Here is a 57,671-nt window from a genome sequence, read left to right on the forward strand (position 1 = left end):
CTCTTGCCCGATAGCAGCCACTCTTCGTAATGCTCTTGCATCTTTGAAGCGTCGTGTCTTTTCATCACGCAAGATTACAGGGTTTAGGCCAACTTTGAAATATGCGGTTCTTCGGATGGATACGAAAAAAGGTATCAGGAAGCTAAGAAGGGTTGGGAGATGGTGAAACCGACGATGAAGAAAATAGTGGATGAATAAAAAGCGAAGCACTTATTCATTACTTTACGTCAAGATCGGAGTGCAAAGCGTTTGGGGCATAGTGCGCGGAGCCATAGTGTCCGTCTCCAAATGAGGTGCTTAGTACCTATTTATAAGACATATAAAATCACATTTTAGTTACGAGTGAGGCTTTATATTGACCCTTACCTGGCATTATTTGCATTCATCTCAAGGCCTGTTCTTAAGTGCATCATTATGGCATTAGTGATAAGCTCTGGCCGGTTCCAGGGAACAAAGTGATTCATCCCCTCTTCTAACAAGATGTTAACCCAGGCCGCATTAACCAGCCGTTCTTTGGCAAAATCGGCATTACCGGGAGGCACCAGTTTGTCGTTGGTTCCTTGAATGACTGTTACAGGAGCAGTAATATAAGTCCACCTGGGAAGCATTTCGTTTAATTCATCTTCCAAGGGATAGATTTCTTCATTCGTTACACGAAAAGAAGTTGGTAATATCCAATTCAGAAAAGGCGTATGGAGTGGCATGCGGAACCAGTCTTCGTCAGGTTCCAGCTTGGGGTCAATGGATGGAGCTACCATAATGAGCCCATCTACAAGGTGCGGGAAGTCCTGGGCTATCCTGGCAATTACGGGGCCTCCCAGAGAGTGGCCTACCAATATATTGGGTGTGTCAGAGTATTTTTCCAGAATTGGCCTGACTAATTCAGCTTGCCGTTCTAGAGAGGGTTCACTTCGTCCAAATCCAGAATGGCCATACCCCGGACGGTCTACGGACACTAATAGTGCTTCTTTGAGTAGTGTTGAGTCCGCAAGAAAATCAATGAAGGCAGACCAGGAACCTGGCGCCCCATGGAAGAATACCACGGTAGGGTTTGCCGGATTTCCAGTATGAACACAATGAATGTTACGATCACCTGTCGAAAAGTCCTCTGCAACAGGTCGCATTGATTTACCTTCAAAGTACTTGTTCATTTCTTTAGTACTCATCCTGAAAGTCAGGCATCCTGACATAAACTGAAAAGATATGATCAGGAAAAAGGTAAGAAGAACAAGTCGGACTTTTTTATTCTTTAACAGTGATCTCATAAAAGCCTAAGACCCTAAAAGCTTTTTGTAATCGGTCTTATTATTCAATATCTCGAGGGCCTTTTTAATATCGTTATCATCATCAAAAGATGCTTCAATGGAGCCTTTTTCAAGATAGTACCTGGCCGCTATTTCTTCTTCCAGCAGGTTAATGATCTGTGTCGAAAAATCTTCCAGGTCATTTTCCTTACTTTTAGCCAGAGTAGTTTCAAGCTCTTTGAGTTGTACCTTGATATTGTCGTAGTATTTTTCACGCTTAGCATTCTCTCTAAGTCGTTTCAGATTTCTTTCTACGTTGGTAGTATATGCATAATCTTTTGTAGAAAGCCACTCTTTGAAGTCATTGTATTCTGCTGTGGATAATTCGTACCCTTTGTTGAACTTCTTATCTGGATATTTATAGTAGTATTCTGTGGCAAAATCGAAGATCAATCCTTTTGTGTAGAGTATATAGGCTACAGAGGCCATAGGTGTTTTCTCAACGGTCACGTCGGGGTCTACACCTCCACCATCAAATACAGACCGGTCATTGGTGGTTTTAAACTCACGTTTGAGACTGTCAGGTACTTTGCCTACACTGCCATCAGCATTTCTATGGCTGTAGTCAAGCGCTTGTATACACCTGCCGCTTGGGGTGTAATATTTGGCTGTGGTTACCTTTAATTGCGAGTTATAAGAGAGTGGTCGGGTGATTTGTACCAATCCCTTACCAAATGATTTTTGCCCTATGACAACACCACGATCATAATCCTGTATCGTTCCGGCTACGATCTCAGAAGCAGAGGCGCTACCACTATTGATCAGGACGGCAAGAGGTATTTCAGTGTCTACAGGTGCGTTCAGAGTTTTATAGGTGATATTATTGTCTGTTATCTTACCTTTTGTGGATACCACTTCTTTTCCTTTTGGCACAAATATGTTCACAATATTTACGGCTTCTATCAGTAACCCACCCGGATTACCACGTAAGTCGAGAACGATTTTCTGTGCACCTTGCTCTTTTAGATCCACTACTGCTTTTTTAACGTCTTTGCCTGCCTGCAAAGTGAATTCAGTCAGTTTTACATACCCTACATCTTCGGCCAGCATTCCGAAATAAGGTACATTGCTGATTTTTACTTTTCCTCTTTTAAACTCAATAGTCCGGGGTGTTTCCTCTCCATAGCGTTGAACAGTGAGACTTACAGGTGTATCTGCTTGTCCTTTCATCAGTTCACTGGTCTCTTCACGGGATAGCGTGGTAACATCTACCTTATCAATTTTCAGAATTTCATCACCTATCTTCAGGCCATTTTTTTCAGCAGAGTAGCCTTCCAGAACCATCACCACCTTAATCTTACCATCTATACGACTCGTAATGGCTCCAATGCCTCCGTATTGCCCGGTACTTTGAGTCCGGAAGTTTTCAATATCATCTTCGGGAATATAATTGGTGTATGGATCTAGTGATTGCAACATTGCGTCTATCCCTACCTTAATTACTTTATTCGGGTTCACTTCATCTACATACAATGTATTCACTTCTTTAAATAGTGTGGCGAAAATATCCAGGTTTTTAGAGATCTCGAAGTAACGTTTGCCAGGATTGGAAAACGAAACCAATGTAAAAAATATCACAAGGATAATTAACGCCGGAGCGACTGCTTTTTTGATCACCTTCATAAATTTCTTTTATGTTCTATCCAGACCTTTCAGAGGATATTTTTTATAAACGTGCTGTGCTTATATTTAGTTGAAAAAAATCATGATCCAACCTCTGCTTTATTCTTCATTTCCGGATGATGGTTCAGAAATAACGAAAAATAACACTAATAAATTCGGATTTACAATACTTTAAGAATTGAATACCTCATGAAGGTAGGAGTTATCATTCCCTTTTGTGGCTACAGAATTTTTAAAACGTACCAGGTGGTTCAACTTATCTTCCTTAAAATCTCCGACAATGGTAAGTTTAATTCCTGTGCTTTCGGCATGTATTTTGAAATTGTCAAAGATCTCAACCACATCCGGGTGAATGTACTTTGAGGCGCTGGCATCGATTACCACCTCACTGTTTGCTGGAATGACGTTCAACGCCTGCATAATAGCTGCTTTATTCAGGAAAGTAACATTTTCACTTAATTTGATCTCTAAAGGTTTACCGGGTTCGTGGTCCTCTCTGAAACTGAAAGGGGCGACAAAATTCTTATAAAGTATCAGGAAGATAGCTAATGCCATGCCTATACCTATACCAATAAGTAAATCAGTAAATACAATACCCAAAATGGTGACTAAAAATGGATAGAACTGCGCTTTCCCTTTTTTAGATATTTCTATAAAAAGTGATGGTTTGGATAGTTTGTAACCAACAATAAAAAGTATGGCAGCCAGGCTTGAAAGGGGTATCATATTCAATACATTCGGAATGAACATGGCACTTACCAATATGAGTATCCCATGAAAAAAGGCAGACATTTTGGTCTTTCCCCCGGATTGTATATTCGCCGAGCTTCTAACAATAACCTGAGTTATTGGTAATCCACCAATAAGTCCTGAAGTAATGTTTCCAACACCCTGGGCTAATAATTCCCGGTTAGTAGGAGTAACATTTTTTTCAGGATCCAGCTTATCAGTAGCTTCTACACATAAAAGGGTTTCAAGACTGGCAACTACAGCCAGGGTTACTGCAATAACAAAAATTTCCAGAGTGAACACCCGACTCCAGTCAGGTGCCGAAAATAAGTTTACGAACCCTCCGCTTTCCCAGGGTAATGGTATGCTTACCATTTCGTCGCTGTCCAGGTGGTACCCTTCTGAGCTGGAGAAGAAGTTACTGAGTAATATGCCCAATACTACCACTACAAGGGGGCCTTGTATAATCTGGAATACTTTGAGCCTTTTGATGAAATTTTGTTCCCATAATACTAAAATAGTCATGGAAAGCACTGTTATGATCACGGCAGCAGGATTGATATCTCTGAATGATACCAGGATTTCAGTAAACGTATTTTCGCCATCCTGTTGAAAAAAACCAAAAAAGCCATCCGGGATTACATCATGTCCCAGCGCATGGGGGATTTGTTTCAGAATAATAAGAATACCAATTCCGGAAAGCATTCCTTTAATCACAGAATTTGGAAAATAATAGCCAATAATGCCTGCTCTGACAAAAGCCAGGATCAACTGAATTATGCCAGCGATCACCAAGGCAGATAGAAATAGCGAAAATCCTCTTTGAATATCAAAAACTCCTTCAGGGTTAGTTCCTAGTTGTGCAATAGCATCCGCTACGATCACAGCAAGGCCGGCGGCCGGTCCGCTAACACCAATTTTCGATCCACTGATCAGTGATACAACAATACCACCTACCATACCCGCAATGATTCCGGAAAACAGTGGAGCACCAGAGGCAAGCGCTATCCCAAGGCAAAGAGGTACCGCTACTAAAAAAACTATCAGGCCAGCAGGTAAATCAGATTTTAATTTGGAAAACATGTGATTAAGTTAGGGAATATTTAATTGACGAAAAAAGCGCCCTTCATCTAAACGCTATAAATTGAACTTGGGTTGTGTCCGCATTTTTTTAAGAAAAAAGTGCTGGACTAGCCGATGTCCGGAGGAGGTGAGGTGACATCAGAAGGGTATTCTTTAATAGAAAAATATAAGTAAGCAGATTTGTGTAATGCTGATTTACGTTCTATTCCATTGGTATGCCATGAAGTGGTATGCCAGGAAGAAAAACCACTTATCCAACTATCATCAAAATCATTCACTTCCTTTTCAGATTCCGGGTGATCATTACCGGGTAATTTTTCTTCTATGTCATGGATAAATTCAATGACATTGGTAAAAGTACGTATTTGAACACCCGCGCATTCGACAAGATATGGGATATTGAGGGTGGAAAAAATAAAGCATAGAGATAGCATAGATGCCATACTAAAGCGATGATATACTTTTACAATCTGAAGGCTGAACGGATTCATTATACAACAAAAATGCAAAAAAATATATGGCATCGTAAGCCAGTGTAAATAAAATCATAGTGGATCAAGCTATTAATTCAATGAAAAGAAGTGATAATTTCCTTTGGTTCGTTACATTGGAGGAGAACTATATCGAAGATATTATATTATGACCTTAACTTCTGAATTACTGAGGGATAATTTTCCCGAATTATCAGAACCCGGACTCATCAGAGACATTGAAGTCAATGGTAAAGTATTTTATTTGGAGGCAGGTGACCGACTGATGGAGTATGGTGATAACATCAGGTCGATGCCGTTATTGTTAGAGGGGTCAGTAAGTGTGCTGAGGCGGGACGACCAGGATAATGAAATATTCTTATACTATTTGCAGGCCGGTGAAACTTGTGCCATGTCACTTACTTGCTGTATGGCAGATAAGAAGAGTGAGATAAGGGCTATAGCAGAAGAGAATTCAGCTATGATCCTGTTACCTGTACACTTTATCGATGAGTGGATAGTAAAACACCCTTCATGGAAGGCCTTTGTAATGGATACCTACCGCAAGCGATTTGAAGAGTTACTTCATGTTGTAGATAGTGTGGCTTTTCAAAAAATGGATGAACGATTATGGCAATATCTGATAGATAAATCCACAGCTCGCAATTCGCACACCCTGGAGATTACCCATCAAAAGATTGCGGATGAGCTTAATTCTACACGAGAAGTTATATCACGGTTACTAAAACAATTGGAGAAAGAGGAGAGGTTGATACTTGGTAGAAATAGGATAAATTTATGCCTTTAAGATATTCAGGGTCAATATTCTGTACACTATGAGATTGAATTACTTCAGTGATATCAGTCACTAAACCATTGATTTTGAGAGTGTAATTTTGTAAGCATATTTGTGGAATAAAAATTTACGTGATGAAAGTAGAACAGATTTATACAGGGTGCCTTGCTCAGGGGGCATACTACATAGAGTCAGGTGGGCAGGCAGCTATCATAGACCCACTGCGAGAAACTATTCCATACCTTAAGAAGGCCGAAAAGAATGAGGCGACTATAAAATATATCTTCGAAACCCACTTTCATGCAGATTTTGTATCTGGTCATGTAGATCTGGCCAGGCAAACCGGGGCAACTATTGTATTTGGGCCCGGTGCGGAGACAGAATATAAAATTCACCAGGCAAAAGACAGTGAAATATTTGAGTTGGGCAAGGTTAAAATAAAAGTGTTACACACACCTGGACATACTCCTGAGAGCGTTACTTATCTTTTACTAGATGAAAGTGGAAAAGAGCATGCCATATTCAGTGGAGATACGCTGTTCATTGGTGATGTAGGCCGACCTGATCTGGCGATAAAGTCAGGTCTGACCAAGGAAGATCTGGCAGGAATGCTTTTTGAAAGCCTTAGAAATAAGATATTACCACTGCCTGATGATGTGATCGTTTACCCTGCCCATGGTGCCGGTTCGGCCTGCGGTAAAAATATGAGTAAAGAAACTTCTGATTCATTAGGTCACCAAAAAAAGACAAATTATGCATTGCGCGCTGATATGACCCGGGAAGAGTTTATTAAGGAAGTTACTATAGGGATTTTACCACCACCGCAGTATTTTGCAAAAAATGCACTACTTAATAAAACAGGTGCTGATGAATTCGAGGAGATATTGCAGAAAGGAAGTGTGGCATTAGATGCAAATACCTTTGAGGCACTGGCGAATCATGAAGGTGCCATGGTATTGGATACCCGTAGTCCTAAAGCGTTTTCTGAGGGGCATATTCCTAACTCTGTCTTTGTGGGGTTGGATGGCAGCTTCGCACCCTGGATAGGAGCGCTGATCACAGATCTACAGCAGCCGATTATTTTTCTTTGTCAGGAAGGCCGTGAGGAGGAAGTGGTTACCAGACTATCCAGGGTGGGTTATGACAATACGCTGGGTTATTTGAAAGGAGGTATCCAGGTTTGGAAAGAGGCGGGAAAAGAACTTGAAACGATTACCTCCATTGATGCGAGTGAATTTGCCAAACGCTATACGAAAGACCTTGCCATTGCAGATGTCAGAAAACCGTCAGAATATGAAGCAGAGCATGTAGATGGCGCTGAGAACGTGCCCTTGGACTTTATTAATGACAATATGGAACAACTGGATAGAGAGAAAGAATACTATATTCATTGTGCTGGCGGCTATCGCTCTATGATATTTGCTTCTATCCTGAAAGCGCGTGGTTTTAACAAGTTGATAGATGTGGCGGGTGGTTTTAAAGCCATTTCAGAAACTTCCGTTCCTAAGTCGGATTATGTTTGTCCAAGTTCGCTAGAGTGAATTTAGCTCAAGCGAGTCTGACGACTTACTGTTCTATCACAAGGTAGCAGGTTCATCGCATTTAATACATTACTTTATGTCCGGGCCGGTTTCTGATCAGGCCTGCAGGAGAGTGGTTGGGCTAGTATTGATGTTCATATCGCATGAACTCTGCCCGTTCATGCCCCTTCACGACAAATGTCACCTTTGGTTTATTCTCAGACCAATTCACTTCAATAATGCCGAAATTCTTTTGAATGATAAGATCGCCTACCCTTGAAGGATTACGTTCTTCCCAGGGTTCACTCCATGTGTGTGTTAACCCACTGGCAGTGAAGTCGAAGAGCGGATAGTCAAGTTTATCTGAAGTGAATTTGGAGAGTTCCGCAATGTGCCTGTCACCGGTAAGAAACAGAGTCGGGGCCGGCTGAATATCTTCAATGAGGTCCAGCAGTCGTTTTCTGGCTTTGGGGAAGTTATCCCATTTTTCGTAATGATGTTCCGCAGAAAGCACTTGAATACCGGATACCACCATATTGATTGCAGCAGAGCTTGACCTTAATTCTTTTTCCAACCAGAGCCACTGTTCTTCTCCTAATATGTCACCATTGAGGTTTGCTTTGTATCGGGGGCCATTTTTAATACCGTGTTCTAACGTATCGCGAAAATACCTGCAGTCCAGCAGTATCACTTTTATTCTCCGGTCGCTTTCTCCAAGTGTATAGGTGCTGTAAGCTCCCTCATGATCAAAAACAGGGTCACTTTTTGGCACATCAAGAAAATCCAACAGTACTTCTTTGCTCTGTTTTTTCATGGTATAGTACTTACCACCATCATTCACCCCGTAGTCATGATCATCCCAAATACCGATGACAGGCATCTGTTTCAATAATTTCTGGTAACCGTCACGTGATTTTTGCAAGTCATATTTAGTTTTTAATGTTTTCATATCATGCGTATCGCCATAGACGATGTCACCTGTCCATATAAAAAGGTCGGGGTTTTCCGCGATAATTTCCGACCACATTTGGTCCGTCTTATCTTCACGACTGCACGAGCCGAAGGCTATTGTAGTACTTTCGGTTTGACCAATGACCTGATGAAATAACCCAAGGCAAATGATGTGTAAAATGAATGTTTTCATGGTATGAAATAACTCGATATATTGTTATAATCTCCAAAATACATCATTAACTTATTATTAAAATATGTTATCCGACATTTTCGGTACTAGAATTCATGTAGTGCTGGCCATTGGTGTAGTGATTAGGGTCATTCTTTCATCCTGTTTTCCTAAGATGTTATTTTGTCCGCAGGAGCATTCTAATAGCGATATCTAACCAGGTGCTCAAAATATTCAAGCTTGAAATTTTAGCTAATCCTCTGATTATTTGACTTGTAGTCTTGTGGACAAGCTTTTAGACAGACTTGCTGATTTAAAATATTTTGTAACACATGTTACTATGTTCTGAAGTTGAATCTGCTATTTTCACGTTTCAAAACTGGTAATGGATGAATGAGATAATCGGTTTTTTGTCAGCTATTGTGATCGGCTTTACTTTAGGCCTGATTGGTGGGGGTGGATCCATCCTCACTGTGCCCGTGCTGGTATATATTGTTGGTATAAACCCGGTACTTTCCACTGCCTATTCCTTATTTATTGTAGGGACTACAGCTCTTTTAGGCTCTTTTAGTTACATGCGTCAGGGTCTTTTAAGTTATAGAACTGCAATTGTTTTTTCTATCCCTGCCTTTGTCGCGGTATATGCGACACGTAAATTTATAGTGCCGGCTATTCCCGATATTATTTTTGAGAGTACTGGTTTTAGTTTGACCAAAGACCTGGCGGTGATGCTTTTTTTCGCAGCTATTATGTTATTGGCTTCTATTTCCATGATAAGGATAAAAAAACAGAAAAGCCCTGTGCAGCAGAAAAGTAGTATCCAGGAAGAGCAAAAGGAAATATCCTACAACTACCCCTTCATCTTGCTGGAGGGTGTGTTGGTAGGTGTAGTTACCGGTCTTGTCGGTGCGGGAGGTGGATTTTTGATCATTCCGGCGTTGGTGTTACTGGCCAGGTTGCCTATGAAGTTGGCTGTGGGTACTTCTTTATTGATCATCGCCGCTAAATCATTGATCGGATTTCTTGGTGATGTGGGCAATCAACCTATTGACTGGGGGTTTTTAAGTGCTTTTACTGCCATAGCCATCTTAGGCATCTTTTTAGGTTCCTACAGTAGCAGATTAATATCACCACAAAAATTAAGGGCCACTTTTGGATGGTTCGTTTTTGTCATGGCATTATATATTCTGATCAAAGAATTGTTTTTTTAAGAGTAGTGACCATGGTCACACAGTGCTTCATAGAATTACATAACTTTGCAGAAATCAATAAACGAATATTAGTACTATGAGCTTTCAAAATATCCCTGTCCAGAAGTTTAAAGAACTCATGGACGATGAAAACACGGTAGTCCTTGATGTGCGTACACCGGAAGAAGAAGTGGAAGGTATGGTGCCTGGCGCCGTTGTCATTAATATCATGGATGCCTCCTTTCCTACCAAAGTGGATGAACTGGATAAAGATAAAACCTATCTGGTGTACTGCAGAAGTGGAGGCCGAAGTGCCACGGCTTGTAAGCATATGAGCAGCACAGGATTTGACAAACTATATAACCTGGAAGGCGGTATAAAGGCCTGGAATAAGGTATCAGAGTAGTTAGTTATTCAGCGGACCATAGAATTAAAACAAATGGCCTGATGAAATTTCATCAGGCCATTTGTTTTAATAAATCCGGGACCAGGCTGACCTACGGTAATTTGGCTACGAGACTTTCCGGGAGAAGCTTGAGGATGTGGTAGATGATTTTCCATTTAAAACCGGGAACAATGGTAAACTGCTTTCCCGGATTTACTACAGATCTGGCAATGAAGGCTGGCTCCAATATCAATGATTCCGGCAGGTCTAACCCTTCAGTCATTTTACTCCTGATGTAACCGGCTACAATTACATTAACCCGGATCTTTCGATCGAAAAGGTACTGCCTGAGGCCTGCCAGGTATTGTGTGAAGGCCGCTTTGGTACTGCCATAGATGAAATTACTTTTGCGTCCCCGTACCCCGGATAAAGAGGACAGCCCTATGATATTTTCCAGATGAGTATTCTGTGTGTCCGTTGCAATAATGTTTAAGATGGAAACTGCTCCACAATAATGCACTTGCATCATTTGGTAACTGCCTTTCCATTCCTGAAGGGCTTCCTCATTATTTTTCAGAAAACCCGCCGCATAAACCACTATGGTCGGCTTTTGTGGCAGATCGTCGTAAAAAGGCCTATGTGAAGTATAGTCTACGGCATCAAAATATACAACATCAACCTGCCCTTGTATAGCATGTTCTGTTATGAAAGAGTTAAGCTCGTCTGTGCTTCTGGAAGCGGCTGTTATGTGATAGTCCTTTGCAGCATACAATAACAAAGCTTGTTTGGCCACGTCGGAATTAGCGCCTAAGATCAACACATTTTTAGAGGTAGCGGAAGACATTTGCAATGGATGGTTTACCTGAATTGCAAGTTTAACCAGGAGATGAACTAAAGCAAGAGCTTCTCCTGAAATATTATGATGTAGCGTAATGCGTGTGTTGGTTGGTATTAGTAGAAGAAAAGCATTTGTCCGAAAGCCGTTGATCACCGTTGATCGAAAAAACTGAACATGATCTATACAAAAACGTTTTCACTCATTGTGCCTGTTTTCGGAAAGAACTTCATTCTCTGGGTTATTGTATTGCTCCTCTTTGGAATACTGATACCAGATGGTTTGGATCAACTGAGGGGAGGAGAGCACATCATTTTCGGTCGTTGGGGGTACTCCTGTTTATTTATATTTTTAATAGGGCTGACAAAGGTTTTATCCGCTTCAGGTTTACTGGTGCCTCGTTTCCGACAAATAGCAGTCTTTTTAATCATTGGCGTGGCACTCTTTGGCTCATACATTCACTTTACGCACCAGGAGGTAGTAGGTCTTTTAATCAATATCATGAACATCGGTCTGGCCGCTATGGTGTATTGGTGCAGCTCCAAACGATTTCATATTCCCCAATAGTATCCTAAAAGACTACGCTGTTGCCTTATGGTGGTGTTTTTTGGTTAACGTTTCAGGTAAGATATTATAGGATTTGCCCGCTAAAGGTGGTAGACAGATTATATTTCAGTAAATAATTTTAATCTAATCCATTTAACTATGAAAGGAATATTTGTGCTGGCGCTATTTATGGTTTCTGCCATCCAAACGCAAAAACTGCCGACAGAACCGGAAAAATACTTTGATTTTTGGCTTGGAAAATGGAAAGTAAGCTGGGATGAAGGCAACGGAGTTACAGGTAGAGGAACCAACCATATCGTGCGTATACTTGACGGCAAGGTGATACAGGAGAACTTTGAAATACTGGAAGGTCAATCCAAAGGTTTTAAAGGAACCAGTTTATCCGTCTATAACCCAAATCAACAAAAGTGGAAACAAGCGTGGGCTGACAGCCAGGGAGGATATTATGATTTTACCGGTTCAGTGGACGGAGAAAAGAGGATGTTCCAAAGTGCCGTGATAAACAAACCTGACGGTAAACGTTTTACGCAACGTATGGTGTTTTATAATATTCAAACAAATGAACTAACGTGGGACTGGGAATCGTCTTTTGATGGAGGCGAGACCTGGGAACTTAAGTGGAGGATCAATTATAAAAGGGAGGAGTAACAAGCTGGCGGCGGCATAAAAAAGCCCGAAGATCAATTCTTCAGGCTTTTTTGTACCCAGGGCCGGAGTCGAACCGGCACGGCCGAAGCCATTGGTGTTTGAGACCAACGCGTCTACCAATTCCGCCACCTGGGCAAATGGGTTGCAAACATATTTAATGATTTGGTATTTTACAACTTACCTGAAACACATTTACACTACTTCTATAGCTTTGGTTTTTTAAAGGAAAGAGGCTACTTATTTAAACAGAGACGAAACCATCAGGATTCTATTCAAACAGATGCTACGAAACAGTGCCTGAGTTGTATCCTTCCATAGAGAATAAGTTATCTACACCATCTGCTTTTCAGGTAAATAATGCCAATACTTGCGAGGCATGTGCTGCAGATGCAACTTCATATTTTTACGTTCACTGATTGAAGTAGCCCGAAAATAATTTTTCCACATGGTTTGAAATTCTATTTCATTATTGCTGTATAGTGTCCTTTTTATCTTTTTATTTCCTTCCCATTCAGGGTTTTCCAGCCTAATAATGTCTAACCGGGTCAGGTCGTAAAATAACCCATAGTCTCTTTTTGTATCGTATATCATCCAGAGTTGGTCTGCATAGCGTTCTTTGAAATGTGAACCTATAAATGGGATCACGTCAAAGTCCGGCCGTATAGTCGCGGCATAAATGTTATCTGTCGTTTTCTGGAATCGTACAAATGCGTGCATACGATGTATTTCGCGGTTGACCTTTTTTGTTACCTGGCTTATCCTCAATACGGATGACTGTCGGTAATCCTTTTCAATATTCATTTTATTGTTGAAAACTAATTGGACATATTCATAGATGGTCATTTCTATGTCCTCAAATTCGGAAAAGAAGGCTTTTGTTAAGTTGGAAAATGCCGTAGATGACAATTTTTTCCTTAGACCTTTCATTACACGGTCAGATTTCACAAGCTCCGTAGGTATAAAGGTGGAGTGATCAAACATAGCGGGTTGATAATTACGTTCTTTTTGGATGGATACAGGCGCGTACTTTTCCTTGTAACAATCAAAAAAGACGGAAAACAGCCCTTCATAAGTACCGTCGTATAATAAAATATTCACCATAACATTCAAAACAAGCTGAGTTGGGCCTTTTTACCCTGGTAAACGATCTGATGTCTGATGCTACTTGGTTGGTCGGTTGAAAGAGGTAATGAATAGTTTGGGGCGGTAATAAAATAACGTGCTCTTTTCATAGCTGCCCCCATTTTTTTGATGTCTTCAAAACGAACTTTGCCATATCTGCGGGACTGGATGATCATTCCGGCTGTTTTTACTCCAATACCAGGTACACGTAAGATCATTTCATAGGGGGCAGTATTTACGTCTACCGGGAATAACTCTAAATGGCGTAACGCGTAACCAAGCTTAGGATCTATTTCCAGGTCAAGGTTGGGATGGGTTTTGTTAACAATTTCGTCCATGGCAAAACCATAAAACCGAAAGAGCCAATCGGCCTGGTATAATCGGTTTTCTCTGATCAGCGGTACGGATGTCACGGCAGGCAACCGGTCATCACTACTTACCGGAATATATCCTGAATAATATACCCGTTTCAAACCTTGTTTGTCATATAAAGAAGCAGCAATGGACAGTATCTCACAGTCTGCCTCAGGAGAGGCCCCTATGATCATCTGAGTACTTTGGCCTGCTGGAGAGAAAACAGGTGCAGATCGATGTTTTTTTCGATCTTCACGGTTCTCGATGATCTGCTCTTTGAGCCAGTTCATAGGCTCATAAACACTCTTATGGTTTTTTTCAGGAGCAATGTGCTTCAGGCTTCGCTCTGACGGTATTTCCAGGTTCACACTTAAACGGTCTGCATAGAGCCCTGCTTCCTTCATTACCTCTGCGCTGGCACCGGGTATGATTTTGAGATGAATATAACCATGGAAGTTTTCTTCGTTTCTCAGTTTTTTTGCGATGCGGATGAGCCGCTCGTTGGTGTAGTCCGCGTTTTTAAAAATGCCGGAACTTAAAAACAGTCCTTCTATATAATTTCTCCGATAAAAATTAATCGTTAAGGCCACCACTTCTTGTACTGTAAAGGCGACACGCTTTATATCGTTACTTTTCCTACTTACACAATAGGCACAGTCATAAATGCAATGGTTAGTGAGCAAGATCTTTAGCAATGAAACACAGCGACCATCCTCTGTGTAACTATGACAAATACCCATTCCCGTGGCATTTCCTAACCCCTTACCTTTGTTTTTTCGATTACTTCCGCTTGATGCGCATGAAACATCATATTTGGCAGCATCAGCCAGTATTTTAAGTTTTTCACTGAGGTCTGATTTCATGAGACAATAATACTAATAATATTAGTTTTATCTAAAAATATTGTCTCTCATAAATTGGAAAATCACTTTTTATCAGGGCTTTAAGGGTAGGCCACAGCGCGACCCGAAAGCTTGCCTTTAAGGATCATGACTGGTATTTCACGGCGCTGTCTTTTCTATGACCCACATGTCGAGTAAGAATAGCCTCTTTATACCTTCGGAGGTTCAGTTAAAAAAGCGAGAGTCATTGTAGCTTATCTACACATTGATTGGAAAAGGCAATAGGTTTTTCTTTGAAAAGCGGTTTAGTCTTAGCCCATACTGACTTAAAGAGCTCTGAGTGGCGGTAGTTTTCCAGCGACTTATCATTTTCCCAGATACTATAGGTACTAAATATATGTGGCTGATGATAGTCTTTGTGCAGTTCCAGGTGCTTACAACCGGGGAAACTCCTGATCGAGTTTTTATTATTGTTAAAGACTCTGAGAAAGTTCTCTACTTCGCTTTCCTGGAAGGTCATACGTACAATTCTTACCAGTTCACTCATTAAAGTTAATGATTACAGGACTATCGTAGGAAAGGCCAAGAAGCTCGGATGCGTGGCCTTGGTTAATGCCTATTTCCAGTAGCCCCAGGTCATTGAATATGATGAAGATATCACCTGCATCCACGGCATGTATGGCTTCATTGATCCGGCGGGCAGTTTCCCGACCGAAAGTTATGGTATATTTTTTCTGCTTGCTGAGTATGTCAAAGGCAGTTTTTTCAATATTGGTGATCAGGTTGCCATAATGATCAACGCGTAATACATGACCATGGATCAGACTTTTATTGGCTTTTAAATGACGTCCCAACATTTTTTTGAAATGTGGAATGGTGGGTCCCAGGTCTTGTATAGCGGTGCTGCTGGCAAGTTTGGTGGCTGCCGGTGCGAAGATCTGTTTTGCCGGGAAGCTAGTGGTGATTGGGTTAATGGCGTTGATATCTACCTGGATACGTGCTTCTGCATCACTGATAAGGCCCAGAATACCATTGTCTGTACTTACGAAATAATGCCCCTCCAGCTCCACGGCTATGTATTTATCTCCTGCCTGGCCTATTGTATTGACAGCCACTATGTGGACCGTACCTTTTGGGAAATTTCTGAAAACAGATTTGAGAATAAAAGCAGCATGAGCAATATCACAGGTATTTACCTGGTGGCTGATGTCTACAATATTAATCCCCGAGTTAATGGATAGAATCTTAGCCTTTACCGCTGCAACGTAATGATCACACTCTCCGAAGTCAGATAAAAATGTGATAATGGCCATGTATACCGAATAGTGAAAAGCAGTTTAATTAAGACAGTGATCTTCATTTAACTGTTATCCCTAACATATAGGTTTTTGAACAGCAAATGTTAATTACGTATTTTTGTCTGGCCAAAATTAGCTAAATTTTCACCATTAAAAATCTCATCTAAAATTAAATAACGTTTGGTAGAAAAAGTGATTACACTCGAGAATGTCTCCTTGTTAGACTTTCTTGGAATAGAGAATAAAAACATCAATGAGGTAGCCTCAGCTTTTCCAAAAAGCAAAATCGTTTCCAGGGGAAATGAGATAAGGATACAAGGGTCTACTACTGACCTGTTGAAAATCAATGATATTATAAATTCTTTGGTTACCCATTATCATAAATATGGTAAGGTAACGGAAGAAAATGTTCAAAACTATCTTTCTAAGGACGCTGAAGAAGAATTACCAGACCGGGAAGAGGTATTGATCTATGGAACCAAAGGTTTTACGATCAAACCAAAAACACTTAACCAGCAGAAGCTGGTATATGCCGTTAAAGATTTTGACCTGGTATTTGCCACGGGCCCCGCAGGGACAGGGAAGACATATATCTCTGTAGCTTTGGCGGTGAGGGCCCTTAAAAATAAAGTGGTCAAGAAAATTATCATTACGCGTCCCGCCGTGGAGGCCGGAGAAACATTAGGGTTTCTACCGGGTGATCTGAAAGAAAAACTTGACCCTTATCTGAGGCCTATCTATGATGCATTGCACGATATGATACCTTCCGAGAAGTTGAAGTATTATATGGAGAACAATGTGATAGAGATTGCTCCGTTGGCTTACATGCGTGGTAGAACACTAAATAATGCATTTATATTACTGGATGAAGCTCAGAACACCACACCTATGCAGATCAAAATGTTTTTGACACGTATGGGGCCAAGCTCTAAAGTAATAGTGACAGGAGACACTTCTCAGATCGACCTTCCTAAAAAACAGAAATCAGGATTGATTGAAGCCCTTAAAGTATTGCGAGGTGTGGAAGGTATAGGTTTTGTAGGGCTTACAGGTAAGGATGTGATCAGACACAAAATTGTTAAAGACATCATTGCCGCATACGATGACGCAGAGCAGGAACAAGGTCAGTGATGGACATAGAAGTTAGATTAATCGAAACAGACGTTGATCTGAAAAAGGCTTTTGCGATAAGGGAACAGGTTTTTATCCGGGAGCAAAATATTGATCGCTCTGACGAGTATGATGAGTTTGAGGAGACGTCATATCATTTTCTTGCCCTGGTAGAGGGTGTGCCTGCCGGTACCTGTAGATGGAGAAAGACAGCCGAGGGTGCAAAACTTGAACGTTTTGCTACTTTATCAAACTTCCGGAAAATAGGTGTGGGATCACAACTATTGCAAAAAGCTATCTCACATATTTCTGCTCAGGTTTCCGATGATAGGATGAAGATGTATTTAAACGCTCAGGTTACAGCGATGCCATTGTATGCTAAATTAGGTTTTACGGCTGAAGGGCAGCGCTTTCTGGAGTGCGAAATTGAGCATCAAAAAATGTCAAGAGAGATAGGATAGTACCATGAGTTGGGCCCAATACCCTTTGTTACGTGTCACGGCGGTTTATATTTTGGGTATTCTTATGGGCATACATGTGCCTGAAGTAATGGCGCCATCAGATATGATGTGGGCAGTGGGTTTACTAACGTTATTGGCGATATTGTTCAGGGTTTTGACACGCAAAAGAGTGTTTTATAGACTTAACCTGTGGCTTTCCCTAACATTATTTGCCGCCTTCTGCCTTTACGGTTATGTTACCACGCAGCTATTCAACGAAAAGAACCGACCAGATCACTTTTCCCGGGTTGACAATATCACAGCCTATCAGGTTCAGATTTCCGATGATGGACAGGTTAAGTCTAAAACGTATCGGTTTTTAGGAGAGATACACGCTGTGAAGGACAGTGTGAAGTGGTACAAGGTAAATGGGAAAGTTTATGTATACTTTCCAAAAGACACCATTGAGCCAAGGCCCCGTTATGGTGATATCTTACTTGTTAACGGAAGGCCAGATGTGGTTTTACCACCGGGCAATCCGGGAGAGTTTGACTATAAACGGTTTTTGGCCTATCAGAATGTTCATCATCAGGATTTTATACAGCATGACTGGTATAGGTTAGAGGCTGGTTCCGGCAACGCTATAATGACATTGGCTTATCAGTTAAGAAGCTGGGCTTCCGATCAGTTCAGTACCCATATCTCCGGCCCAAGAGAGCGCCATATCGTACAAGCCCTGGTGCTGGGAATTAAAGATGGATTGGACCGTGAATTGACTAAAGCTTATGCAGCTACCGGAGCGATGCATGTATTGGCCGTTTCAGGATTGCATGTTGGAATTATTTACCTGATCGTTGTAATGATCTTTGGAAAATTTAAAGATAAAAAATATACACGATGGATCTTTGCCTTGTTGAGTTTAACAGCGCTTTGGTCTTACGCCATGCTTACAGGTTTTTCACCATCTGTACTTAGGGCAGTTACTATGTTCTCTTTCATAATTGTTGCCAGAGTCACAAGAAGACAAACAAACATTTACAACACTCTGGCGGCTTCGGCATTTCTACTTTTATTATATGATCCGTTTATGATTATGTCCGTAGGGTTTCAGCTATCTTATCTGGCGGTGGCTGGTATTGTTTTCTTTCAGCCCAGAATATACGGACTGTGGAGTTTAGAAAATTACTGGTTAGACAAACTATGGTCTATGACAGCTGTTGCGATTGCCGCTCAAATAGCCACTTTTCCTTTGGGTTTACTTTATTTTCATAAGTTTCCGGTGTTTTTTGCCGTATCTAACCTTGTGGTGATACCTGGTGCTTTAGCTACATTGGTTGGCGGACTTTTAGTTCTGGTCACTAGTTGGATACAGCCGGTGGCAGTATTTCTGGGTGATTTACTACAGTTCATTGTTACGGGGATGAACTATGTTATTTTCATTATTGAAAGGCTTCCCTATGCCCAGGTCAATGACATTTACATCAACCCATTACAAGCAGGGATGTTGTTTGGGCTCATCCTGTTTTTTACGCTTGCCACAGTATTTAAAAAGCCGGTCTATCTCTATGCTTTCACATTACTTTTTGCAAGCTTCATTTTTAGTGCCGGAGTTCAGGCGTATCAAAACTCTATACAGTCTAATTTGACTTTTTACAATATTCGGGGGCATACAGTTATAGAGGCTCTCTCAGGACAGGATGCGATGATCTGGGCCGACAGTTCATTAATGAATAATAGAAACAAACTGGATTTCCATGTTGGTACGAATCATATCAGATCAGGGATCACTAATGTCTCTTTCAATACAGGAATTCGTGTTGATCAAAGAGGCCTGGAACTTATCACAAGCCATGGTAAAAGCATTCTTTTGTTAAAAAAGACTCCTTCTAATCTAAAACTCAAGGAACGGGTAGAGGTTGATTACATAATTTACACGAGGTTATGTAAAAAAGACCTGGGGTGGGTGCGTGCTAACTTTGAATTTGACTCCCTGCTATTAGATGGATCACTATTTAAATGGCAGGCAGAAAGATTGAAGCAGGAGGCTGATGATCTGGATATTCCCTATCATTCCATCTTCCATCAGGGCGCTTTACAAGTGAATATTTAAAAAATTATAAGCTACTTATAATCTGTGACTTAGTCTGAAATGTTGTTTCTGATGTTAATAGAGTGTGTAAATAAGATAATTGTGTTTAAGGTTAAACGCCTAATAATTGTTACTTTCATTGTTATATCAGGGATTACCCTGAGTGTATTTTTTTAGCTATGGTGACACCCCCGTTACATGCAATCGGGCATTTTCTAATTTTTATATAAGCCACACAACTAAACCACATTTTATCATGAAAAAAGTAAGAGTGACATTTTATTTGTCGATGCTCCTGATGCTTTCCGGCAGCTTTTTGGGAATGGCTCAATATTCAGGAGACACCTGGGAGTCCGTTAAATCTAATGGATCCGGTTCTATTTCTTTAGCCTATGTTGAAACGCCTGGATTTGTCTACAAGGATGCCGGCGGAAAGCTGACAGGCATTTGTGTAGATATTATGGATGACTTTGTTAGTTACATAAACAGCAAATACCAGGTAAGTTTGACCACTAAGTACGTCGGAGACGGTGCAAGCTTTGGAGGAATGTATAACAAAGTCAAAGAAAGCGAGGGAGGTGTAGTGGGATTAGGTAATATCACTATTCGCGAAACACGTAAAAAGGAGGTTAAATTCAGTCCTCCCTTTATTACAAACTTTGCTATACTGGTTACTCAGTCTCAGGTACCTACACTGAACAGTATAAAGAATATTAATCAAACGTTTAAAGGCCTTACGGCATATGCTCCAAAAGGGACTACCAATGAAAAAAGGCTGGAGGATATTAAAAGTAAGTACTATCCCGGAATGGTAATTAAATACGCTACTTCAAGCCCTGAAACACTTAACCAGGTGCTGGCAGACAAGAATGGCTTCGCATACCTGGATTTAGCATTTTACCTTGACGCAATCCAAAAAAGAAAGCCGATCAAGCGACATCCTATAGGTGATCAGAGCAGTGAGCAGTTTGGTTTCATTATGCCAATGAATAGTGACTGGCAGCCACTAATGAATGAATTCTTCAATTCAGGAGGAGGATATACTAACACTATGCCCTATAAAAAGATATTGGCTAAGCACCTGGGAGATACAGGCGTTAAACTTTTGCAGACAGCGAAACAATAGCAAAGCATATAGTATTATCTTGAAATAAATTTTGTATTTTTATTTTAAATGAATTTATTAACCTCTTTGCTTGCACAGGCTGTTCGTAGAACAGCCTTTTTTATTTTATAGAATAAGGATTGGGAAAACGGTTTTAATTTTCGTCCACTAAAGAATCTACTGGTGTCAATTCCTTAAAATCTGTAAAGCAGCGATTGACAGCTATTGCGATTTCATATTCGGAAGCGGGACCCAGGAAGGAATTATCGAGTTTGCAGAACTCCATGAACTCTTCCACTTTATCTTTTGGAAGGCCGGTTAACTCTATGACTACGGCTTCATTATATTTTGCCCGGATTAGTTTTTGGTAGTTTTGTTGTCGCTCGTATTTGGCAAGTTGCTTACGCTCCTTTACTTCTTTACTGAATTTACTATGGAGAAAGCTTATTGGACTACCAATGGAAGGTTTTACTTCTTTTTTAGGGCCATAATAAAATCCTGGTACCTGTAGTTGTATACCCCTTTTAGCTTCCTGGATAGGTACCTTAGTTTCCAGTAGTGCTTTTTTTAATGCCTCTTCATTCCTGAACGCAAAGACATCTACAGCTTCCAATTCCATACTGGAAGTATTTAACTCTATAGTCACTTCCAGGCGTATGGAGGTGATCTGTTCTTTGAGCATAAAAGCATAGGTTTCAAACCCAATGGCAGAGATCAACAAAGTATCTGTTTTCTCCATGGAAATCCAGAACCTTCCCTGGGTATTACTTACTGTTCCCTGATTAAGGTGATTATTTACCACATGGACATAGGGTACAGGCTCCTGTGTTTCTGCATTGATGATCTCTCCTGTAATTTCTACAAGTGTCTCCTGACCAAAGACATCGTGCACTAGAATGCAGCAAAACAATATCAAAATTATACGCACCATCAAGTTTAACGAATAATTCTCAAAAATGATATTTGAAAGGTAATTGAAGTAAAGTTTAATTAGAACTATTGAATGTATATATTTACCCATCAAAAATACTCTGCATGAAATATTTTTACACTTTTTGCATTGTTGTCTATAGTAGTTTTTGTTTGGCTCAGGAGTTTAATGGCAGGTACAGGTTGGTTAACCTCGGCCGCAAAGTAAATACAGGTCATCACGAAGCCGCACCAGTGGTTTCTGCTGATGGTAAAACCCTTTACTTTTTTGTAAGTAACCATCCTGACAATACGTATGGAAAAGATGGCAGTCAGGATATTTGGTATTCAAAACTTGATGAAACAGGTCATTGGGGACCTGCACAACATTTGGGTAAGCCATTGAATAACAGCAAAGCCAACCAGGTATTTACAGTGATGCCAGACGGAAATACGCTGCTGATACGGGGTGGGTCTGGTAAGAATTCAGCAGGTTTTTCTTTTACCCATCGTAATGGCGATAAATGGTCAAGCCCGGAAGAAATTAAGGTAGCTGACTTCAAGAAAATGAACCAGGGGAAGTTCTATGGAGCTACCATGTCTTCTACCGGTGATTTTATGATTTTGTATTTCAATGAAAAAGAGAAGTCCACTTTCAGTGACTTATATATGACCAAAAAATTAGGTGACGGGAGTTGGTCCCGTCCGGTAAAGTTAGGCGGCGCCATTAATACGGGGCGTGATGAATTTGCACCTTACCTTGCGCCCGATGATAAAACCATGTATTTCGCCAGCAACAGAAAAGAGAACAGCATCGGGCAGATGGATATCTGGAAAACAATACGACAGGATGATACATGGCTTAACTGGTCAGACCCCATAAATGTAGGTCGACCTCTCAATACAAGAGCATTTGACAGTTATATGTCTGTGGATACCCATGGTAATATTTTTACCACACAATCAGGAAATACAATAGACGGAGGTAACCTGGATATTTTTCAATTGGAAGAACGACCGGTGACCATAACCCTCAAAGGACTGGTGACAGATCGGAAGACGAACGATGGTATAGGAGCGCGGATGCTGGTGTCCCATGAAGGAAAAGTAATGGATACGGTAATAGTAGAAAATGGTATAGGAACATACGCTATGAAGTTGCCGGAGGAAGGAAGTTATTCTTTTGCTTTGACCAGCGAAGGGCACCATCCCACAGAAGGAGACCTCTCTATTGTGAATGTGATTAATGATACGGTGCTGTTAAAAGATTTTAAGATGGAGCCTGTCAAACGTAACGCAATTTTATCAGGGACGGTATTCGATGCCAAGACAAATGAACCAATATCAGCAAGAGTTGAAGTGACCTTCAATACTGACAATCAAAGGGTTTATCGTAAGCGAGTAGAAGAAGGGTACTATGAAATGGAACTGTCTAAAAAGGGTTGGTTTGGGATTTCTGCTACTGCGGAAGGGTATATCAATGGTAATGACAGCATAAATTATGGTAACGATGGACAAACGTTGCTCAGTAAAGATATCTATTTGAATATCATAGAAGTGGGTACTACAGTGCGTTTGAATAATATCTTTTTCGACTTTGATAAAACAACATTGAAGTCCGAGTCTTTTGTTGAACTGGATAAAGTGGTAGAGTTTTTGACAAACAATTCGTCTGTTGAGATTGAAATAGCCGGGCATACCGATAGTAAAGGTTCTGATGATTATAATCTAAATTTGTCACAAGGTAGGGCAGAGGCCGTAGTTAACTATCTAATACAGAATGGTGTTGATGACTATCGCCTGGAGGCGCGCGGTTATGGTGAGACTGTTCCTTTGGAAACCAATAGTACAGATGAAGGAAGGGCTGTTAACAGACGTGTGGAATTTACCGTATTGAAAAAATAAGCAGGTAGTAATGCCTGGTAAAAGCAGCTTGAGTATTCTTGAGCTGCTTTTTTGGTTTAAAAGCGACATCTACCAACTGCCGGTCACCGAACCTCATTTCTATACTAGTGTCGTGTCAATGCTCAATTGACGTTTAGAGTTAGATTATAAACGCTATTTGCAGATTGCCTACTGCCTACTTTAAGAATGAGACCTAAAAAATAGTGTAACCGCCATTTGAGGTGTGACATGACACTAGTATACTAGGCTCTAAGCTCTTCCATAAAGAGATCAAAATTAGCTTTCAAGACTTATTTCATCCCAATCCCTGGTTGACCATAGCGAACTGGATGAAAATATAAAGTTGGATGGCTGATCCAAAAATTATGGTAATGGCCAGGGTAATCTTATTCTGGTTATCAGAATACATCGTGAAGTAAGCCATATTGGCAATGAGCATCAGAGGGATCAGGTAAGTAAATATTGTGTAGATATAGTATGCTGGGTTTATGCTAAGTATTTCATTTTTTAACTGAAAATCAGCCTGTTTCAGTGTTTTTAACAATGGGGTGGATACAATTTCTGCTCCACTGACCTCGCCCAGTTCCAGGTATTGCTCTTTTTTTACTCGCATACGAAATCCATCAAACTGAACATCATCATATTTATAGATAACCTGGTTTGACCTGCTTTTTTCAATTACTTTGTAAACAGCTATTACCTTTTTCTGCGTCCTGTGTTCCGGTAGATAATAATCTATGAGCAGTAAGAGGTTTAATAGCATTATGACAATAGCAGCATAATTGAAGTAGGTATATAGCTGTTTTAACAAGCGTTTTTGCTCCTTTTTAGCCTCACGTGCTTTCTCTTGTGCATATGCTTTAGCTTTCTCTCTCCATGCGTCATAGGCTTGTTCCCTTGGGTCAAAATTATAACTGATGGATTCATTGTTGGGTGCAGGCCCTACTTCTGTGAGAAATTTGTAGGCCTCATGTATTTCGATAAAGCGTCTTTCGGCTTCCGGGGATTTATTGACATCGGGATGAAACTGTTTTGCCAGTTTTCGGTAGGCTGCTTTGATCTCAGCGGCACTCGCACCCGGTTGTACTTCCAGCCTGTCAAGGTAATAATTGGTCATTCTATGAACGACTGCTCTTTAAGCCACCGATGTTCTTCCAGCTGCATAAGTTCTGCCTGCCGGATATCGTATCCATAAATGTCGTCACGGAATTGCATCACACCTTCGTCATCTACCCAGGCAGTAAAGTAAACTACATGAACAGGTGTTTTTTCCTTGAGGATCGTACTTTCCGGTGTGTGCTGTGACATACTGGCTTTTATTCGTCTTACATCCCACTTCCTGTCATTTAGCAAGTACTTGGCCAGTAATTCCGGTTTTTCAACACTTATGGATGAGTAGTTGAATGCTCTAAAGGAAAAATCGAACAGCGAGGTAGTGGAGGCATCACATAAGAAGAGGTCCTCACTATTAGGCATGGCAAATTTGATTTGCCCGTGTATGTTGTCATTAGGTCCGGGAGGATGTACGGCCCTGTAGTCGTTATTGATGATTTTGAGGTCTTTCCATTGGATGGAGCGAATATCCAGGGGGCGCTCTCCTTTCACATCCGACCTAGCGTAAAGTCGATAGCCTATTTTATCCAGGTATTCAGGGTTTTCTTTTACTTTAGGCAATATTTTTCGATTAAATGCCTGGTCAGGTACAGACCATGAAGGACTGAAAGTGATGTATTCCACCTGGTCATGAAGAATAGGAGTCTGATGATCCGCCTTTCCTACGATCACTTTCAATGCATCCATCAGTTTTTCCTTTTTGTAGATCTTTACCATAAATTCAGGAATATTCACCAATAAATGAAGATCACCCAAATCATCAGGCAACCATCGGAATCTTTCCAGGTTGATCTTTATCTGGTCTACCCTTTCTTCCACAGATACATTCATAGCAGCTATGGTCTCTTTATTTAAGAGTCCGTCAGGTGCCAGACCATGACGTTTTTGGAATGTACTGACTGCGTTTTGCAGTTCCGGGCCATATACATATTCCGTTGAAGTTTTTGCCAACCCCTTTTTGTAATCGTTTGTATAAAAAAGCCGTTCTCTAAGCAAGTAGATCAGTTCATGGGATTCACCAGGATACATTCTGACAGAGTCAGGGATCAAAGGCCAGCCACCTTCTTCTTCAATGGAGAGGTAAATAGCCAGCTTTTTTCTCAGGTTGTCATAAGCTTGTCTTTTGGGTATGATCAGCCGGACGCCTTCCTTGAAGCCTTTATCCGCCAGGTAGAGAGATAGTTCTGTGTGCTTTCTGGAAGAGTGCCAATATTCGCCCAGGTCGGAGGCCTCTATCTGCCCATTGTACAAATGCCATGCATAAGTAATGTATGCGGCAGAAAGCATTATATCCAGATGGATAACTTGGCTAACATTCACCTCGGACGAATAGATATAGACCTCACTTATCAGGTTTACCAACTCGTCCAACTGGTAGTTTTCTGAAAACAAACCATGTTCTTCACATAGTGCGAGTTGGTTCAGCAACGTTTTAGCTTCATTGGTAGGTGAGGATAAAGTACTCCATACCAGGTTATAATCATTTAAGCGGTAATACGTTTTCAGTTCTTTAAAAAGTATCCGATGAAAGTGAGGGTCACGAATATATCGCCTGGAGTCGATAGTATCAATACTGGCCAGCATGTACTGCTGAACGAGTTCTTTAGGGACTTCATTAACCTCCCCAAGGCTCTCCACATTTTCTTCTATCGCACTGCTATCATTACCAGTCTGCACTATGACCGTTTTTTGGCCGCATCCACATAAAAAAATGCCCGGCAAACAGAGTAAAATCAGGCTGATGTTTATTCCTAATTTCATTGTTATTAAGGTATTAGCAACTCTTTCAATATGCAAAGATAATAGAATAAATTATCTTAAATGACGACAAAAATTTTCATGTCCCATCCGGTTAGGTGTTATCCGTAACGTTTTTTAAAGTATATGATTAAAAAGTAATAGAGTTTTACTTTCATACCTTTTGGGTATAATCTGATCTATTATTCACTGATAACCAGGGGGTAATAATCTAAGTCAGTTTTTTAGCCTGGTATATTTTCTTACTCCGTAAACTTTCTGACCTCGACGCGTAATACTATATCCTTCTTCTTGAAATTGGAGTGGATCTTACAGGAGAATCTCACAATTTACTTCTGGTATTAGTTTTATTTTACTCATCAATTCATTGCTTGGGTTCACCTTGTACTTGCGCGACATTAGTTCCACAGACATTTTCTCTTCCATGTCCACCAGGTTAAGGTGAAAAGAGCACTCACCTTTGAACTCAGTGCATAGTGTTTCAATCTGTTCGATCACATTTTCGCTGATCTCATTTAAGTTGACATTGACTTTTACTCCTTTGGTTTTTTTATCCCTGAGATCGTTGAGTATGTCAATGCTTCTTATCTTAAATTCCAGTCGGTTGTCACCCCATTTTTGTTCTACCACGTTACCCTGTAGGAAGAGAAACCAACCTTGCATCAGGTACTCTTTGAATTTGATATAGTCATCACCAAATAGAAAAAACGTAAAGTTGCCATTATAATCTTCCAGTGTTAAGGTTCCAAAAGGTTTACCCCCTTTAGTGGTGCGATGTGCAAAGGATGATACAATTCCGGCCATTCGTATTTCTTTCCCCTGAAGTGCGGGTAGGTCATTGAGTTCATTTAGTTCAGTGTTGCAAAAATTGTCCATTTCAAAACCAAACTTGTCCAGCGGATGGCCTGATATATAGAGACCCACCACCTCTTTTTCAATGTTTAATTTTTCAATATCGCCGAAAGGTTCTATAGGTGGTATCGTTGGCTTGGGATTTTCCATGCCACTCGCCCCACCAAACAGTGAAGCCTGGGCACTTTCTGCTTCCATTTGCATTTTATTGGCATATTTGATCACTTTCTCGATCAAAGTAGTATCATTTTCTGCGGCATGCAGGTACTGCCTTCTGTGGTACTCTTCGAAACAATCAAATGCACCTGACATAGCCAGGCACTCAAAAGTTTTTTTGTTGACCTGTCGCAGGTTTATGCGCTCCGCAAAATCGAAGATGTCCTTGAAAGGTCCATTAGCCTTACGTTCTTCTATGATCGCTTCTACCGCAGCTTCACCGGATCCTTTAATGGCACCTAAACCAAAGCGTATCTCTCCATCCTTATTTACGGCAAAGTCCTTATAAGATTCATTGACATGAGGGCCCAATACTTTTATCCCCAGGTTTCGACACTCTTCCATAAAGAAGGTGACTTTTTCTATATGACTCTGGTTATGGGTGAGCACCGAAGCCATATATTCTGCGGGATAATGCGCTTTTAGGTAAGCGGTGTGGTAAGCTACAAGTGAGTAACAGGTGGAGTGAGACTTATTGAAGGCATAAGCCGCAAAGGCCTCCCAGTCTTTCCAGACTTTTTCCAATATTTCGGGGTCATGACCATTTTCCTTACCGCCATCTATGAATTTGGGCTTTAATTTTTCCAGCAGGGCAAATATTTTTTTCCCCATTGCCTTTCTCAGTACATCGGCGTCACCCTTTGAAAAACCTGCCAGTTTTTGAGAAAGTAACATTACCTGCTCCTGATAGACCGTGATACCATAGGTCTCGGCCAGGTTTTCCTGCATGTCAGGGATGTCATAAGTGATCTCTTCATCCCCGTGCTTTCTGGCTATGAAATTGGGGATATATTCCATCGGGCCAGGGCGGTAAAGCGCGTTCATTGCGATCAGGTCTTCAAACTTATCAGGCTTGAGAGACCTAAGATGTTTTTGCATCCCGGGTGACTCAAATTGGAACGTACCGTTGGTTAATCCTCTTTGGTATAATTCATACGTTTTTTGATCATCAAGGGCTACGGCATCCATGTCAATATCCACACTGTGCCGGGCTTTTATGATCTTAAGTGCTGATTTGATGATGGTGAGTGTTTTGAGCCCAAGAAAGTCCATCTTAAGCATACCTGCATTTTCCACCACACTGTTATCGAACTGTGTTACCAGCATTTCAGAGTCACGTGCTGTAGATACGGGCACAAATTTGGTGAGGTCATCAGGTGTTATAATTACACCACATGCATGGGTACCTGTATTTCTTACAGACCCCTCCAATACTTTCGCCTGGTTCAATACTTTTGCTTTCAGGTCAGTGCCTTTGCGCACTCCTTCCAGTTCCTGTACTTCTTTGAACGCTCTGTCCAGTGTGGTACCTGGCCTTTCAGGCACCAGTTTTGCGAGGTCATTGGCCTCCATTAAAGGCAGCTCCATAACCCGCGCTGCATCACGTATACTGGATTTTGCGGCCATAGTGCCGTAAGTGATGATCTGGGCTACCTGGTTCTTACCATATTTGTCGATCACATACTGAATTACCTTATCACGACCTTCATCGTCAAAGTCAATATCAATATCTGGTAATGAAACCCGATCAGGATTAAGAAAACGCTCAAACAGCAGGTCGTAGGCAATCGGGTCTACATTGGTGATCCCGATACAATATGCTACAGCGCTTCCGGCCGCAGAGCCACGACCCGGGCCTACTGAAACGCCTATTTCACGTGCTTTCCGAGTAAAGTCCTGCACAATAAGGAAATAACCTGGATAACCGGTATTGCGGATGGTATCTAGTTCAAAGTCCAGACGTTCGGTAATTTCGCTGGTCACTTCATCGTAACGCTCCCTTGCTCCTTCATAGGTAAGGTGCCGCAAGTAGGCATTTTCTCCTCGTTTCCCACCATCTTCTTCATCCTGTGGGTCTTTGAACTTATCAGGAATATCAAAAGCCGGAAGCAGCACGTCCCGGTCAAGCTTGTATTCTTCAATTTTTCCAATTAGTTCGTTCAGGTTACGTATCGCTTCAGGCACGTCGCTGAAAAGCGTTTTCATCTCATCCTGTGATTTGAAATAATACTCATGGTTCGGAAACCCAAAACGGTAGCCACGTCCTCGTCCAATGGGGGTAGACTTCATTTCACCCTCTTTCACACAAAGTAAAACGTCATGTGCTTCCGAGTCCTGTTCATTGAGGTAATACACATCGTTAGCAGCAATTACTTTAACGTGATACTTTCGGGCGAATGCTAACAGGACTTCATTGACCCTGTTTTCTTCCTCCAGGCCATGACGGATCAGCTCTACATAAAAGTCTTCTTTAAATACTTCCAGGTACCATTGAAATGCTTCTTCTGCCTGGTGTTCTCCCACATTAAGCACAAGAGAAGGTATTTCCGAATAAAGTCCGCCTGTAAGAGCTATTACACCTTCTGAGTATTCCTTTATCAGCGCCTTATCTATTCTGGGGTAAATGCCATAAAGCCCTTCTATATATCCTAGTGAACTGAGTTTTGCCAGGTTATGATAGCCACTTTTATTTTTTGCGAGGAGTACCTGGTTGTACCGTTTGTCAGGATTGTCCTTCGTGAATTTTAATTTCAGACGTTCTTCAGCCACATAAAACTCACAACCAACAATAGGCTTTATTTCATTGTTCAGAGCTTCCCTCACAAATTTAAAGGCCCCGAACATATTGCCCAGGTCAGTGATGGCTACTGCAGGCATATCATACTCTTTGGCCTTGGCTATGATACCCTTGATGTTAGGTACCGCTTGTAGTACAGAGTATTGAGAATGTACATGCAAATGAACATAGGGTTCTTCAATTTTTTCGGCTGCCGTTCGGTCACCCCCTAGTCCGCTCGAAGCCTTTTTTTCCTTTTTAGCAAAATTAGCATCGTCCAGGACCGGCGCTTCATAATGTACCTCTTCCGGTAAAATTCCTTCCTGTGGCTTTACTACTTTTTCAGTGATAAGACCGAAAAAACATTTTGTAGTGGCATCTACGTCATATGCAGCATCGTGTGCGTCACCAAACCCTACACCAAAAAGCTTTTCATGCAGTTCAATCAGCTTGGGAGCTTTTAACCGGCCACCGAGACCTCCTTTAAGCTGGCAGTAGTCAATCGATACTTCGGCAGTGTCTATCTTTTCGAAATCCTGAAGGTCATTTCCTCGTGGTTCCTGTTCGATCCGTACGAATTCAGCGCCAACAATCCTGTTGTCAAAATCAATATTATGCCCGACAACTATCTGTGCTTTTTCAAGGTCCTTTGAAAAAGTTTCCAGCACTTCTTTTAAGTCATGCCCTTCTTCCAGAGCTCTTTTGGTAGAGATACCGTGAATCTTTTCCGCATTATAAGGAATGGTGTAACCTTCCGGTCTTACAATCAGGTTATGGTTGGAAAGCAATTTACCATGTGCATCGTGCAACTGCCATGCGATCTGTACCATTCTGGGCCAGTTATCAAGATCGGTAATAGGTGCAGTATAATTGTGCGGTAAGCCGGTGGTTTCCGTGTCAAAGATCAGGTACATATTGCAAGGTTTGTAGTGGTTCGCAAAGCTGTGATACTTTGCTCAGTTAAAGTTCGTAAAATTTCAGCGAACACCAGAGACACCGGGCGAAATTACATACATTCTTCGGGCTGAAAATTCAAATAGTATTAACCTCAGGAATGAATAATCTGACCAATACAATTTTTATTTTCCGTTAGATGATCTGTCATTCGTGCCGATCAGCGATTTGACTTTGATAAGTCTGCTACAAAAGTCAATCCTGATCTCATCATCATAATAAAAGATCTCCATCTTTTTATACCTATTACCGGAAGGAGTTTTGTAGACCTCTATTTCGCTTTTTTCCAGGTTAATGATCCAGTATTCGGGCAGCCTGGCCGAAGCGTAAAGCGGAAGCTTTATTTCTTTGTCATAAGCATAAGTAGAATCTGATACTTCTATGACGATCCGCACATCTTTGGGCTGAGGGTGATGGTCAGCGTAATAATCATTTTGATATTTCAGTAGTGTGATATCAGGCTCCGGCTCATTCAGATCATTGATCCGGATAGGGTTTTGAATGTTAACAATGGCGTCTTTCTTTATTAACTCGCTAAGAACATTGTTCATTCTCATTACCACTGATGCATGCCTGCTACCTATCGGACTCATTTCAAGTATCTCCCCATGTATCAACTCCACACGGTCCTTATCAGTTAATATACCCGCCTCAGCCATGCTGTAATATTCTTCTACATTAATTAATCTACGAGAAGGTTGTATAGGCATTAGATACTGTTTTTTGATATCCAGCTTTTTACAGCAATGATTTTACCATTGTCAGCGTATGATATGGTGCTTAGACCTTTAAAAGGTATATAAAGTTAACAAGCCTTACAGCACAGACTAATAATATTTGCAATTTATTTTAATCTGCTACTCAAATTTACGCATGTAATGGACACGTACTCTTTGAACATTCCTGATTTTCAAATGACTTATATTACGGGAGGAAAGGTTAACGGACTATCGGTATATAAACCACCTTTTTGGTATCAAAAAAAGGATCACTAAAGTATTCGGAAAGTGAAATAGACTGATAAGGGAGCCTGGATTCTTTTAATTCTTCTTTTAAGTCACCTCCCTTTAAGTAAAGGACACCATTATTGAGTTCATTGAATGAATCTGGGGCAAATTTGCTTTTTATCCACTGATAGAATGGTTTCATTCGGGTGACAGCCCTGCTTACCACGAAATGATATTTTTCAGTAACCTGCTCCGCCCGGGTCTGCTCAGCAGTGACATTTTTCAAACCAAGAGCATCTTTTACCTCGTTAACCACCTTGATTTTTTTACCAATTGAATCCACCAGGTGGAACTGGCACTTAGGAAAAAGTATGGCCAATGGTATGCCCGGAAAACCACCTCCGGTTCCTACATCTAATATTTTTGTGCCTGGTTTGAAATCTATGACCTTAGCAATCCCCAGTGAATGGAGTACATGCCTGACATATAATTCATCAATATCCTTACGGGAGACAACGTTGATTTTTTCGTTCCATTCTTTGTAAAGGCTTTCTAACCGGGTGAACTGGTCTTTTTGTACCGTTGAAAGTGCAGGGAAGTGTTCAAATAAAATATCAGCGGACATAATAGGGATAAGATGGTTTTATGAAATTACTGCTTAGGGCGCCCATGATTAAGCATTTTGATTTGTGGTTTTACTTTTATTTGCGTGAAATGATCCCCGTTTAACCTTGTATGGATGATGTGTGGTTAAAGGTGAAAGCCAAGTTCCTTTTCAAGCACAATACGATTGTCCCTGACCCTAGGATATGAAATTACATTTATAATATTAAAATCATTTTGCAACGCAAATATGAGCATAGGTTTGAGGTAATTCCGGGTCTTGAGCCGGATACGGTCATATCCATTTTTTATGGCCCAGTTTTCTTGATAATCGGCTAGTTTCTGAGCTACTCCCAGTTTTCTGAAAGAAGGTATTACTGCACCCATCCAGCTGTAAAAAGAGCCGTCCTCATCTTTGTCATATCCTACTTTGAATCCTGCCGGTTTACCATTATAGGAAGCTACTAACACCAGAGATTTCTTGCTCTTTAACCTGGTGATATACTCCTCTTCGGGGTATGAATTTTTAAATTCGGGAACCTGCAAAGATAGATTTACTACTTCTTTTATCGTACCCTGATAAATGGTAACACTCCGTAATGGCAATGTCTGAAACTTTTTTGTTACTGATCAGATGTGTTCCTTTTTATTCTTAACCAGGTCATACATAAGTTCTCTGGCACGGTGTAATTGTGCCTTAACTGTACCTAGCGGAGCATCTAATTCTTTGGCAATTTCTTCGTAAGAGAGTTCTTCAAAATAGCGCAACTTTACTAACCGCTGGTACTTGGCCGGCAGTTTTGTGACAAACAACTGTATAAGCTCAATCTTTTGACTTTTAATAGCTTCTTCCTGAGGGTTTAAATTTTTGTCTTCTACATCTATTTGGACAGCCTCTCCGTTATCATCAGTAAATGATGTATCCAGGCTCATCGTTTCCAGTCTTTTCTTTCTAATAAAATCAATGGCATTATTCGTAGCAATTCTAAAGAGCCAGGTGCTAAATGTGTAGTCTTTTTTGAAGCGATGCAAATTTTTGAATGCCTTGGCAAAAGCTTCTATGGTCAGGTCTTCTGCATCGTCCACATTACGTACCATTTTGAGTACCATATGGTATACAGGCCGTTTGTAACGCTCCATGAGCATAGCAAAAGCCTGCTCATCATCTTCTTTGACTGCCTGATCAATAAGCTTAAAATCTTCGAGTGCTTTATCCGAGAACTGCTTTTTTAAATCCATCTAACCTTTTTTGTGCACAAGGCTGTTATACCCACCAGACTGTAATAAATCGCAAAAGAACACTCTAAAATCAGTAATCCTGCAATTTTGAATTGCTCTCCCAGCGCTTTGCATGCCAACATAAACGTAACATGTAGCACTAAAGTTCTTACTAAAAAACCACCAATTATCAAGCTTAGTTCAATTCTAAGCATCCCTAATGAGATTAACAAAACCCAGCTTAATAAATGACTTATCGAAAATAAAGACAAAATGGTTTTGCTCTTGCCAGAGTAGTGCCTGCCTACTGAAAGATGTCTTAACTTTTGTTTGAAAAAAGCCTTGTAGGTGGTTTTGGGAATGGAACAGATAGTGGCTTCATAACCAATGACTACTGAAGTGTTCTCTGCATGAGCATTTTTGTTGATGAAGAGATCGTCGTCCCCACCCGTTACATTTTGATAGCCGTGAAAACCTTTATTTTTCAGGAAAAGTTTTTTTGAATACCCCATGTTACGACCCACTCCCATATATGGGAACCTTGTCATAGCCAACCCTAAATACTGTATGGCTGTCCAAAGCGTTTCAAAACGAATGAAATAATTGAGGAAACCTGGGAGTTGTTCATAACCGGAATATCCTAGTACCACTTTTTTCTTGGTATCAAAACCAGCTGACATAGCCGTTAACCATTGGTCAGACTTGGGCCGGCAGTCAGCATCCGTAAACAGAATATGATCATGTTGTGCGCCTTTGATCCCTAGCGTAATGGCATATTTTTTTCCATCCAGATGCTCGGGCTTATAATCTACCTGTATGATCTTAATACCTTCTTGCGAAGCATAGTTTTCTCTGAACCAGTCTACTGTGTCATCCGTTGACCGGTCATTTACAAGGACCACTTCAAATTCAGGGTGTTGTTGATCAAGTAATAATGGAATGAGCTTTTTCAGATTTTCCTGCTCATTACGCGCACATACCACTACTGAGACCGGTTGTATCGTGGTGTTTTGTGGTTTGACATAACTTTTAAACTTATAACCAAAGATCAAAAGATAGACTAGCTGGACCGTTATTGACGAAAAAAAAAGGATGAGTAAAAAAATGTTAAGTGCCATACTTACAGATGAAAAGCGCCAAATATAGAAGAATTTATGACAATGCTGCTTATTAGATATCCAAATGAGGAAATGTTTTTTTGAGTAATGAAATATACCTGGTATCAGTAAAATACCGCACCTGAGGGTAGCTAGGCATTCCATAGAATAAATTCTATTTTTGCCGCCAATTATGAAATTTGAAATACAGGGAGCAGATAGCAATAGTAAAGCCAGGGCAGGTAAAGTGACTACTGACCACGGTGACATTCTAACACCTATATTTATGCCTGTAGGCACTGCGGGGTCTGTGAAGGCAGTTCACCAGCGTGAGTTGGAAAATGACATTAAAGCGCAAATAATATTAGGGAATACCTATCACTTATACCTGAGGCCCGGACTGGATATTATCGAAAGCGCCGGGGGGCTCCATGCTTTTAACGGATGGCGTAAACCTATCTTAACGGATAGTGGCGGATACCAGGTCTATTCTCTGGCCGATTCCCGTAAGATCAAAGAGGAAGGTGTTACCTTTCAATCACATATAGATGGCTCTAAACACGTTTTTACTCCTGAAAATGTGATGGATATTCAGCGGACTATTGGAGCGGACATCATTATGGCTTTTGATGAGTGCACCCCTTATCCATGTGATTACCAATATGCTAAAGATTCAATGCATATGACCCATAGGTGGTTAGAGCGATGTTGTCATCGATTTGATGCTACGGAAGGAAAATACGGATACAATCAAACGTTATTCCCCATAGTGCAAGGGAGCGTTTATAAAGACCTGCGGAAAGAAGCCGCAGAAACCGTGGCTTCATTTGGCAGGGAAGGCAATGCCATTGGCGGGTTATCGGTAGGAGAACCTGCTGAAATGATGTATGAAATGACCGAGCTGGTCTGCGATATTCTACCTGTAGATAAACCGCGTTATTTAATGGGAGTAGGTACACCGGCTAATCTTTTGGAATGCATAGCTTTAGGCATAGATATGTTTGATTGCGTAATGCCAACAAGAAATGCACGTAATGGAATGTTGTTTACCTCAGAAGGTATAATCAACATTAAGAATAAAAAGTGGGAAGGTGACCATGGTCCCATCGACCCTGAATTGGGTGGATATGTGGATACATTCTATTCACGGGCTTATTTGAGACACCTGATCATGAGTAAAGAGATTTTAGGTGCACAGATAGCGAGTATACATAATTTGACTTTTTACCTTTGGCTGATGAACAGCGCGCGTGAAGAAATACAAAAAGGTACGTTTTTTGATTGGAAGAGTGGAATGGTAGAAAAGGTAAATAGAAGATTGTGATGAATAAAAGTATGGAAGACAGCTTTTTTTATCGCTTTTGTAGCATTATACAGATCAGTAAAAGTTAGAGGTACATTGAAGCTAATTGATAGATATATTCTAAAGAAGTTCCTCGGGGCATTTGTATTCACCGTACTCATTATTGTTTCGGTCATACTGGTGATTGACGTCACTGAAAAAACGGAGAAGTTTGTCAAAGCCGGAGTTTCCACACCGCAGGTGATCGGATACTATATGGACTTTATCCCCTGGATAGCCAATTTCATCACACCCCTTACTACTTTTATAGCTACGGTATTTATTACAGCCCAGTTGGCGGGTAGGACAGAGATCATTGCTATTTTAAGCAGTGGGGTTTCTTTTAAAAGACTACTGGTTCCCTATGCCATTGGAGCTTGTTTAATTGCATCCGTAAGTTTCGTACTTACCGGCTGGGTGATACCCAATTCCAACAAATCCAGGCTGGCTTTTGAAATTGAACATTTAAAGAGCAAGTTTTATTTTAATAAAACCAATATTCATCTGCAAGTAGCTCCTAATACTTATTTGTACATGAGAAGCTACAATAACCAGTCAGACGTAGGATATAATTTTACCCTTGAGAAGGTGGAAGGCACACGATTACTGTCTAAACTTACTGCCAATAGGATCACCTGGGATCAGGAATTGGATAAATGGAAGCTTACCTCCTGGAAGACCATGAGTGTGGATGGTATGATTGAAACAATCGAGGAGGGTAAAAATATGGACACTACGCTGGCCATACATCCGTCTGAATTTGAGAATGATTACCGAAACTATGACGGTATGACCATCGATGAGTTAGATGATGAAATTGATAAACTCACCCTCCGTGGAGCAAGTAATGTGGAGGTTTACAGGGTAGAAAAATACACGCGATTTACGTCCCCTTTTGCTATTTTGATCCTGACCTTTATGGGAGTCATCGTTTCTGCGCGTAAAACACGCGGTGGGGCTGGCTTTCAGATTGCATTGGGTTTCTTTCTGTCCTTTTTATTCATCCTCTTTTTTATAATGAGTAAGACGGTGGCAGAAGCCGGGGGACTTGATCCGCTCGTCGGGGTCTGGATCCCTAATATCCTTTTTGGGTCCATTTCGCTTTTAATGTACAAGTACGTACCGAGGTGATATGGGAGTGGTAAGGGATTATGTGAAGCTTCATTTCATTGTTTTAATATGGGGTTTTACCGCTATCCTGGGTTTGCTCATTTCAATACCGTCTGTAGAACTGGTTTTCTATCGCACGTTGCTGGCAACCGTTATTCTCTATTTTTTGATGTGTTACCGTCAAAGAAATTTTAGGTTAGGCCTATCGGAGATATTGAAAATGATAGGCACAGGAATGCTTATTTCTGCTCATTGGATCCTTTTTTTTGCCTCCGCCCGGGTTTCTACGGCTTCCGTATGCCTGGCTGGGTTAGCTACCTGCTCTCTATGGACCAGTCTCCTGGAGCCGCTCATGGGGAAGAAAAAGGTAAAAATGTTGGAAGTGGGGCTAGGTATGATGGTCATTCTGGGCCTCTATGTTATATTTCGATTTGAATTTGACCATGCCCTGGGATTAGGTATGGCTTTGGTATCGGCATTTTTAGCGGCGCTTTTTTCCGTGATCAATTCCAGGTTCACCAAACGGCATAACCATTACATGATCACCTATTACGAAATGATGGGCGCCTGCCTGGGCACAGTCATGTTTTTCCCCTTTTACAGTATTTATTTCACGGACAGAGCGGGCTTACAATTGGTCCCAACCCTGACAGACTGGTTTTATATCGGCATATTATCATTGATCTGTACGGTTTATGCCTATTCGGTATGGGTGGAACTTATGAAGCGCTTTTCTGCTTTTGTGATCAATCTGACCGTAAACCTTGAACCAATTTATGGTATCGTTCTGGCATTACTGTTTTTTGGTGAGAAAGAAAAAATGCAGTCAGGGTTTTATATTGGTACAGCTGTGATGTTACTATCAGTGCTCAGCTACCCTGCTGTAGATCGATATTATAAAAGAAAAGCAATGCGTATAGACCCGATACGATAGGACATAGTTAAACGGAGTGGTTTTTACGTTACGGCTTTGATATCTACATATCTTATTTTTATTTCTTAGGTTTAACTATAAAATGCTTAAGAACAATAACTTATGGGAGTTGATAACAGAATTTTTAAAATCAGCCATAACGCACTGATCGTTGCCATTCCATTACTATTAATGTTGGCAGTTATTCTGCTTTCTCGATCTGTTTTTTTTCTAAATCATCCGGAAGCGTTATCCAAAGGTATAATCATTGACCTGGCTTTCACTATTCCGTTCCTGTATTTCATTCTTATAAAGAACCGTACAATACCAAATTTTACGGCTGTTACCCTATTTTTAGCCGGGATAGCCATAGCCACATTCATTATCCCAACTGATCAACAACAACTTTTGGATTGGATCAAAACCTGGATATTTCCAATAGTAGAACTAACGGTTTTAGGTATAGTGGTCTTAAAAGTCCGTAAAACAGTTTTACTGTACAAAGCTGCTACCGGAACGAAGCCTGATTTTTTTACAGCATTAAAAAGTGCTACTGCGCAAGTGTTACCGTCTCCGGTGAATACATTTTTAGCCACAGAAATAGCTGTATTCTATTATGCTTTTTTCAATTGGTCCAAAAAGAAGCTGGAGCAGCATGAATTTTCCTATCATAAAAATAGTGGAGCTATTCCAGTTTTAGCCACGATAATACTCCTGGTGGTAGTTGAAGTATTCGTATTCCATGTAGTGATACAGCGATGGAGTGAACTGGTAGCATGGATTATTTCGGGGATTAGTGTGTACAGTGGACTGCAAATAGTTGGCTTGATCCGTTCTATGTATCAACGTCCCATTTCAATCAAAGAAAGTGATAATACATTGGAATTGCGATATGGTATTTTTGGCGAAGCATCCATTGCTTTAGATCAGATAAAGGAAGTACAAACCACTTCATCTTACATGGATACGGATAGTGAGACGATAAGATTATCCCTTTTAGGTGACATGGAGTCTCATAACATTCTTGTTACCCTCCATAATGAGTGTATCCTTCACAGGTTTTACGGAATAAAGAAAGCGTTTACTACTATTGCTTTTTACGTTGATGATCCGGAGCGATTCACTGATGAACTAAGCAATTTTCATATTGGAAAATTATCGGGTTAAGAAAGTTTAATAGCAATCAGGGGCATATCTTCCCTCTGTAGTTCTAAAATAACGTGTCCCGTTCAACTTCAATTCATCGTCACTATAGTCAAGCGTATAGTTGTGTTCTTTGCCATCATGGAAATGAAGGATAAGCCTGACTTCACCTAGTGCGCTAACTCCAATTTCCCAGGTGCCTTGCCCGTCATTATTGCCATAAGAATATCCGGAAACACCATCGCCTGAAATCGACGAGTCTGTATTCATGTTAAAATTAAAGTGCCCTTTGCTGCATAGATCAATCGTTTTTTCTGTGCTATATCCTCCTGATATACCTCCACTTGTATAGTCTGACGAATAATAAGAATTCATGTAGGTGAGTCGCACGCCGGACAGCCATTTTTTCCATTCGGCCACTTCTGTACCCAGGTTGGTTTTAGAGAAGCGAACGGATTGATAGATCTGTTCACAAAGACGTTGATACGATGCATTGTATTGATCTTTAGTAGTGGTTGCTGCAAGGTATACTCCCGGAGCATGTTCATTTGGATTAGACATGCCGATAATGTAAGCAGTGGCCGGCTGCCATTCCATAGTTCCTGAAAACTGTCCCCCAACGGCCCGATCAGATAAGGTGGTCAATGCTCCTGAAAGCTTAAGTGCAGTGCCGTCGCCTTCCGTGATCCCATTTCTGGCGTCCTGTGTGAGCTGTTCAATAGTTTGGTTATGGGGAATGATCATAATCACTCCCGGTATACTCGTGGACCGGAGAATTAACATACCGTCCCCTTCTTCTCCGTACCATCCGGATGGAATGTCAAAGGCAATGCCCAGTTTCTCATAATTCACGTGGCCGGTGAGCTGGCCGAAAGCAGGAAAGTAAAATAAAGCAACGATCAAATACAGTATAATTCTTTTCATAGACCCATTGAGCTTAGGTTACAGTAAAAGTACTAAAAACCTGTAAATACCTAATTATTAGATACTTTAAAGCCATCCCTGCCAGCAGACAGGATAATTTAAGCCTTTTAGGCTGGGTTCAGCATTAAACAGTCCGAATACCGCAGAACCTGAACCGGTCATACTTGCGTAGCAGGCCTCCAGTTGATATAGTCGTTCTTTTATTTTAGCAATATCCGGGTGATTAGAGGTAATGGAATCTTCAAAATCATTTTTTACCCATTTTGGCCACGCTGTTATTTCGATTGTTTCCAGGATGGACTTAAGTTGTGTTTTGGGTTCCTTGGGAGTAACACCGCTATAGGCTTCCTGGGTGGAAATATGAATGTCAGGATAAACGAGTACGAGGTATTTCCCTTTTAAATTCACTGTGCTATGATCAAATGTGGTGCCCGTTCCTGTAGCCATTACGGGTACGTTCTCCACGAAAAAAGGACAGTCGCTGCCTAATCTTGAAGCATATTCTTGTAATTGAGAGGTGGGTAGCTTCAGGCCAAATAATTTGTTGAGTGCGGTCAGGGTGTAGGTAGCGTCTGCACTCCCTCCCCCAAGACCGGCGCCAATGGGAACTACTTTATGGAGATGTATATTGACATTACCGAGGTCATGGTCTGATTGTAGCATGTGAAATGCTTTCACACATAAGTTATTGCTTTCATGGCCAGGTATTGCAATGCCGGTACTCTTAAAATTAAATTCATCAGCTTTTACCACTTCCAGGATGTCACAAAAGGGTATAGGGTAGAAACACGAAGATAGATTATGGTAACCATCTTCTCTTTTTGAGAGTATGTTAAGGCCAATGTTTATTTTGGTGTTTGGGAAGACTACCATATGGTACTAATTGTTTTAACGCAGAGACGCGGAGACGCAGAGATTTTAGAAATTGTTAACAAATCGTTTGAAGCCTTGTTTTAGCAATGGTACGTTGAAATTGATTAAAAATCCGAGTTTTTTATCTGCTAGCTTGAGGTATGAAATGATTTGGGCTTCATGAACGGGTAAGAGTCCTTCTACTGATTTTATTTCAAGTATGATCTCATTTTCCACTAATATATCCAGGTGAAAGTCTTTGGCAAGCCTCGTTCCTTTATATACTAATGGAATGACCACTTGTTGGCTAACGTTGATGTCCCTGGAAAGCAACTCTTTCATTAAACATAGCTCATAGATAGATTCCAGTAACCCGGGCCCATTGCTTTGTGCACAGCAATACTCGCATCTAATATTTCTCTTGACAGGTTATTATACTCGTCTCTGATCATAATCTGACAAGTATAAAAAAACCTTTGCATCTCCGCGTCTCTGCGGTGAGAAATTTTTAACCGCGGAGACGCAGAGAAAGGAGTATTAACGAATCAGTGTTACACCACCTCGTTGCTCTTTTAACTCGTCAGGTTCAAATTGGCTTTTGTAGTTGATGCGATAGGCATAACCTCCTCCTGGCACCGGTCTGCCCGGGTCATTATCATATCCGCCATTCCAGCCTTGTTCACGCATGAATTGCAGATTATCGGACTGGAATACCATTTCACCCCAGCGATTAAAAATATAGATCTGGAAATCATCCGGGAGAATAAGAAATGGGAATACCACAAACTGTCGATTTCGTGGGATCAAACTGTTAGGATAGAAGGCAGATGGAGCGTTAATACGTCCCTTACAGTCTTGTACAATATCGATACTGGCTACCGTAGGGCAGCCAAAAGCATTTGTGAGTTCTACGCTTATGGGTTGGGCAATTTCTATAATAATGCTGTCCCCGGCTTGTGAAAACCTATATCCGGTTACGTTAGAAGCGCCGCTGGCATTAATTCTTTCGATTTCAACACTATTTCTGTCAAACCATCGTGCGGATTGAAACCCTGAAGGAGGATTTTCCAGCATTACGACTTGCCTGCCGGATTCAAAGCTCTCAAATGGGCATAAAGTATAACGACTGTCAAAGGGATTTGGCGATGAATTATCAAAGATCACTTGTATCACAACGGTCGTATCACATGAGATGGGGTCTTCTCCCAGGGCTCTTATGCCGAATATAATAGGCTCTCCAGAAATACCTGGGTTTGTAATGGCAATAGAATCATTTTGCCCGATCACCCGGAAATTGGTCAGGAGATCACCGGTTTGAGATAATAACTCAACCAAAGAATTACTGTTTGTGGTAATGGGGATAACGATCTCATCTACGTCGCAGGCCTGGAAAAACTGATCTGGTAATGTTAATGTAATGGAAGGCGGTGGTGTAATACTCACGTTGACCGTAGAGATACATCCCGCGTTATCCGTCAATTCCAGAAAATAGTTGCCTGTAGATACACCTGTAATGACAAATACTCCATCACTATCCGGATCGTCCGCCTGATTACCTGTCCTTACGGTAGTACCAGTGGATTGCTCGTTTAGTACCCAATCATAAGCAGCCGGTACCTGGGCAAGAGGTGATAAGGTTACGGTGATCTCCCCATTCTGATCATCACAATCACTTCCCTGAGATTGTACAGCTGCAAGGGTATAGGGTACCGGGTCGTTGAGTATAAAGGTGAAGGTTTCAGAGCATCCGGTATCAAATGCGGCATTCAACGTATAAAAGCCGGCAGACAATGCAGGTATGGTCACATTGGTGCTGCCTGTTGTGGTCACCGTTTGATCAGGGTAGGACACCGGGCCACTTACGGAATAGGTGATATTACCTGTAGTAGAAAAAGTCACAATTGCGCTGCCATCAGGCAAACCACATCCTGTCGGATCAGTAACGGCTATATTACTGACCGTAGGGAGCGGATTGATGGCAAACAGTTGATCTGAATCCGTGATCAATTGTTGCGGGATACACTGCTGATCTATAAAAAAACGGGCGACATAGTTACCCGGGTCGGGAAGAGAAAAGGTAAAATCAGGATTGTCTTGGGTCAGCTGGATCGGACCTACCAGTACGTTTGATTCATCTCCTTCGGGAAAGATGCTGACGAAATAGATCTCGAGATTGGGGTTTAAAGGATTATTTACCGTGAAGGTAAGAGGTTGATCAATACAGCCACTTTCTACCGCTAAACTTGCATTTTGGCTACTGGAACCGCTGAATTGGATGAAATTGGGTAATCCCAGCTGACTGGAAGTCCCGGCCGCAAGACCGAAAGTATTTGCTACCGGTACCGGTTGTCCGAAACGTGTTCCTGTGTTTCCAATGGTCACTGTAAATTGCTGGTTTTGAATAGCGCCATACATTTGACCATCAGGCCCTAATTGCAGAGCGCCAATAGAATCAGTAGCAGGAAGGCTACTAAGGTCTACGACTTCCACAGAATCCCTGATGTAAGTAGGGTCAGTGATATTACCGGCAATCGTTGTGGTGTCTACATGCCACAGAAAGATCTCACTGGGCGTACCGATCAATGAGGCAAAAAGATTATTATCGTTGTTACCAAATTCAATACCATACACCTGACCACTTACCGGTCCTGCGCTTGAAACCGGGTTGTTAAAATCCAGTTGCAGGTAGTTGGAAACTTCTCCGGTAGCATTGTCAAAATCAAATAATTCTACAAAATTATTATTGGTGCTTTCGGAGTAAGCCACAGCCAACTGGTTTGAATTCCCATTCAATTTCATGTAACCACGACTCTCCAATTCACTATTATGAATGGCGCCTATGTTTGAAATAACCGGGGTTCCGATACCATCGCCTAACACAGGATATGCCCTGAAGTTATTATTGCCTAACTCGTGTACGATCACCCAGTTTTCATTACCTGCCAATCGTTCAGTGACATCAGAGCAAAGTATAGTGGATATCTCACCGTTTTGGTCAAGCACCATTCCTCCCAAACCATTGTTTAGCTTGAGGTCAAATACCGAATATCTTAATTCATAGCTCCCACTAGGGTTATACACTTCATTTGTAGTAAATAAGTAAAAAAGAGTTTCATCTCCCGGAAAGGGCAGAACAAGTACAGATTGTGAAGACCCCTGGCTAATGCCTGCTGTACCACCTATTTTATTTGCCGGTGTAAGTAGATTAGCTTCTCTGTCGAATACATCCACACCGTCGGAATAGAATAGAGGCTGCCCGTTTCTATCGCAGTAGATAGCACAACCTTCCGGCATCCGGAGCTGGTTACCACCGTTATATATGGAGGCATCCCCAAACGGGATAGCTTCGGTAGGCGGAGGTGGATTAAAATCAATACCTGCATTGTTTCCGAAATACCAGATGTTACCACGTTGGTCTTGTTCACCATAGGTATTCACCTGAACTCCGGCGTATGTACTACACCCTGTAGCATCAGTAGCTACCACGTAATAAAAGCCAGTAGAATCGGGCACAAGGATATTACCGGTTTGTCCGTTAGACCATACTACTGAAGTAGGTGTTCCACTGATTTCGGCTTCAACACTTGCCGTTCCATTTGTGCCAAAGGGAGGCGGAAAATCTTCTCTACAGAAGGTAGTGTCTGAAACTAACGTAATACTAATGTCAAATGGATTTATTGTGACCTGCTGAGAAGCCGCCCTGGGCTGGCCGTTAATAAAAGCTACAAGAGTAACGGTGAATGGGCTTCCTGCGGCATCCGAAAAGGTAAAGGAAGGAGCCAATGAAGCGCTGTTGCCTTCGCCTGCGAAATCCCACCGTACGCTGTCAGGGTTAATGCTTATTTCAGGAAAGAACAATACAGGTTCATTTTGACAATCACCAAAAAAGGAAAAGTCAAGCGTAAAATCCGGGTCAATCAACGGCAGGAAAGAAGGGAACTGTTCTGCCTGAAAGTCTGGGACGTCAAAAGGTCTTGGGTCATAGAGTACCTGTGCCACATCACTGGTATCAGGGTCGTTAATTCTACCTACTCTAAAGGCCCCGGCAGGGTCTTCGAATAAATGATATATTGTACTGTCAGGTGCTATCTGTATGCCAAAGCTGTTGGTTACACCAAAGGTCTGGATATTTTCGACTGTCGGGGGGACGGCATTCAGGTCGATCCTTATCAGGCTATCCTCGGGCTGGCCGAAATTACCGGAAGCGTAGAGGTACTGGCCACTATTATTCCATTCTGTATCATACACTCCGTTAAAAGTAATAGCCGCCAGGCTGGTGGCTGACGCAGTAACTGCTCCGGTGGCCGGGTCAAAATCAAATAATTCCACTCCCTCACCTGCCTGTGCTGAGGCCGCTGCCAATTGATTAGAAGAAGGGTGAAATGAAAAATTATCGATTTGAGTTAGTGTGGTAGCAAATGTCGTAGTGTTAAAGGTGCCTGTTCCGTCAATCTCGGTCACATTGATGTCACCTCCCTGGGTTTGGGTAATTAACCAAAACCCATCCAACGCATCATTGGATAAAATGATCATACCTTCTGAAAGCGGACCGGTAACAGGCGCTACAGCATTGTTCAGTGATGTGAAATTTCCTTCAGGACTGTCAGGGAATGCTCCCCCGGGCCGAAATTGTGTCTTATCAAAAATAGATTGAACAATTGCCCCGGCATTGTTTATCGTGAAGAGAAAATACTGATCTGAATTTGCAGGGTTTTCGCAGATGGCTACGGACTGATTGCGTGTCGTACTTCCATCCACTGTGGTAGCCAACTGAAAGTCTGTACGATCATACACGTTTATTCCGTCCGTATAAAACCATATTTCACCGGTGATGGCGTCAGTGGCTACAGCTCCACCACCTGCTCCCAGTATATTGGGTAATGATAGTGTGTCCGGAGCCAGCGTAGGTCTTGTAAAACGTATACTTTTATCATTATTGCCAAAATACCAGTTAATACCCGAATAGCTCTGCGCTAACAGGTTTGAAAAGCTACCAACTACAAAAATTAACAAAAGACAAACCCTTCGAAGCTCAGTATGGGACATTTTTGATCTTTATTTTGTTCACACTACATAACTGCAATAATCAGTCCTGATTGTGCCACGGAAAAGTTTTTTAATCCGTAAAAGGCTAATTTATACAATTAACGACAAAATGCCGTTATGGTAAAAAAGTTACTTTTTTTATTTTTGGTTCTCATTTGTTTAACTCTTTACTTTATATCTTGCCTATAATATTTGATTTAAACTGCATGCAAAGATCGTTTCTTCTGGTTCTGGTAATGGTGTTGATGGCTTCAGGTACGGTTAGCGCACAGGATCCCCAATTTTCTCAATTCTATGCGGCGCCGCTTTATTTGAACCCCGCATTTGCCGGAGCTACCCAGCAAGCCAGGGTAGGGGTGAATTATCGTAATCAATGGCCCTCCATAGATGCTAATTTTGTTACTTTTTCAGCCTATTTTGATACATTCATAGAAGATAAGAATTCGGGTATCGGGATATTGATGATGCGTGACCGTGAAGGACAGCAAGGGTTGAAGTCCACCAGTGTTGCCTTACAGTATGCGTATCAGCTATACATTTCAGAATGGCTCACCTTCCGTCCGGGCTTTCAGGCTACTTTCTTTAATCGTAATGTTAATTTTGCGGACCTTACTTTTGGCGATCAATTCAACCCTGTTACAGGAGAAATTGATAACCCTTCCGGCGAGACTTTTGGTGGGCTGAGTAAAAATTTTGTAAGTATTTCTGCCGGGGGTGTACTTTATACAGGCAATGCCTGGTTTGGTGTAACCGCCAACCATCTCAATACGCCTAACCAGGCATTTGATGATGGTTCTGACCCAAGAGAACTTCCGTCTAAGATCTCTATACATGGTGGAATAAAAATACCATTCAAACCCGGAACCGTGGGTAGCGGATTTTACACCAGACCACAGGAAAGAAGTTTGACACCAACCTTCCAATACAAAAGTCAGGGAGAATTCGACCAGCTTGATCTGGGCCTCTACCTCACTCTTGAGCCTATTATCCTTGGCGCCTGGTATCGTGGGCTTCCGTTTAAGTCATTGGAAGGATTTAGTAATAATGAATCTATTGTCATGCTGGTGGGTTTCACCAAAAAAAGGGAACGAGATGCGTTGAATATTGGATATAGTTATGATTTTACCATTTCTAATCTGGGTTCAGGCAGTGGTGGAGCACACGAAGTATCCCTGTCCTATTCCTGGTCTACCTCTGATCCGCGGAAACCCCCGAAGCATGTAATGCAGATACCTTGTCCTGATTTTTAATTACACATATGGCTAAAAGAAATAACTGGAAAAACCGGGATGGTGTGGTATACTCTACCAACGACCAGTACGACTACGATTATAACGATGCCCCTGAACAAGATACACTGGCCGCATCAGAGCAACATTTAAGGGTCCAATTGGATAAAAAGGCCCGGGGAGGAAAACAGGTGACTTTGATCACAGGTTTTATCGGCTCCGCTGATGATCTCAAAGAGTTGGGTAAACTGCTGAAGTCAAAATGTGGAGTAGGTGGTTCTGCAAAAGATGGTGAGATCCTGATCCAGGGAGACTTCCGGAAGAAGGTTGCCGAAGTACTTATCCAAAAAGGATACCGCACAAAGACTGTAGGTTAGCCTGTGATAAGGCTGACCTGATTGAACCTGAACATTTCCCGATTGAGTATGTATATGTACACCTTTGGATAAAGTCACTGATCTTTCTGTGCTCAATTACGCTTATTTGTAATATGAGAGCGATAGATACGATAATCGTACAATTGGAGAAGAATAGAAAAACAATTCAACTAATTCTGGGAGTGTTGGTTACTTTGATCATCCTGGCTACCGAAGCCGATGCACAAAGTACCGAAGGCTTTATATATGGTAAAGTAAAGACCAGCGAAAATACATATATAGGTTTGATACGATGGGGAAAGGAAGAAGTGTATTGGAATGATCACTATAATGCAACTAAGCTTTCTGATCGGCATCAGGGCCACCAATATAGAGAAAGAGACCGAGAGAACTCATGGTCAAATTTCGATTGGAGTTTATCCAGTATTTGGGATAATAGGGGGGGCAATAGCCACCAATTTGTCGTTCAGTTTGGTGATATTGCCGAAATCGATAATTATAACCGGGAACGGCCCGTGGTCATCTTAAAAAATGACATGGAGGTCAAGACGACCGGAGGTGGGTCAAATGATATGAAGCCTACCCTTAAAATCCTCGACAGTGACCTGGGTGAAATATCCATACGCTGGTCACGTGTAGAAAGAGTACAATTTTTGCCCACTCCGAGGAATCTGAAAGAAACCTTCGGCCCACCGCTGTATGGAACCGTAAATACGTTTCGGAAAGGAGATATTAAAGGGTACATTCAATGGGACCATGATGAACGGTTAGGTTCTGATAAACTGGATGGAAGAACACGTGACGGGGAGTTATCTATACCTTTTAAGAAGATCAAATCAATAGAAAGCGGAAGAAGTGGCAGTACGGTAGAGTTATGGGATGGGCGTAATTTTTACGTGACTGGTTCGAATGATGTTAATGCAGAGAACCGGGGCATTATAGTAAGTGTGGAGAATGTTGGTAAAGTAGATATCCCCTGGAAAGTGTTTAATAAAGTTAATTTTGAACGTTACATAAATTCAAGCGGTAAGCCTTATTCCTCCTACAGCACACCTAAAGGACTTCAGGGGAAAGTAATCACGTATGAGGAAGATGTTTATTCCGGTCGGATCGTGTATGATCTTGATGAAGCAATGGAGGTTGAATTTTTGGAAGGTAAAGATGAAGGCATGGAGTACAAGATCCCGTTTAGAAACATCAAAAAGATAAAACCTAAAAATTATACCTACTCTCAAATCGAGCTCAGAAATGGTGATGTACTGATATTGGGTGAGGGGCGTGATGTATCGGACGATAACGGTGGGCTGCTCATTTTTCAAAATGGAAAAAAGGAGCCTGAGTATGTGCCCTGGAAAAAAGTAAGTGAGATCATTTTCGAATAGTCCGGATCAGTTGTAATGGATGGAAATCAATACGTGTGGTGATTGCTCCTCACCAATCATTTGCATATGACTTAATAACCCTATAAGTTTAATCTGTGCGTTTGTCATTTATCCCATCCTTAATTAAATTCTTAATGGCGTACCTGGTTTATGTAGTGATCGGGGTGGTGATTGTACTGGAATTAATGTCCTACCTGCTGGCTGAACAGCTGGGTTTTGAGCTTAACAATGTCATAACGGTAAGCTGGTTTACCACTGTGATCATTTTTCTATGGCTGGGCAATCGGCTGATCACCGTTCAGTTTAATCGTTATTTTCCATGGCTCAGGTTTGGGAAGAGACGTTTTTATGCCCATCTGGCTACAGGTATTATTTATTCACTGATCATTATCAACCTGGCTTATCTTTTATTCAAAGTATGGCTTACACAAGATCCACCTGTTTATGAACAGATCGTGGTAATGAATGCCTGGGGGATCGTATTATTTATACCATTGTTTTCAATTTATTTTAGCCAGTACTTCTTAAGTCATTGGAAGCGGTCCGAAGTGGTAGCGGAAAAGTTTAAAAAAGAAACGTTGCAGGCTGAACTGACTTCGTTAAAAGGACATCTGGACCCGCATTTTTTATTTAATAATCTCAATATCCTTTCGTCGTTGATTGACAAGGACAAAAAAATGTCAAAGGATTTCCTGGACAAATTTGCCGAAGTATATCGGGCAATACTAAAATCAAAAGACGAAGATCTGATATCACTGGAAGAAGAAATGGACTTTATCGATGCCTACATGCATCTGATAAAGACACGTTTTGAAGATAATATTCAATTTAATGCTGATATTAAGGGAGCAGATAAGTTTAAGATGTTACCACCACTTACGATACAATTGCTGGTAGAAAATGCGATCAAACATAATGTGATAAGTGAAAAGAGGCCATTAAAACTATTTATTCAACCGGGAGAGAACGATTATCTGGTGGTTGAAAATACATTGTATCCTAAACCTGATGATTTGCGGGAAGAAGGAGGCACCGGGTTAGATAATATTAGAAAACGATATGCCTATTTTACTGCTAATGAGGTCAAAGTGTCGCATAGTCAGGATTATTTTAGAGTATCAGTTCCTTTACTTGAAGTAGAAACAATATGAAAGTATTGATCTTGGAAGATGAGACACTTGCAGCCGAAAAACTGGAGAACATGCTGGTGGAAATCAACACTTCGATTGAGATAATGGCCAGTTTGAAATCCATAGAATCTGCTGTGGAATGGTTTGAGGTCAACAATGCTCCTGACCTGGTGATCAGTGATATCCGATTATTAGATGGGCTGAGTTTCGAGGTATTTAGACAGTTATCCTATACAGGGCCTGTGATTTTCACCACAGCCTATGATCAATATGCCGTGAAAGCTTTCGAGGTGAACAGTATTGATTACCTGCTGAAACCTGTACAAATTGAAAAGCTTACACAGAGTCTGGAAAAGTTGAAATCGTTACAGGCAAAACCAGAACAGTCTTTTCCTTATGATGATCTGATGTCTATGATCCAATCACAGCAGAAAGATTTTAAATCACGTTTTATGATCCGTTCCGGACAAAAGATCGTGGCTGTGTCAGTGGAAAAAATAGCTTATTTTTTTAGTCAGAACAAGCTTACTTATCTGGTTACCTTCGATAATAAAAAATATGCGCTGGATCAGACCTTGGAAATAGTAGATCGACAAGTAGATCCTAAACTCTTTTTCCGTGCCAACCGCCAATTCATAGTTAAGTTCGAGGCTATTGAAGAGATACATCCGTATTTCAAAGGGCGGGTAAAAATAAACTTAAACCCAGCTTCAGAAGAAGACATCGTAATAAGTGCCGATAAAACTCCGGAATTCAAAAAATGGCTTGATAGTTAAGATAGTCTTGAGTCCTAAGTCTTGAGTATTTAGAGGTCAACTTATTTCAGGGAAGGACAGGTTTTAAGACTAAGAACTAAGGACTCACGACTCAAGACAGCCTATTTCCCGGTTCGGTAAGCGCATAGTCCGACTCATCTGATTTCTGTTTATAAAATAAGTCTCTCTTGGCATATTTGGTTTAACAATACGCGGGACGGTCATCAATCAACCATTTCCAAGTAAAAACTCAAAAACAACAACAATGAAAAATCAGAACGTATTTAAGGCAGCCCTTGCATTACTGCTGTTAGCTTTTGGTCCGGGGTTGGTCGCCCAGGACGCTGGCTTCATTTATGGGAAGATCACTACAGCAGAAGGTGATACTTATGAAGGGCCGCTGAGATGGGGGAAAGAAGAGGTGTATTGGACAGATATGTTCAATGCTTCCAAGGAAGACAATGATAACATTGATTATTTATCAAGGGAAGACCTCCGGGCTCTGGAACGTTACTATTACGAGCGTCATGACAGGGATTGGGGAGATCGTTTCGTTAGCTGGTTCGGCCATGGCTGGTCGAACGGTCGTAGGTACTATGGCAATGATTATTTGCATCAGTTCAGTTGCCAATTCGGAGAGATCAGATCATTGAAACTATCGGGCCGTAACTGGGTATATGTCGAACTTAGGAATGGTGACCGGTTTGAGGTGAAGGGAGAGGGGTATAACGATGTTGGTACGAATGTTAAAGTAATTGACAAAGAAGTGGGTGAGATGGAGGTCCGGTGGTCACGTATTGAACGAATTGATTTTATGGATACACCCAAAAAACTGGATGAAAAATTTGGAGAACCTTTATACGGAACGGTGGAAACATATCAGGGAATTTTTACTGGGTATGTCCAATGGGACCATGATGAACGTGTAAGTACGGATCGGCTGGACGGAGATACGCGTGATGGGGATCTATCCATCGCTTTTGGAAGGATCAAATCCATTGAAAGCGATGGCAACAGCAGCTTTGTGGTATTGAACTCCGGAAGGGAATTTAATTTACGCGGTTCTAATGATGTAAATTCCGGCAATAGGGGCATCATAGTAAGTAGTGTGAAATATGGCAGGGTAGACATTCCCTGGAGAGAATTTAAGAAAGTGACCTTTGAAAAAGCCAAAGAGCCCATGATATCTTTTGCTGCTTTCAAGTCACAAAAAGCCCTAAAAGGTACGGTAAACACAACGACAGGGGATACACACTCCGGGAAAATAGTCTATGACCTGGATGAAGCATTTGACTATGAAGTACTGCAAGGCGCGGATGATGAAATAGAATACATCATTCCTTTCCGTCTGATTAAAAGTGTGATCCCTAAAAGTTATAAGCGATCTATCGTAGAATTAAAGTCCGGGGAAAAACTGGAACTAGGGGATCGGCAGGATGTATCGGACAGAAATACAGGAATATTAGTTTTTGATAATGATAGTGAAGATGATCCAACTTATGTTCTTTGGAAGGATATTGACAAAGTGACGTTTAATTGATTACACAAATAACTACTTTGCTTAGGGGCCATGCCAATTAGGTGTGGCTTTTTTTATGGTGTAATTACTGGAGGCTTAAATAAAGCCCTATTGATGACTTAATTCAATCCGCTAAACCAATCTTTAAATGCCTGTACTTTTTCACGACTGATGATAATTTCCTTATCAAAATCCAGCCTGGGGATGACTTTCAGGCGACTGTTAGAGTATACCACCACATCAATGATACCTTCAATATTAAGGATAAAAGATCGGTTGGCCCGATAGAATGTTTGTGGGTCTAACATATTCTCCAGGTCCTCCAGCTTGAAGTCTATGATGAACTTCCTGTTTTCATTCGTGAACAGAAATACATTACGCCCTTCTGCAAAGAAAAATTCAATTTTATCGGTAGTAATGGATTTGATATGTTCACCCAGCTTTACCATGAACCTGTTTTTATAGGATTTCTGCTGTAGTTGAGAAAGTACGGCGTTGATATCTACCGCATTGCCGTTACTGCCCAGGTCCTTTTTCATTTGTTCCAGTTTTTCGAGGGATGAGCTGAGGTCACCAAAGGTGATAGGTTTGAGTAAATAGTCAATGCTATTAACCTTAAAGGCATCAATAGCATATTCGTCAAAGGCAGTAATAAATATGATGGGCGTATTAATTTTGACTTGGTCGAAAATTTCAAAGCTCTTCCCATCCAGCAGTTGAATATCCATGAATATAAGTTCTACCTGTTGCTGATGGTGTGAAAGCCATTGCACAGATGATTTCACTGAATTTAGCCGATCCAATACCTGGATGTCAGTGTCATATTTTTTCAAATACCTTTCCAGCTTTTCAGCAGCAGGTACTTCATCTTCTATGATGAGAACATTCATCTTTGCCTACAGTTCTAATTCCAAAGGTTCCTCTACCTCTTCCAGCAAAGGTATTTTAATATAGCTAAAATCATATGCTTTCACTTGCATCACTGGCTTATCACTGTAAAAGGTGTATGATTTTTGGATTGATTCAAAGATATCATTGAAGTTGTCAGGCTTGCTGAGCCTTTCATTTAACTGGTGTTGCAGTACGAGGTATCCGTCCTGATCTTCAATAACTATCTCTATTTTGAGAGGCTGAAACTTATTAATGATGGTAGACCGCACAATTAACTCCACGAGGTTAGGCAAAGTACCAGGGACAAGAGGGGTGGTGTTATATTTATCATTAAACACTATCTTCAAGCTGATCTGATCATCATACAGGTAATTGAGCAGGTAGACGATATTTTTGACGGCTTTATATTCTTCATTTAAAGTGGACAGTTCTACTTTTCTATGGCTTAAAATATAGCGATAAACAGATGATAAATGATCTATATATTCTTCGCCCTCATCTACATCTTTATGAATAAGTGTTATTAATGTTTCCAGGCTCTCATACAGTAGTTGTGGGTTTACTTCATTTTTAAAGTCAGACAGTTCTGATTCAATGCTTTCTCTCTTTACATTTTCATTTTCCAGCATCCGTACATTTTGTTTATGTACATATACATTGCTGAAATAGAGTAAGTTGTATAGCAAGCTGGAAGTGCCGTAAATCATATTAAAAATAATTAACTGACTTTCCGTGATACTAAAGTCATAAGCCACTTTAAAATATACAGATATAGTAATACTAATCACCAGTATAGACAACAACAACCCGCCCATTACCTGCGCTGTAATCTGATTTTTCATGTTATTATCAAAGAAATGTCTGGCCAGTATGGCACTACCCCTGAGCGCCTCAGAGAGCAGGTAGGCCAGCCCTATGCATACATACACCTCCTGGTTGGTAAATGTAGATCCGATCTGAGATAGGTCATTGTTGATAAGGAGTATCAGTAAATAGACCAGCATCCCGTAAAAAACGGGTGTAAACAATCGGAAAAATGCGTTGTGTATAATTATCTTTTTCATGCAGAGCGGGCTATTTCCCTGATTACAGGAAGCTGTACACTGAATTTACTGTTGTCATCTATCCGGATTGCTTTAGGTGTAAAATGCTTGTAGCGTTTCTTAATGTTCTCCAGGCCCACGTGAAATGAACTGATATCTGCCGGGGTAGCTGTTTTAGTATTTGTTATACGTATGTCCGTATTGTCAATAGCGTGAATATAAATATCGAGCGGCTGATCACGTGTAATAACATTGTGTTTGACCGCATTCTCTACCAGCATTTGCAAAGTCAGGGGTGGTATCCTACTACGCATAACATTGGGAGGAAGGTTAATATCAATCCTGAGATTATCTTCAAATCGGACCTTGAGCAGGTAATTGTAAGATTTTACAAATTCCACTTCTTCTTCCAGCGTAACCGATTGTTTGTGGTTGTTACTTAAAATGTATTGATACGTTTCAGCCAGTCGTCGGATAAAATCTTCTGCAAGATGAGTATCTTTGAATATTAATGAGGAGATAGTGTTAAGGCAATTAAACAAATAATGGGGACTGAGCTGACTTTTCAATGCTTCAAACTGAAGCTGAAGCTGTTTCCGTTGTGTTTTTACATGGCCTATTTGCACTACTGCATACTGCCGGTAGGAAAATAAAGCGAAGTAGATGATATTATAGACCAATACTGCCAAAAAGGTAATAATACCTAATTTCAATATGGTCTCTGTATGCTTACCGTAAAGGGTGGAAAGCTCTTCTTTAGTGTCCAAAGAAGTCAGAAAAAGCCAGCCTATACCAATGATAATGGTTAATGAAATCAGACTATTTGTTATTAATCCTAATAGCAGCCTGCCGGCCATATATTTACCCCAGGGGAGCAAACGGTCCAGCTTCCGATCAGAAAAAGAAATGACCAGTCCAATAAAATTGGCAGTTAATACACTGATGACAGCGTAAGAGTAATTGCTTGACGTATTGGGCAATACTCCTTTTTCACTGTAGTACATATATACATAATAAATAAGCCCTATGAATGTGGCTGTAACTAAATGAACCCAGAACCTGCGCATGGTGTAATTCAATACTATTTTACCGTTACGTGCCATAATAATGTTGACAATCTAACCAAAATGGATTGGAAATTGAAGTGCATCGTGTTACCCGTTCTTGTTTTATGTTAATAGATAGGATGCCTGGCCAATTGAAATAAAGAGTGATAGCTTCCTGAAATTGTTAATCCAACGCTCGGATCGCTTTGCCGTAGTAAGTGTCTGAGCCAATACTTTTAGCTGCTTTTCGGTAAGCATCTTTAAGTTCATTGTCGCCTTCCCTGACTTGAGAAGCTAAAGCTATCAAGGCTTCTGCGCGGTAAAAGTCAGAGTCTATCTCTTCTATAGCATCCAGTAAAACCAGCAGGGTAGCTTTATTCAATGTTTGTTCAGCTGCCTTTTTTATAATAGAGGAGGAATAAGAAGAGGAGTTAATTTCTGTAATAGCTCTGGCAAGGTCTTTGGTAACTTCACTGGACAGTTTTTGCTCTTCCAATACCTTACTTAGAATAACGGAAGCATAATAATCTGACGACATTTCATCTTCTACCAAATTGATGATTTTAAGCTGGATCTCTTCATTTAGTTGCTCTTCCAGGAGGTCTGAAAATATGCTTGCAACATAATAATCTGAACTTACATCTGATATGACCTCTATGATCTCCTCTGTTGATTCGGAAGATATTCGCTCCAGCGCCAATGCTTTTTTTAAGAGTTCAGTCTGATAATGGTCCGAACTGACTTCCTGAGCGGCCTCTATCACTTCCCTGATCATTTCATCGGTGAGGTCGTTAAGTTCCAAAGCTTTGGACAGTAGTTCTGCCTGGTGATAATCCGAATCAATCTCTGAACTGGCCTTTATGATGTATTTGAATGATTTAGCAGAAGCGTCACGATCACGTAATACCTCTTTTAGTACGCTTGAGGCGTAATGGCTACTGCCTATATCGCTTACCACGTCAAAATAAGCTTCGGCTACTACTTCATTTTGCAAAAAGACCCGGTTGTGTTCTTCTAGTAGTTGTGCCTGGTAATGATCTGAGTCTATGGCGTCCTCTATTTCCCCCAGGATATTTACCAGGTCATTGGACGTAAGTCCTTTTTTTCTCAAAAGCATCCGGAAATAGGTATTTTTTACATGATCAGAGTCAATTTCTTCTATCTCTTCCAGCACCCGGTTTGTTCCTCCTTTTCTATAAAACCGCTCAACCCGGCTTTGTGCAGCTATTCCGGTGGATCGTACAATATCAGGCAATATCTCTGCCAGCCACTCCCTGCCATAAGGTTCCCAGGGTTGTTCTTTTCTTCCTTCGTAGTATTGCTTACTTAACCCGGACGAACGTTGCTCTATGAGAATAGATCTTTTACTACCAAAAGTTGTTTTGTCGATTTCCAGGTATCCATTCTTGGAGATGGAGATGATGTCCTTATCATCATCCGTGACTTTAATATTTCCCTTATATTCTATATTAAAATTATTGCCACTACCGTGTGATATGTTGAGTGCGTTGCGGTTACTACTGATAATCGTTCTTTCGCCGTTGCTTTTTATGACCAGGCGCTGTGAAGAAGCATGAAACGAAGTACATACCATGATAATGGTGGTAAGTATTAACCCAACAGTTCGAGGTCCGGGATGAAGAGGACCTCGAATGGGATGATAATTATTTTGACCTTGAAAATGCATATGTTGTTGTAATGAGTTCATTATAGTACACTACAATCTTGCACCATTTGTTGCCTCTTTTGAAGGGCAATGTAGTAAAGTGCAGAATGAATGTATCAAACTGTAGGAATCAAGTAGTAAAAAACCGATTGCCTGATGGTTATGCACTATTGTATTAATGAATTGATGGATGCTTTTGATAAATAATCGGGCTTACAACCTTGTTTAAATGGCTCAAATGAGTGATTTGAGTTCCTTTTAAACCCCATTTCTTTACGCATATTATATTAGCATTTCCACATTCGGAATACTATTTTTGCAGCCATGGCAGAACAGATCCTGATCCTGGACTTTGGTTCGCAATACACACAGTTGATTGCCCGCAGAGTCCGAGAATTAAACGTTTATTGTGAGATACATCCTTGTAATCATCTCCCGGAGATTACAGACGACATCAAAGGAGTTATCTTTTCAGGCAGCCCATGTTCTGTTCGGCAAGCGGATGCACCGGCAATACCTGTAGAACGGTTTCAGGGAAAAA

General features: G+C 41.1%; 50 protein-coding genes and 1 tRNA gene (1 of these 51 running past the window's edge). 22 read left to right on the top strand and 29 right to left on the bottom strand.

The features are described 5' to 3' along the window. The 5 genes from FNH22_RS32405 to FNH22_RS17365 all read right to left on the bottom strand — a co-directional run. Positions 1–210, bottom strand: a 210-nt coding sequence (locus tag FNH22_RS32405; protein ID WP_221420300.1) for a hypothetical protein, incomplete at its 3' end; no start/stop codon positions are given. A gap of 152 nt (positions 211–362) precedes the next feature. Further along, positions 363–1,265, bottom strand: coding sequence for an alpha/beta fold hydrolase (locus FNH22_RS17350; protein WP_143399697.1), 903 nt, complete (start codon positions 1,263–1,265; stop codon positions 363–365). Positions 1,266–1,271: 6 nt separating this feature from the next. Further along, positions 1,272–2,927: a S41 family peptidase gene (locus FNH22_RS17355; RefSeq protein WP_143399698.1), complete on the bottom strand. Its 1,656-nt coding sequence runs from the start codon at positions 2,925–2,927 to the stop codon at positions 1,272–1,274. Between the two features lie 171 nt (positions 2,928–3,098). After that, positions 3,099–4,739 (bottom strand): SulP family inorganic anion transporter, encoded by a 1,641-nt coding sequence (locus tag FNH22_RS17360; RefSeq protein ID WP_143399699.1) that lies wholly within the window; start codon positions 4,737–4,739, stop codon positions 3,099–3,101. A 107-nt stretch (positions 4,740–4,846) separates the two neighbouring features. After that, the gene (locus FNH22_RS17365) at positions 4,847–5,173 is read right to left on the bottom strand and encodes a hypothetical protein (RefSeq protein ID WP_185154272.1); all 327 of its coding nucleotides are present in this window, start codon (positions 5,171–5,173) and stop codon (positions 4,847–4,849) included. A gap of 205 nt (positions 5,174–5,378) precedes the next feature. On the opposite strand from FNH22_RS17365, the gene FNH22_RS17370 reads away from it, so the two are divergent. Beyond that, entirely contained in the window at positions 5,379–6,017 is a 639-nt protein-coding gene (locus FNH22_RS17370) for a Crp/Fnr family transcriptional regulator (protein ID WP_143399701.1), read from the top strand. A 122-nt stretch (positions 6,018–6,139) separates the two neighbouring features. After that, the gene (locus FNH22_RS17375) at positions 6,140–7,546 is read left to right on the top strand and encodes a rhodanese-like domain-containing protein (protein ID WP_143399702.1); all 1,407 of its coding nucleotides are present in this window, start codon (positions 6,140–6,142) and stop codon (positions 7,544–7,546) included. A 121-nt stretch (positions 7,547–7,667) separates the two neighbouring features. Here the strand turns inward: FNH22_RS17375 and FNH22_RS17380 are convergent, their stop codons facing one another. After that, complete coding sequence (locus FNH22_RS17380) at positions 7,668–8,669, bottom strand: alkaline phosphatase D family protein (protein WP_143399703.1); 1,002 nt, start codon at positions 8,667–8,669, stop codon at positions 7,668–7,670. Between the two features lie 368 nt (positions 8,670–9,037). Here FNH22_RS17380 and FNH22_RS17385 point away from each other — a divergent pair, with 368 nt between their 5' ends. Together FNH22_RS17385 and FNH22_RS17390 are read left to right on the top strand one after the other, a co-directional pair. Beyond that, positions 9,038–9,859, top strand: a complete 822-nt coding sequence (locus tag FNH22_RS17385) for a sulfite exporter TauE/SafE family protein (RefSeq protein ID WP_143399704.1) — start codon at positions 9,038–9,040, stop codon at positions 9,857–9,859. Positions 9,860–9,935: 76 nt separating this feature from the next. Continuing rightward, positions 9,936–10,244, top strand: a complete 309-nt coding sequence (locus tag FNH22_RS17390) for a rhodanese-like domain-containing protein (protein ID WP_143399705.1) — start codon at positions 9,936–9,938, stop codon at positions 10,242–10,244. 91 nt (positions 10,245–10,335) lie between these two features. On the opposite strand, the gene FNH22_RS17395 is transcribed toward FNH22_RS17390, so the two are convergent. Further along, positions 10,336–11,214: an SDR family NAD(P)-dependent oxidoreductase gene (locus FNH22_RS17395; RefSeq protein ID WP_221420301.1), complete on the bottom strand. Its 879-nt coding sequence runs from the start codon at positions 11,212–11,214 to the stop codon at positions 10,336–10,338. Positions 11,215–11,235: 21 nt separating this feature from the next. Between FNH22_RS17395 and FNH22_RS17400 the strand changes: the two genes are divergently transcribed. Continuing rightward, positions 11,236–11,625 (top strand): DoxX family protein, encoded by a 390-nt coding sequence (locus FNH22_RS17400; RefSeq protein ID WP_143399707.1) that lies wholly within the window; start codon positions 11,236–11,238, stop codon positions 11,623–11,625. A gap of 138 nt (positions 11,626–11,763) precedes the next feature. After that, positions 11,764–12,273: a DUF1579 family protein gene (locus FNH22_RS17405; RefSeq protein ID WP_143399708.1), complete on the top strand. Its 510-nt coding sequence runs from the start codon at positions 11,764–11,766 to the stop codon at positions 12,271–12,273. Positions 12,274–12,326: 53 nt separating this feature from the next. On the opposite strand, the gene FNH22_RS17410 is transcribed toward FNH22_RS17405, so the two are convergent. From FNH22_RS17410 to FNH22_RS17430, 5 genes are all read right to left on the bottom strand, one after another. Beyond that, positions 12,327–12,408, bottom strand: a tRNA-Leu gene (locus FNH22_RS17410). 195 nt (positions 12,409–12,603) lie between these two features. Next, positions 12,604–13,374, bottom strand: a complete 771-nt coding sequence (locus tag FNH22_RS17415; RefSeq protein WP_143399709.1) for a TIGR03915 family putative DNA repair protein — start codon at positions 13,372–13,374, stop codon at positions 12,604–12,606. A 5-nt stretch (positions 13,375–13,379) separates the two neighbouring features. Next, positions 13,380–14,612 carry a putative DNA modification/repair radical SAM protein gene (locus FNH22_RS17420; RefSeq protein WP_143399710.1) on the bottom strand — a complete coding sequence of 411 codons (1,233 nt, stop codon included), beginning with the start codon at positions 14,610–14,612 and terminating at the stop codon, positions 13,380–13,382. Positions 14,613–14,835: 223 nt separating this feature from the next. Then, complete coding sequence (locus tag FNH22_RS17425) at positions 14,836–15,138, bottom strand: putative quinol monooxygenase (protein ID WP_255518082.1); 303 nt, start codon at positions 15,136–15,138, stop codon at positions 14,836–14,838. Beyond that, on the bottom strand, positions 15,131–15,904 hold the full coding sequence (locus tag FNH22_RS17430; protein ID WP_143399711.1) for an S-adenosyl-l-methionine hydroxide adenosyltransferase family protein: 774 nt from the start codon (positions 15,902–15,904) through the stop codon (positions 15,131–15,133). The genes FNH22_RS17425 and FNH22_RS17430 overlap by 8 nt, the downstream gene beginning before the upstream one ends. Before the next feature lie 165 nt (positions 15,905–16,069). Here FNH22_RS17430 and FNH22_RS17435 point away from each other — a divergent pair, with 165 nt between their 5' ends. The 4 genes from FNH22_RS17435 (at position 16,070) to FNH22_RS17450 (ending at position 20,654) form a co-directional block, all read left to right on the top strand. Next, positions 16,070–17,020 carry a PhoH family protein gene (locus FNH22_RS17435; protein WP_143399712.1) on the top strand — a complete coding sequence of 317 codons (951 nt, stop codon included), beginning with the start codon at positions 16,070–16,072 and terminating at the stop codon, positions 17,018–17,020. Then, on the top strand, positions 17,020–17,460 hold the full coding sequence (locus FNH22_RS17440) for a GNAT family N-acetyltransferase (RefSeq protein WP_143399713.1): 441 nt from the start codon (positions 17,020–17,022) through the stop codon (positions 17,458–17,460). Before FNH22_RS17435 ends, FNH22_RS17440 begins: the two co-directional genes overlap by 1 nt. A 4-nt stretch (positions 17,461–17,464) precedes the next feature. Further along, positions 17,465–19,549 carry a ComEC/Rec2 family competence protein gene (locus FNH22_RS17445; RefSeq protein ID WP_143399714.1) on the top strand — a complete coding sequence of 695 codons (2,085 nt, stop codon included), beginning with the start codon at positions 17,465–17,467 and terminating at the stop codon, positions 19,547–19,549. Positions 19,550–19,784: 235 nt separating this feature from the next. Then, on the top strand, positions 19,785–20,654 hold the full coding sequence (locus FNH22_RS17450) for an ABC transporter substrate-binding protein (RefSeq protein ID WP_143399715.1): 870 nt from the start codon (positions 19,785–19,787) through the stop codon (positions 20,652–20,654). Between the two features lie 133 nt (positions 20,655–20,787). Here the strand turns inward: FNH22_RS17450 and FNH22_RS17455 are convergent, their stop codons facing one another. After that, positions 20,788–21,564, bottom strand: a complete 777-nt coding sequence (locus tag FNH22_RS17455; protein WP_185154273.1) for a carboxypeptidase-like regulatory domain-containing protein — start codon at positions 21,562–21,564, stop codon at positions 20,788–20,790. Positions 21,565–21,668: 104 nt separating this feature from the next. On the opposite strand from FNH22_RS17455, the gene FNH22_RS17460 reads away from it, so the two are divergent. After that, complete coding sequence (locus FNH22_RS17460; protein WP_143399717.1) at positions 21,669–23,447, top strand: OmpA family protein; 1,779 nt, start codon at positions 21,669–21,671, stop codon at positions 23,445–23,447. 295 nt (positions 23,448–23,742) lie between these two features. Here FNH22_RS17460 and FNH22_RS32810 read toward each other — a convergent pair whose 3' ends face one another. The 8 genes from FNH22_RS32810 to FNH22_RS17500 form a co-directional block, all read right to left on the bottom strand. Beyond that, positions 23,743–24,564, bottom strand: coding sequence for a DnaJ domain-containing protein (locus tag FNH22_RS32810; protein ID WP_143399718.1), 822 nt, complete (start codon positions 24,562–24,564; stop codon positions 23,743–23,745). Then, a complete protein-coding gene (locus FNH22_RS17470; RefSeq protein ID WP_143399719.1) occupies positions 24,561–26,321 on the bottom strand; it encodes a murein L,D-transpeptidase in 1,761 nt (586 codons plus the stop codon). The genes FNH22_RS32810 and FNH22_RS17470 overlap by 4 nt, the downstream gene beginning before the upstream one ends. A gap of 306 nt (positions 26,322–26,627) precedes the next feature. Continuing rightward, complete coding sequence (gene dnaE / locus FNH22_RS17475) at positions 26,628–30,857, bottom strand: DNA polymerase III subunit alpha (protein ID WP_143399720.1); 4,230 nt, start codon at positions 30,855–30,857, stop codon at positions 26,628–26,630. Between the two features lie 165 nt (positions 30,858–31,022). Beyond that, complete coding sequence (locus FNH22_RS17480) at positions 31,023–31,607, bottom strand: Uma2 family endonuclease (protein WP_143399721.1); 585 nt, start codon at positions 31,605–31,607, stop codon at positions 31,023–31,025. A gap of 229 nt (positions 31,608–31,836) precedes the next feature. Beyond that, positions 31,837–32,469, bottom strand: coding sequence for a 16S rRNA (guanine(527)-N(7))-methyltransferase RsmG (rsmG, locus tag FNH22_RS17485; protein ID WP_143399722.1), 633 nt, complete (start codon positions 32,467–32,469; stop codon positions 31,837–31,839). Between the two features lie 125 nt (positions 32,470–32,594). Beyond that, positions 32,595–33,053: a GNAT family N-acetyltransferase gene (locus FNH22_RS17490; protein ID WP_143399723.1), complete on the bottom strand. Its 459-nt coding sequence runs from the start codon at positions 33,051–33,053 to the stop codon at positions 32,595–32,597. Between the two features lie 24 nt (positions 33,054–33,077). After that, a complete protein-coding gene (locus tag FNH22_RS17495) occupies positions 33,078–33,686 on the bottom strand; it encodes an RNA polymerase sigma factor (RefSeq protein ID WP_143399724.1) in 609 nt (202 codons plus the stop codon). Further along, entirely contained in the window at positions 33,677–34,783 is a 1,107-nt protein-coding gene (locus FNH22_RS17500; protein WP_255518083.1) for a glycosyltransferase, read from the bottom strand. Before FNH22_RS17500 ends, FNH22_RS17495 begins: the two co-directional genes overlap by 10 nt. Before the next feature lie 172 nt (positions 34,784–34,955). Here FNH22_RS17500 and tgt point away from each other — a divergent pair, with 172 nt between their 5' ends. The 4 genes from tgt to FNH22_RS17520 all read left to right on the top strand — a co-directional run bounded on the left by tgt (position 34,956) and on the right by FNH22_RS17520 (position 39,294). Beyond that, positions 34,956–36,086 carry a tRNA guanosine(34) transglycosylase Tgt gene (gene tgt, locus FNH22_RS17505; RefSeq protein ID WP_143399725.1) on the top strand — a complete coding sequence of 377 codons (1,131 nt, stop codon included), beginning with the start codon at positions 34,956–34,958 and terminating at the stop codon, positions 36,084–36,086. A 75-nt stretch (positions 36,087–36,161) separates the two neighbouring features. After that, positions 36,162–37,235 (top strand): LptF/LptG family permease, encoded by a 1,074-nt coding sequence (locus FNH22_RS17510; RefSeq protein ID WP_143399726.1) that lies wholly within the window; start codon positions 36,162–36,164, stop codon positions 37,233–37,235. 1 nt (position 37,236) lies between these two features. Further along, positions 37,237–38,148, top strand: coding sequence for a DMT family transporter (locus FNH22_RS17515; protein WP_143399727.1), 912 nt, complete (start codon positions 37,237–37,239; stop codon positions 38,146–38,148). A 102-nt stretch (positions 38,149–38,250) separates the two neighbouring features. Continuing rightward, complete coding sequence (locus FNH22_RS17520; RefSeq protein ID WP_143399728.1) at positions 38,251–39,294, top strand: hypothetical protein; 1,044 nt, start codon at positions 38,251–38,253, stop codon at positions 39,292–39,294. A 6-nt stretch (positions 39,295–39,300) separates the two neighbouring features. Here the strand turns inward: FNH22_RS17520 and FNH22_RS17525 are convergent, their stop codons facing one another. The 4 genes from FNH22_RS17525 to FNH22_RS17540 all read right to left on the bottom strand — a co-directional run bounded on the left by FNH22_RS17525 (position 39,301) and on the right by FNH22_RS17540 (position 46,092). Continuing rightward, positions 39,301–40,194, bottom strand: a complete 894-nt coding sequence (locus FNH22_RS17525) for a hypothetical protein (RefSeq protein ID WP_143399729.1) — start codon at positions 40,192–40,194, stop codon at positions 39,301–39,303. A 66-nt stretch (positions 40,195–40,260) separates the two neighbouring features. After that, entirely contained in the window at positions 40,261–41,067 is an 807-nt protein-coding gene (ispE, locus tag FNH22_RS17530; RefSeq protein WP_143399730.1) for a 4-(cytidine 5'-diphospho)-2-C-methyl-D-erythritol kinase, read from the bottom strand. A gap of 45 nt (positions 41,068–41,112) precedes the next feature. Beyond that, positions 41,113–41,460: a GxxExxY protein gene (locus FNH22_RS17535; protein ID WP_370513188.1), complete on the bottom strand. Its 348-nt coding sequence runs from the start codon at positions 41,458–41,460 to the stop codon at positions 41,113–41,115. A gap of 123 nt (positions 41,461–41,583) precedes the next feature. Then, on the bottom strand, positions 41,584–46,092 hold the full coding sequence (locus tag FNH22_RS17540) for a gliding motility-associated C-terminal domain-containing protein (RefSeq protein ID WP_143399731.1): 4,509 nt from the start codon (positions 46,090–46,092) through the stop codon (positions 41,584–41,586). A gap of 206 nt (positions 46,093–46,298) precedes the next feature. Here FNH22_RS17540 and FNH22_RS17545 point away from each other — a divergent pair, with 206 nt between their 5' ends. The 6 genes from FNH22_RS17545 to FNH22_RS17570 all read left to right on the top strand — a co-directional run bounded on the left by FNH22_RS17545 (position 46,299) and on the right by FNH22_RS17570 (position 52,505). Next, on the top strand, positions 46,299–47,342 hold the full coding sequence (locus tag FNH22_RS17545; protein ID WP_143399732.1) for a type IX secretion system membrane protein PorP/SprF: 1,044 nt from the start codon (positions 46,299–46,301) through the stop codon (positions 47,340–47,342). A gap of 8 nt (positions 47,343–47,350) precedes the next feature. After that, positions 47,351–47,698, top strand: a complete 348-nt coding sequence (locus tag FNH22_RS17550) for a translation initiation factor (RefSeq protein ID WP_143399733.1) — start codon at positions 47,351–47,353, stop codon at positions 47,696–47,698. A gap of 113 nt (positions 47,699–47,811) precedes the next feature. Further along, complete coding sequence (locus tag FNH22_RS17555; RefSeq protein ID WP_143399734.1) at positions 47,812–49,080, top strand: hypothetical protein; 1,269 nt, start codon at positions 47,812–47,814, stop codon at positions 49,078–49,080. Positions 49,081–49,214: 134 nt separating this feature from the next. Beyond that, positions 49,215–50,231: a sensor histidine kinase gene (locus FNH22_RS17560; protein ID WP_143399735.1), complete on the top strand. Its 1,017-nt coding sequence runs from the start codon at positions 49,215–49,217 to the stop codon at positions 50,229–50,231. Beyond that, on the top strand, positions 50,228–50,986 hold the full coding sequence (locus FNH22_RS17565; RefSeq protein WP_143399736.1) for a LytTR family DNA-binding domain-containing protein: 759 nt from the start codon (positions 50,228–50,230) through the stop codon (positions 50,984–50,986). The genes FNH22_RS17560 and FNH22_RS17565 overlap by 4 nt, the downstream gene beginning before the upstream one ends. Positions 50,987–51,230: 244 nt before the next feature. Next, a complete protein-coding gene (locus FNH22_RS17570; protein ID WP_143399737.1) occupies positions 51,231–52,505 on the top strand; it encodes a hypothetical protein in 1,275 nt (424 codons plus the stop codon). Between the two features lie 98 nt (positions 52,506–52,603). On the opposite strand, the gene FNH22_RS17575 is transcribed toward FNH22_RS17570, so the two are convergent. From FNH22_RS17575 to FNH22_RS17590, 4 genes are all read right to left on the bottom strand, one after another. Further along, positions 52,604–53,374, bottom strand: coding sequence for a LytTR family DNA-binding domain-containing protein (locus FNH22_RS17575; RefSeq protein ID WP_143399738.1), 771 nt, complete (start codon positions 53,372–53,374; stop codon positions 52,604–52,606). Positions 53,375–53,380: 6 nt separating this feature from the next. Next, positions 53,381–54,439 carry a histidine kinase gene (locus tag FNH22_RS17580; RefSeq protein ID WP_143399739.1) on the bottom strand — a complete coding sequence of 353 codons (1,059 nt, stop codon included), beginning with the start codon at positions 54,437–54,439 and terminating at the stop codon, positions 53,381–53,383. Next, a complete protein-coding gene (locus FNH22_RS17585) occupies positions 54,436–55,521 on the bottom strand; it encodes a sensor histidine kinase (RefSeq protein ID WP_143399740.1) in 1,086 nt (361 codons plus the stop codon). The genes FNH22_RS17580 and FNH22_RS17585 overlap by 4 nt, the downstream gene beginning before the upstream one ends. A 127-nt stretch (positions 55,522–55,648) precedes the next feature. Then, entirely contained in the window at positions 55,649–57,172 is a 1,524-nt protein-coding gene (locus FNH22_RS17590) for a hypothetical protein (RefSeq protein ID WP_143399741.1), read from the bottom strand. Between the two features lie 282 nt (positions 57,173–57,454). Between FNH22_RS17590 and guaA the strand changes: the two genes are divergently transcribed. Further along, on the top strand, positions 57,455–57,671 hold the 5' end (the start) of the coding sequence (guaA, locus tag FNH22_RS17595) for a glutamine-hydrolyzing GMP synthase (protein ID WP_143399742.1). 1,313 nt of this gene lie beyond the right edge of the window; only the first 217 of its 1,530 coding nucleotides appear in the window; it begins with the start codon at positions 57,455–57,457; its stop codon lies off the right edge, out of view.

Source organism: Fulvivirga sp. M361, assembly GCF_007097395.1.
Lineage (GTDB): Bacteria > Bacteroidota > Bacteroidia > Cytophagales > Cyclobacteriaceae > Fulvivirga.

Bases quoted from the DNA above. Each gene is read 5' to 3' on its own strand.
- FNH22_RS17350 (WP_143399697.1), bottom strand. From the start codon at position 1,265: ATGAGATCACTGTTAAAGAATAAAAAAGTCCGACTTGTTCTTCTTACC.
- FNH22_RS17355 (WP_143399698.1), bottom strand. From the start codon at position 2,927: ATGAAGGTGATCAAAAAAGCAGTCGCTCCGGCGTTAATTATCCTTGTG.
- FNH22_RS17360 (WP_143399699.1), bottom strand. From the start codon at position 4,739: ATGTTTTCCAAATTAAAATCTGATTTACCTGCTGGCCTGATAGTTTTT.
- FNH22_RS17365 (WP_185154272.1), bottom strand. From the start codon at position 5,173: ATGCTATCTCTATGCTTTATTTTTTCCACCCTCAATATCCCATATCTT.
- FNH22_RS17370 (WP_143399701.1), top strand. From the start codon at position 5,379: ATGACCTTAACTTCTGAATTACTGAGGGATAATTTTCCCGAATTATCA.
- FNH22_RS17375 (WP_143399702.1), top strand. From the start codon at position 6,140: ATGAAAGTAGAACAGATTTATACAGGGTGCCTTGCTCAGGGGGCATAC.
- FNH22_RS17380 (WP_143399703.1), bottom strand. From the start codon at position 8,669: ATGAAAACATTCATTTTACACATCATTTGCCTTGGGTTATTTCATCAG.
- FNH22_RS17385 (WP_143399704.1), top strand. From the start codon at position 9,038: ATGAATGAGATAATCGGTTTTTTGTCAGCTATTGTGATCGGCTTTACT.
- FNH22_RS17390 (WP_143399705.1), top strand. From the start codon at position 9,936: ATGAGCTTTCAAAATATCCCTGTCCAGAAGTTTAAAGAACTCATGGAC.
- FNH22_RS17400 (WP_143399707.1), top strand. From the start codon at position 11,236: ATGATCTATACAAAAACGTTTTCACTCATTGTGCCTGTTTTCGGAAAG.
- FNH22_RS17405 (WP_143399708.1), top strand. From the start codon at position 11,764: ATGAAAGGAATATTTGTGCTGGCGCTATTTATGGTTTCTGCCATCCAA.
- FNH22_RS17415 (WP_143399709.1), bottom strand. From the start codon at position 13,374: ATGGTGAATATTTTATTATACGACGGTACTTATGAAGGGCTGTTTTCC.
- FNH22_RS17420 (WP_143399710.1), bottom strand. From the start codon at position 14,612: ATGAAATCAGACCTCAGTGAAAAACTTAAAATACTGGCTGATGCTGCC.
- FNH22_RS17425 (WP_255518082.1), bottom strand. From the start codon at position 15,138: ATGAGTGAACTGGTAAGAATTGTACGTATGACCTTCCAGGAAAGCGAA.
- FNH22_RS17430 (WP_143399711.1), bottom strand. From the start codon at position 15,904: ATGGCCATTATCACATTTTTATCTGACTTCGGAGAGTGTGATCATTAC.
- FNH22_RS17440 (WP_143399713.1), top strand. From the start codon at position 17,020: ATGGACATAGAAGTTAGATTAATCGAAACAGACGTTGATCTGAAAAAG.
- FNH22_RS17445 (WP_143399714.1), top strand. From the start codon at position 17,465: ATGAGTTGGGCCCAATACCCTTTGTTACGTGTCACGGCGGTTTATATT.
- FNH22_RS17450 (WP_143399715.1), top strand. From the start codon at position 19,785: ATGAAAAAAGTAAGAGTGACATTTTATTTGTCGATGCTCCTGATGCTT.
- FNH22_RS17455 (WP_185154273.1), bottom strand. From the start codon at position 21,564: ATGGTGCGTATAATTTTGATATTGTTTTGCTGCATTCTAGTGCACGAT.
- FNH22_RS17460 (WP_143399717.1), top strand. From the start codon at position 21,669: ATGAAATATTTTTACACTTTTTGCATTGTTGTCTATAGTAGTTTTTGT.
- FNH22_RS32810 (WP_143399718.1), bottom strand. From the start codon at position 24,564: ATGACCAATTATTACCTTGACAGGCTGGAAGTACAACCGGGTGCGAGT.
- FNH22_RS17470 (WP_143399719.1), bottom strand. From the start codon at position 26,321: ATGAAATTAGGAATAAACATCAGCCTGATTTTACTCTGTTTGCCGGGC.
- dnaE (WP_143399720.1), bottom strand. From the start codon at position 30,857: ATGTACCTGATCTTTGACACGGAAACCACCGGCTTACCGCACAATTAT.
- FNH22_RS17480 (WP_143399721.1), bottom strand. From the start codon at position 31,607: ATGCCTATACAACCTTCTCGTAGATTAATTAATGTAGAAGAATATTAC.
- rsmG (WP_143399722.1), bottom strand. From the start codon at position 32,469: ATGTCCGCTGATATTTTATTTGAACACTTCCCTGCACTTTCAACGGTA.
- FNH22_RS17495 (WP_143399724.1), bottom strand. From the start codon at position 33,686: ATGGATTTAAAAAAGCAGTTCTCGGATAAAGCACTCGAAGATTTTAAG.
- FNH22_RS17500 (WP_255518083.1), bottom strand. From the start codon at position 34,783: ATGGCACTTAACATTTTTTTACTCATCCTTTTTTTTTCGTCAATAACG.
- tgt (WP_143399725.1), top strand. From the start codon at position 34,956: ATGAAATTTGAAATACAGGGAGCAGATAGCAATAGTAAAGCCAGGGCA.
- FNH22_RS17515 (WP_143399727.1), top strand. From the start codon at position 37,237: ATGGGAGTGGTAAGGGATTATGTGAAGCTTCATTTCATTGTTTTAATA.
- FNH22_RS17520 (WP_143399728.1), top strand. From the start codon at position 38,251: ATGGGAGTTGATAACAGAATTTTTAAAATCAGCCATAACGCACTGATC.
- FNH22_RS17525 (WP_143399729.1), bottom strand. From the start codon at position 40,194: ATGAAAAGAATTATACTGTATTTGATCGTTGCTTTATTTTACTTTCCT.
- ispE (WP_143399730.1), bottom strand. From the start codon at position 41,067: ATGGTAGTCTTCCCAAACACCAAAATAAACATTGGCCTTAACATACTC.
- FNH22_RS17540 (WP_143399731.1), bottom strand. From the start codon at position 46,092: ATGTCCCATACTGAGCTTCGAAGGGTTTGTCTTTTGTTAATTTTTGTA.
- FNH22_RS17545 (WP_143399732.1), top strand. From the start codon at position 46,299: ATGCAAAGATCGTTTCTTCTGGTTCTGGTAATGGTGTTGATGGCTTCA.
- FNH22_RS17550 (WP_143399733.1), top strand. From the start codon at position 47,351: ATGGCTAAAAGAAATAACTGGAAAAACCGGGATGGTGTGGTATACTCT.
- FNH22_RS17555 (WP_143399734.1), top strand. From the start codon at position 47,812: ATGAGAGCGATAGATACGATAATCGTACAATTGGAGAAGAATAGAAAA.
- FNH22_RS17560 (WP_143399735.1), top strand. From the start codon at position 49,215: ATGGCGTACCTGGTTTATGTAGTGATCGGGGTGGTGATTGTACTGGAA.
- FNH22_RS17565 (WP_143399736.1), top strand. From the start codon at position 50,228: ATGAAAGTATTGATCTTGGAAGATGAGACACTTGCAGCCGAAAAACTG.
- FNH22_RS17570 (WP_143399737.1), top strand. From the start codon at position 51,231: ATGAAAAATCAGAACGTATTTAAGGCAGCCCTTGCATTACTGCTGTTA.
- FNH22_RS17575 (WP_143399738.1), bottom strand. From the start codon at position 53,374: ATGAATGTTCTCATCATAGAAGATGAAGTACCTGCTGCTGAAAAGCTG.
- FNH22_RS17580 (WP_143399739.1), bottom strand. From the start codon at position 54,439: ATGAAAAAGATAATTATACACAACGCATTTTTCCGATTGTTTACACCC.
- FNH22_RS17585 (WP_143399740.1), bottom strand. From the start codon at position 55,521: ATGGCACGTAACGGTAAAATAGTATTGAATTACACCATGCGCAGGTTC.
- FNH22_RS17590 (WP_143399741.1), bottom strand. From the start codon at position 57,172: ATGAACTCATTACAACAACATATGCATTTTCAAGGTCAAAATAATTAT.